Raw genomic sequence first — 57,415 nt, 5'->3', positions numbered from 1 at the left:
GGACAGAAATCCCGACCTCATCACGAAGTTGTTCGTCGTCTCGGTGTCGTAGGCGAAGACGTTCTCCCACGGGACCAGTACCCGGTCGAACACCATGATCGCGTCGTTCTCGTCGAACCGGCTCGACAGCGGGTAGTCGAACGGGCTTCCCATCACGGCGGCGTTCATCTCGTAGGACGTGCGGCAGAACAACTTCAGGCCGGGCGAATCCATCGGCACGGTGAAGATCAGGCCGTACTCCTTCTTGCGCAGCGGCAGGCCGTAGTGGGCGATGAAGTTCGCGTTCGTGATCGCCGACCCCGTCGCCACCACCTTCGCGCCCGACACGATCAGGCCGGCGTCCGTCTCCTCCACCACGTGCACACACACGTCGGCGGTCTCGTCGGCCGGCTTGTCGCGGTCGATCGGCGGGTTGACGATGGCGTGGTTGAGGTACAGCACCCGTTCCTGCGCCTGCTTGTACCAGCGCAGCGCGTTCTCCTTGTAGGGGCCGTAGAAGTCGGCATTGGCGCCGAGGGTGCCGAGGAAGGACGCCTTGTAGTCGGGGGAGCGGCCGAGCCAGCCGTACACCTCCCGCTGCCAGGCCACGATCGCCTCACGCGCCTGCAGCAGGTCGTCGGCGCTGTGGGCGGTCTTGAAGAACGGGTGCGTGAACCCGCCGTTGCCGGTGTCCGTCGGCACTGCCAGGACACCGCGTGACTCCGGCCGATGCAGTGCGTCGTACATCCGGGCCACGGACCGCGCCGAGTTGCGGAAGGCTGGATGCGTGGTGACGTCGTCGACGCGTTCCCCACGGAAATACACCTCCCGGCCGTCGCGAAGCGACTCGAGGTACTCCTCGCCCGTCATGGGCCGAACGCTGTTGGGTACTCCGACTGCATCGTCGACGAACGCTGATGTGGTCATGTCTTCACTCCTGGTGTCGAGGGGCAGGATTCGGCCCGGCGGCCGATTGCGCTGGCGCGCATCGGTAGCCGAAGTCCAGGGGGCTCGCGCGACCGGGAAAGTAGGTATATCGTTCCGGACGCCACGTTCCTGTGATCTGGAACACTAGAAGGCGGAGGTGCGATGGAACATGGCTGAGCGCGAACAATCGAATGGCTCCGAGCGCACCGACGGTCCCGCGATCGTCTCCCTGCGGACGCGGGAGTTGGACACGCGTGAAGGCCACACCCAGTGGGCGAGCACGTTGGAGCAGCTGTACTGCGAGACGGATGTCGCATGGCCCGACCCGCGGCGTCGATTCGACGCAGAATGGGGTGGGCGCCCGTTCGGTGACCTCCACATCAGCACCATTCGCGCCGACGCGCACACGGTCGTCCGGTCGCCGGCGATGATCGAGTCCGATTCGGGAACAGGCTATCTGGTGTGCCTCGTGACCGACGGACAGGTCGAGGTCGAGCAGTCCGGCCGAGCCGCGGTCGTCGATCGGGGATCCTTCGTCCTTCTCGACTGCGCCGCCCCGTTCGTCTTCCATTCGCCGGCGCCGTTCCGGCAGGTCGTGGTGCGTTCGCCTCGTGAGGTCCTCACCTCACGACTGCCCGGCCGGATCGTCGAGCACGGCACAGCGAGATCGATCACCGGGCACTCCGGGGCCGGCGGACTGGTCGGTCGGTTGTTTGTCGACATCGCCGATATGAACGCGCCGATGTCGGAGGGTGCCGCGGTCGCGTTCGCCTCCTCCGCGGTCGACATGCTGGCCACCGCGCTGACCGAGGGATCAGTGGTGACCAGTGCCGCAGACCTGCACCGCACCGAAGACCTCACGCGAGTACAGCGGGTGATCGAACAGAATCTTCACGACACCGACGTGACGTTGTCCGACATCGCGGCTGCCGCGGGGATGTCGCTGCGAACCGTCCACAAACTGTTCAGTGCCGAGGGCACGACGACGCGGGCCTGGCTTCACCAGGCCCGCCTCGAGCGTGCGCGAAAGTACCTGCTGACCACAGACCTCTCCGTCGCGGAGGTCAGCGAATGCGCCGGTTTCCGGGATGTCTCCCACTTCAGCCGGCTGTTCCGGGGCATGTTCGGCACGAGCCCCGGGCAGTACCGTAAAGAACGTGCGCACAGAGGTTCACAGTGATCTGAGTGCACGATCAGCCCGCGCGTGCGGTCAGGGAAGTACCGTGTCTTCGTTGCTGAACAGCATCGTGACCCCGCCGGTGGCGAAGTTCGCAAGGTCTCCGGCGGCGGTCTTCCCAGCCGATGACGACAGTGCCTGCCCGGCATCATCTTTGGAGTCGAAGAACAGTTCGGCGAGCGCGTATGCTGCCGGAGTGGTGCCGTCGAAGGTCTCGCACTTGCCCGTGGCAAGCCGGACGACGCCCGGTACGGCTTCGACCAAGGGAAGATGCTTCGTCGAGTAATATTCGTCGAACGCGGCCGGGTCGGTCGGCCTGTTGTAGATGATGCTCACGCGGTACATGGAACCCCTGTTCTCGATGTGTCTGATGGGACGGATCGCGGCGTTCAGACGGCCGCGGCTTGCGCACGCGGTGTGCTCGCGGTGAATTCCTCCTTGAAAATCAAACGCGGTGACATTCGGCGACGTTTGAGCGCCTTGACGGCAGCGGCAACCATCGCCGGCGGCCCGCACAGGTAGGCGCTGTGGCCACGGCAACTCGCGAAGTCGTTCAGCACGGCATCGGTCACCATCCCGGTCGCCCCGCTCCACCCTTCCTCGCTGAGCACGGGGTGGTAATGGAACCGCGAGTCGGCTGCTTCGAGCGCCCGGAAGTGCTCGACGTCGTACAGGTCGGCTTCTCGGCGTCCGCCGTGGTAGAGGTGGATGGACGGTAGCAGGTCCGTGTCGAGTGCATGCCGGACAATGGATTTGAGGGGTGCGAGTCCCGTCCCGCCGCCGATGAGAATCGCGGGTTCGGGTTGCGGCTCGACGATGCCGAACTGGCCCAGCGGCCCGCGCAGTTCGATGCGGTCCTCGACCGCGAGCGTGTCGAAGATCCATCCCGACGTGGCGAGACCGCCTTCCGTCTGCCGGATGTGGAACTCGAGCAGTCGTTGCTCGGACGGCGGGTTCGCCATCGAATACTGCCGAGCGACACCGGATCCGGGAACGATCAGTTCGGTGTACTGCCCGGCGTCGAACTCCATCGGCTGGTCGAGTTCGACGACCAGCCTGCGGGTCTGACGGGCAATGTCCGACAACTCGCGCACGGTTCCCCGATAGTCGCGGAGGGGGTGCATCGGCCGGCCGGAGTCGGCGTCGTTCACCGGGGCGATGGTCAGGTCCCCGCGCGGTTTCGCCTGGCAGGCCAGGGCGAGTCCGGACGCGCGGTCGTCGGCGGTGAGGATCGTCTCGTCGGCTGCGCCGTGGTCCACCTCGCCGCAGAGGACGCGGATCTTGCACGTGCCGCAGGTTCCTTGCGAACACGCGTGCGGAAGCCAGTGGTTCGCACGCAGAGCGGCCTCGAGGACGGAATTGCCCGCTGCGACAGGAAACGCGTCGTCGTGTCCGGACACCGTCACGGTGCGGTCCATCGGTCACACCTCCCAGGTGACGTGCAGGCCCTGTGGCCCGCGGAACGTCCATCCCCAGAACTGCGGGGCGCGGTCAGGATCGGGCTCGATGTTCGGAATGGTCTCGAACAGCTCTTCGAGCGCGATCCGCACGATCGCCGTGCCGAGATACGTTCCTGCGCATGCATGATTGCCGGCACCGAAGGCTAGGTGGGGCATGATCGGGCGGTCCACGTCGTAGGCCTCCGGGTTCTCCCAGGAGGATTCGTCGCGGTTGGCAGAACCGTACGCGAGCATGACCGGCGTTCCTGCGGGCAGGTCGACTCCCTGGAGGCTGACGTCATGGTTTGCCACCTTGACCGCGGCACTCCAGATCGGCGCCACCCAACGCGCCCCCTCGTTGACGGCGCGGGGAATGAGAGTGGGGTCGTCGACGACGCGTTCGAGCTGATCGGGATGCGCGAGGAGCCCGGCCAGTGTGGTGGTCATGACATGACCCGGTTCCTGGAGCGCGCCGAGCAGGAACACATAGATGTTCGGGTAGATCTCCGATCGGTCCCGCACCTGCCCCTCGGGCATGCCGTCGTGTAGCCAGTGTGAGATCAGTGTGTGGTCGGGATGCTCGGACCAGTGGTCGAGCAGCGGATCCACGGCGGCGATGATCTCGGTCTTCACCGCGTCGCCGGCCTCGAACGGGGCAGGATTGGCGAAGTTCCCGTCCTGGTCGACTTCCGCGTTCCCGTACGACTGTGCCAGGGTCTGGAACCAGCGGACCAGCGTTTCCGACGGAATGTCCGTCAGGCCCATCAGGTCACCGACCGAACGCACACTGATCGGTGCGAAGTAGGCCTCCTGAATGTCCACGCCGCCGCGATCTTCGATTCCTTCGAGGATACGGCGTGCCTGCGGCCGGACGAGGGTGTCGACGTAGGAGTCGACCGCGCTGGGTCGTAACTGGGGGTCGATCCAGTCGCGCAGCTTCTTGTGCTCCGCACCGTTGGAGGCGAGTACGGTACCTTCACCGAATGTCCGTCCCCCGGATGGGGCGATCACCGTGGACCACGTGTCGGAGTCCTGGGTGATCTGCAGGCACAGATCTCGTGAGGCCACGACGTACATTCCCACGGCCGGCACGTACGCGACGGGCGCTTCGCGCCGCAGCCGGTCGTAGATCGGGTTCGGGTCCCGATCGAGTTCCTCCATCGTGATCGACTCGATCCACGTGGTGCTGGTGGTCATGGCGTTCTCCTCTGACATCGTTCGGAAGATTCGAAGTGACGCGGCCCGCGAACTTTTCGGGGATCGTCCGCGCGGAAAGTCCGTGTGATCTGGAACACTAGAAGGCGGAGGTGAGCTCGAACATGACCGACAGTGCACAGAAGGATGACTCCGTCTGCACCGAAGGCGCCGCTGCGATGGTGCTGAGTACACGTGAGCTGGAGTCGACCGAAGGACGCATGCGCTGGGCGGACACACTGGATTCCACATACTGCGAGATGGACGTCGACTGGCCGGACGAGAACGACCAGTTCGCAGCGGAACTGACGGTGCGGCCCTTCGGTGAACTGACAGTGAGTGTGGTGCACGCCGACCCACACACGGTGGTGCGTACGCCCGAGATGATTCGATCCGACCCCAACGACGACTTCCTCCTCTGTCTGATCACGCGGGGGTCCGCCACTCTTCAGCAGCACTCGCGGACCGCGCTCCTCGAACAGGGGGCGTTCGGCATTCTCGATTCGGCGGCACCGTTCGTCGTGGACGGCAGGACCGAATTCGAGCAGGTCGTGCTGCGTGCGCCACGCCAACTGCTGATCTCTCGACTCTCCGCGGAGGTCATGGACGAGGTCTCCGGGCTGGGAATTTCAGGGCAGAGCGGGATGGGCGGTCTCGTCTCTCGCTTCCTCGTCGACATCGCGTCCACCGATGCGCGTCTTTCGGTGGGGTCGTCGGCATCGGTCGCCGCGTCCGCGGTGGATCTGCTCACCGCGGTTCTCACCGAACAGGCACCCCCGGTGACCGCGACGAAACGGGTGCACCACGACGACCTCCGGTCGGTGCAGCAGGCGATGGCGCGGTATCTGCACGATCCCGACCACACGGCAGCCGAGATCGGCGTGGAGCTCGGAATGTCTTTGCGCTACATACACAAACTCTTCAGCCTTGCTGGTGCCACCCCACGCACGTGGCTGTACCAACTGCGGTTGGACCGCGCACGCGAACAACTGCTGGACACCGACTCCACGGTCGCCGAGATCAGCGACCGCGTCGGTTTCCGCGATGTCTCCCACTTCAGTCGAGCGTTCCGCAAGCGTTTCGGGGCCAGTCCCGCACATTTCCGGGAACAGTACGGAAGCAGCCGCAGCCCTCTGGTGAACCGGAGGCTCGCCAACGAAACGGAAACAGACTGGTAGGTTTCCGTTGCGTCTATCCGGTGTGCTCGCGCCCGAAGATCTGTCGCGCCAAGACCCACCGTTGAATCTCGTTGGCACCTTCGTATATTTCGCCGATCTTGCTGTCCCGGTAGATCGCCTCCACCGGCCCCTCGGTGTCGTCGGCGCCGAGCGAGCGGACAAAGCCCAGTCCACCGAACGCCTGCACGGCATCTCGGGCGATCCGCGCAGCCAGATCGGTACCTCGCAGCTTCGCCATTGCCGCCTCGGGCTCGGGGAATCGTTCACCCGCGTCGAGGCGTAGCGCCGCTTTGATGTACAGGCTGCGTGCCGCCTCCAGATCCGCTGCATAGTCCGCCATGACGAACTGCCAATGCTGCTTCGAGGCAAGCGATGCGCCGAAGGCGTGGCGTGACTTCAGATGGGTCACAGTCCGATCGAACGCGGCCTGCGCCATGCCGACGCCCGCCGCACCGATTCCGATGCGCCCGTAGGTCAGAGTCTGCAAGGCGATGCGCAGGCCACCCCCGACCCGTCCGAGTACCGACTCCGCCCCGAGGCGAACGTCGTCGAGAATGACATCGGCAGTGATCTGGCCACGGTTGCCGAGCTTGCGGTCGGGGGTGCCGATCGTGACACCGGGTGCACTGGTGGGGACGATGAAAGTCGTCAGGCTGTCTCCCGTCCGGGCGAGCACCACCACCACTCCGGCGACGACGGAGTTGGTGATCCACCGTTTCCGTCCGCTGAGGATCCACCCGTCACCGTCCGGGGTCGCGACTGTGGATACGGCGGCGGGGGAGAGGTCACTCGAGGCGCCCGGTTCGCTGGTCGCGAAGGCGCCCACGATCTCGCCGTCGACGATCGGCCGCAGCCAGCGTTGACGTTGCTCGTCGGAGCCCTGGTCGAGCGCGGTGCCGGCCAGGATGCAGTGCACGTCGTAGATGGCTGCGACGCTGTTCGAGTAGTACGCCAGTTCTTCCACTGCGACCGCGGTGGCGGTGGCGGGGTGCGCCAAGCCCTTCCCCCCGACGTCGGACGGGAACGGGATCCGGAACAGCCCGTCCGCCGCCATGGCTTCGAACGCATCTCGCGGGAATCCGTCCAGCCGCTCATCACCACCGGCGATCCGGTGCGCGACGGGCTCGATCGCGCGGGCGGCGAATTCACGCACGCGAGCACGCAGGCGGCGAACCTCGTCCGGGGACACGAGGTCGTGATACAACTCGTCGGCCATCCGCTCGGGGACGGGCGATGCCTGGGTCGGCTCCACGGCGAGGGTGACGGGACTGCTGGGGGTCATCGGATCTCCTGGGGAAGAGCGGGTGGTACTCCTCTGTGTAGCCCGAATCCGGTCTCGCCTCGCCATCCGATCGCAATGGTGGACTCGTCAGCCGCCGACGTCCGCGGTGGTTCCGGATATCCGGATCTGCGCGGCCGACACCTCCCGTTCGGCGAGCGTGACGTCACCGGCCGCGAAATGGGTCTTCGGTGTCTCCCGCAGGATCACCCGCACGTTCGCCACGGGCGTGCCGATCGCACGGTGGGCGGCGTGGGTGAGTTCGGAAATGAGCGTTCGCAGCTCCTCGGCGCTACGACCCTCGGCGATGGTGACTTCGATGATCGGCATCAGTGACCTCCCGCCACCGTGACGGTGCCCAGATTCGTGAAGTGCACTGCGATCCGTGCGCCGGGCTTCACCGGAACCGCGTCGGTCATGCCTCCCGTGAGCACCACCCAGCCGGCCTCGATGGCGTGACCGCGTGCGGCAAGGGTATTCGCCGCGAACGCCAATGCTTCGGCCGGATGTCCGTGCACTGCAGCGCCGGTGGCCGAGTCGACCACCTCGCCGTCCACTTCCAGCAGGCACCCTTCGAGCGCGAGATCGAGATCCTCCGGCCTGCGGCTGATCGGTCCGGTGACATAGCGGCCGGACGAATTATTGTCGGCGACGGCGTCCATCATCGAGAACTTGTAGCCCGAGAATCGGCTGTCGATGATCTCGATGGCACCCACCACATGGTCCACGGCAGCGAGAGCGGATGCGGCGCTGACCCCGGGTCCCTGCAGGCGGCGTCCCATCACGAAGGCGATCTCCGGTTCCGCCCGCGCGTGGATCAACGAGGCTCGGGGCACCGCCTCGCCGATCGGAAGGATCATTCGGTCGGTCAGCCAGGCGGTCGACGGGGAATCCACTCCCACCTGGCGTTGCTTCGCCTTCGACGTGACGCCCAGTTTCACCCCGGTGACCTTCTCACCGCGCGCCACCCGGATGTTGAGGGCGAGGTCCTGGGCGGCGTACGCCGTCGCGAGGTCGAGGCCGTCCCATTCCGCCCTGATTGACGTCAGGGCTGTGGCGGAGTCTTCTGCCTGCAACAACCGTTCGGCCACTCGGGCCGCGCTCCACGTGTTCGTGTCCGTCATTGTTCCTCCTTCGTGTCGAGCACGGCCGTCACACTGCCGAGCCCGGAGATCTGCGCGACGATCGAATCTCCCGGTCGTACCGGGAATGCCCTGGTCATCGAGCCGGGAAGTACAACATGACCGGGCTCGAGCGTCACGCCCATCGGCCCCACGGTGTTCGCCAGCCACACCAGTGCGTTGAGTGGCGAACCGAGGACGGCACCACCCGCGCCGGTCGCCACGAGTTCCCCACCGATGTGGAGAGTGCACCCAGCCAGTCGCAAGTCCACGTCGTTCAGCGCGACGGGGCGACTGCCGAGGATCACTCCACCGGAGGACGCATTGTCGGCGATCGTGTCGAAGATGCCGATGTTCCAGTCACGGATCCGGGAGTCGACGATCTCGAGGGCGGGCAGGACGAAGTCGACGGCCCGGACCGCCTCGGCGACGGTGACCCCGGGCCCGGTGAGGGGACGGCCCAGCATGAATGCCACCTCGGGTTCGATCCGCGGCTGAAGGAACCGCTCCGCCGCGATGGGCTGGTGCTCCAGGTGGAACATGCTCGCGGTCAGATGCCCGAAGTCGGGTTGGTTCACCCCCATCTGCCGCTGGATGGCTCGCGATGCGAGCCCGACCTTGTGGCCCTTGACGACGTCGCCGCCCAGGGTCCACTCCTCGACCTGCAGTTGCTGGATGCGGTAGGCGAGTTCGATCGACGCGTCGGGGTGTTCCGGGGTGAGCGGGTCGATCGGCTCGCCGGTCCGGTAGACCTCGAGCAATCGGTCGGCGGCCTTGCGTGCGTCGGTATCCATGGCACCTCTGATCTTTGTTCGGACGGGGAACTGACGGTCTGGGGCGGGGCCGGTCAGGAGGCGAGGGAGCGGCCTCGCGCCGGTTCCCGGTGGTCCCGGGTGAGTTGAGGCGTCGCGTGTGTCGACGCCGCGATTGCGTGCGTGACGTCCCGAGCGGCGGCAGTGAGGGCGCGGGTGAGCTCGGCTTTCCTGGGTACGAATCGGGTGACCGGGACGCTCATGCTCACCGCCGCCACGACCGAACCCATGTCGTCCCGCACCGGAGCGGCTACGCAATGTACCTCCGACACTGCCTCCCCGAGGTCGTAGGCGCAGCCGGACGATCGCACGACCGATAACGCGTCGAGCAGGGCGCCGGAATTGGTGATCGTCGACGGGGTATGCCTGCGAAGTGCGCGTCCGGCCAGGTAGCGGCGTAGTTCGCCCTCTTCGAGGGCTGCCAGCAGTACCTTGCCGACGGCGGTGCAGTGAGCGTCGAGTCGGGCGCCGACACGAGCGCCCTGGACGGTGATGTTGTGTGTGCCGACGACCTTGTCGACGTACAGCACGTGCCACCGTTCCATCACGGCGAGATGGCTGGTCTCGCCATACCGCTCGACGAGATTCTCGATGACGGGTGCCGCACAGGAGCGCACGTCGACGGTTCCGCGCAGGGTTTCGCCGAGTTCGATCACCCGCCACCCGATTCGATAGCGCCCCCGTGTGCGGCACTGCAGGAGCCCGGTGTCCACCAGACTCGACAACAGCGCGTGTGCACTCGATCGGGGAACCTCGATCGCGGCGGCGACCTCCGAAACCCCCCACTCGGGACGCGTCGCCGTGAACAGGTCCAGCACCGGGCCGATCTTCTGGACCGTCTGCAGTGTCGCCACGGTTTCCGTCCTTCCTCGTCACGGCTCTGCGGGGAAGCGGCGTACGCGACCCGAGAGCGTCTGTGATTCAGAACACTAGAAACCAGGTGGTGGCGGGGCCATGACCCCCAGCGCACGAATGGATGACTGCGGGCGCACCAGTGTTGTGCGGCGGGCGCCGTGATGCCGCCGACCTGGTCCGATCCTGCCGGCGTCGTCCAGTTTCACGCGGCGATCACTCGGTCGGGGAGCCCAGTTCCGCCGACAGCGCGCGGCACCGTTCGACCAGGACGAGACCGTGCTGCGCGCACAGTGCGTCGTCGAGGCGGAACGTCGGACCGATGACGCTGAGGGCGCCCACGATCCGGCCCACCGCGTCGTAGATGGGGGCGGCCACACCCGTCGAGTGGTCCTCGAGGGTGTCGTGGGCGATCGCGTATCCCTCGCTCTGCAGGTCGCCCCGCAGCGCGGCGCCGACGGCCGTGCCCACGAGCGGCACCGTCTGACCCACCCAGCCCATGTGCCGGATCGCGTGGGTGCCCTCGATCTGCGCGAGGTAGAGGGCGGTGCCCTTCGGCCCGTGCGTCGACAGGTACGTGGATTCGCGGGTTTCCTCCGCAATCGCGACCATCGCGGGCCGGGCCCGGGACAGCAACTGGTTGTCGCTGATCGCCCGGGCGCCGATCTGCAGAAGCCGCGGTCCGGCCCGGTACACGTTGTCGTCGCCGCGCACGAGGAATTCGCTCTGCTCCATGCTGCGGATGAGGCGCAGCGCGGTACTCGTGGCGAGGCCGGCGGCTTTCGCGGCGTCACCGAGCGTCAGCCCGCCCTGCTCGGTGATCGCGCCGAGCAGTTCGAAGGTGCGGCTCGCGCTGCGGGTCACATCTCCGGGGGCCATGGGTCGTCTCCTGACGGTCGCGGGTGTCGGCGTGAATCTACCGTGAGGAGATCTCGGACAGCAGGGGCTGCCGGTGTTCGTCGAGCAGCGGGCTGCGCCGGACCCCGGGGCGTGTGCTGTCGCCGAACACGACCGGCTGCCGCACGTAGTCGATGGTGCCCGCGACCGGATGCTCGAACGATTCGACGAGTCCGCGGTGCCTGCTCTGCTCGGACGACAACGCCTGCTCGACGTTCCAGATCTCGGAGGTCGCCAGTCCGGCCGCGCCGAGGATCGCGACCACCTCGGCGACCGTCTTGTCCTTCGCCCAGATCTCGATCTCGGTGCGCAGGGCGGGTTCGTGGTCGGTGCGGGAGGTGTCGTCGGCGAAACGGTTGTCGCCGAGAAGGTCTGCGCGACCCATGGTGTGCGCGAGCTTCTCGAACCCGGACTGGCTGGCGACGGCGAGGACGAACAGGCCGTCCGACGCCCGGTACGTGTCGAACGGGGTGGAGACCGGATGCCGATTGCCCACCCCGACAGGCGCGACCCCGGACGCCTGCAACTGACTGTGCGCGGTGGGCAGCATCGCCAGCATGCTGTCGAACATGGCGACGTCGAGATGATGCCCCACACCCGATTCGCGGGTTCCGACCAGTGCGGAGCTGATGCCCCACGCCGCGAACAGTCCCGCGACGAGGTCGCCGAACGATTCACCGAGCCGGGTCGGTCCGGATTCGGGTGAACCGGTGATGCTCATGATCCCCGACATCGCCTGCACGACGAGGTCGTAGGCGGCCGCACCCGCGAGCGGCCCGTCCTGCCCGAAACCGGAGATGGATGCGTAGACGAGCCGGGGGTTGCGGGCGTGGACGGTGTCGTAGTCGATGCCGAGCCTTGTGGTCACGCCGGGCCGGAAGTTCTCGACGAGGACGTCCGCAGTGTCGATCAGGTCGAGCAGGACCGCCCGATCCGCTTCGTCCTTGAGATTGAGTGCCAGCGAGCGTTTTCCGCGGTTCAGCACGTTGAAATAGATGCTCTCGCCGTCGCGGAACGGGCCGAGGTGCCGCGAGTCCTCGCCGGCGGCGGGCTCGATCTTGACGACGTCGGCGCCGGCGTCCGCGAGCAGCGCGGTGCAGTACGGCCCGGCCAGAACACGGGAGAGATCGACGACGCGAATGCCGTCGAGGGGAGGGAGGGTAGGCATGGCGGTCGGCCCTTCTCAGAATTCGGTCGAGCGCGGCGACGGCGCGTTGGAGGCGATGGTGAGCAGCTGGATCTGCGAGGTGCCCTCGAAGATCCGGAGGATCCGGCAGTCGCGGTAGAGGCGTTCGATCTCGGATTCGCGCATGAATCCGGCGCCGCCGTGAATCTGCACGGTCTGGTCGACGATCGAGAAGCAGGCCTCCGTGGCCACGTACTTCGACACCGAGGCGGCGCGGCGCAGGTCGGCCCCGGCGTCCTTCACGTCCGCCGCCCAGTCCGCGGTGACCCGGGATGCGACGAGTTGTGCGTCGCACGCACCCAGCAGGAGCTGGATCGCCTGGAATTCGGCGATGGGGTGTCCGAACTGCTTGCGCTCGGCCGCGTAGGAGCGGCCCAGTTCCCAAGCGCGCAGCGCGATTCCGTTCGCCATCGCGGCCACGTCGATGCGGGCGCGGTTGAGGGCGGTGAGCGCGATGTTGCCGCCGCGGCCCTCCGTTCCCACCACGGCGTCGTGGGGCAGCACCACGTCGTCGAGGTAGACGGTGTAGGTGGGCGCCGATCGGATGCCCAGCTTGTCCTGCGGCTCCGAGTAACTCACGCCGGGAGTGCCCTGGGGGAGGACGAACGCGGTGATGCCGCGGAAGCCCGCCGACGGATCGGTCTTGGCGAACAGGACGACCAGGTCGGCCTCCTTGGCGTTGGAGATGTACGTCTTCGACCCCGACAGGTGCCACCCGTCGTCCTCGCGCCGCGCGGTCGTGCGCATCGACGCGATGTCGGAGCCGGCGTCCGGTTCGGTGAGGGCGAACCCGGCGAGCAGTTCACCGGACGCGAGGCGGGGCAGCCATCGGCGCTTCTGCTCCTCGGTACCGCCGACGAGGATCGGCTCGAGCCCCAGGTAGTGCGCGGTGTAGATCGAGGCGAGGGCGGCGTCGGTGCGGGCAACCTCCTCGATGGCGATCAGCTGCGTCTTGGTGGACATGCCCAGTCCGCCGAATTCCTCGGGCACCGAGATCCCCATCAGGTCCTGTTCGCCCAGTCGCTTCACCAGTTCCGCCGGGAACTCCCGCGTCTCGTCGCGGAACGCCGCGCCGGGGTGGATCTCACGGTTGGCGAAGGCGCGCACTGCGCCGCGGAACTCGGCGGCATCGAGCAGCTGATCGGTCACGGGAACTCCTGTCGGAAGATCGAAATTGCCATCTAGTGAAATAGCAATGCCACTTGGTGGCATATCGACTATGAAGGAGAACGCCGAATTTGTCCAGGGCTGCCGGTGTCCGCGGCAACGAAGCGGGTACTCCACCACGGACCGGCCACCCGGCCGACGCGACCGGGCAGGCGACCACTGCGGCGGGAGGAATGATGCGCGCGATCACTCGAGGGATCGTCATCGCGGGAACCGCGATCGGTGCCGCACTCGTCGGCGCCGGGACTTGCGTGGCCGCACCCGCGGTACCGTCCGGCACCTATCAGGGAACGACCAACGCACCCGCGGGAGAGTTGATCTGGAAGGGGAAGACTTTTCAGGGCGACACGGTCGTCAACAACTTCGCGTTCGGACTGACCGGACTCGCGGGCACCACTTCGCAGGACGGGTACGGAAACACCGTCATCGATTACAGTCCATCGGGTCTGGGGTTCCTGACCGACAGGATCTCCCCCAATGCCGACGGGAGCTACACCGGGGCCGTCTACGTGGGCGGCAGCCAGGTGGGAAGTTTCGGCCTCTCGGGACAGTGATCCCGGGGCCTGCTACGACAACGAGGCCGCACCTCTCGGGTGCGACCTCGTCGTCACAGTGTCATCGGGTCGTCGCTCAGACGGCCCGCACGTTCTGGGCCTGCGGGCCCTTCTGGCCCTGTCCGACCTCGAACTCCACCCGCTGGTTCTCCTCCAGCGACTTGTAGCCGCTGCCCGAGATCTCGGAGTAGTGAACGAACACGTCCGCGCTACCGTCGTCCGGCGCGATGAATCCGAAGCCCTTCTCGCTGTTGAACCACTTCACAACACCCTGCGCCATACCGTTCACTCCCTGAGTTGCCGCCCGGGATCTCACATCGAGATCCCGTTCGCGTAAATCTCATCCTGTCATCTAGCCGCTTGTGCTTCCAGTGGTAGGCCCACGAATCCTCCGGATCCGGGGCGCAGGCGAGGTCATGGGCAAGAAATTTCCCCCAAATGACCGATGATTCTGCCCGTCGGGGGCGGTCCTACCTGCGACCGACAATCACCTGCAACGAGGAGAACTCGATGAATTCCGCATCGACCGCCACCACCCACGCCCGGACCCTCGACGTTCCCGGTGCCAGGCTGTACTACGAGGTGCGGGGGTCGGGGCCCGTCGTGGTGCTCGTCGGCGCCCCGATGGACGCCGACTCATTCGGGCCCGCGGCCGAACTGCTGGCCGCCGAATACACCGTGCTCACGACGGACCCGCGGGGCATCCGCCGCAGCCCGGTCGACGACCGCGACCGCGATTCGACCCCGGAGATGCGCGCCGACGACCTCGCCCGGCTGCTGACGCACCTCGACGCGGGCCCTGCCGTGGTGTTCGGTTCCAGCGGCGGCGCCGTCAGCGCGCTGGCGCTCGTGCAGGCGCATCCGGAACTGGTGCACACCGTGGTGGCTCACGAGCCGCCGCTGGACGAACTGCTCGACGACCGCGAGGAACTGCGCGTGAAGACCGACGAGATCATCGACGCCCACCTCGGCGGGGACGTCGTGGGGGCGTGGAGGAAGTTCCTGGATCTGGCGAACATCCACCTGCCCGAGGAGGTGTTCCAGCAGATGGTCGGGGGCGAGCGGGACGAGCAGGCGAAGGCCGACGATCACTTCCAGCACGCGCACATGCTGCGCCCGACCACCCGCTGGTGCCCGGACGTCGCCGCGCTGCGCTCCGCGTCCACCCGCGTCGTGGTCGGTGTCGGCGAGGAGTCGGGAGGTCAACTCTGCGACCGGACGTCGCGGGCGCTCGCCGCCGAACTGGGAGTCGAGCCCACGCTGTTCCCGGGTGATCACATCGGCTTCGCCCACGACCCGGCCGCGTTCGTCACCCGCCTGCGCGCAGTGCTGCGGGAGGTCTGAGCGCAGGTTGCCCGGGCGACCTCAGCCGACGATCGGAATGCGTTTGGTGGCGATCCGGTGGATGAACCGGGCGGCGGTGCGGGCGGTGCGGTTGTCGATGTCGAATGACGGATTGAGCTCGGCGACATCGACGACCGCGAGTTTTCCGCTGGCGGCGACCGCGTCGCACACGAATTGGATCGTCTCCGCGGGAACCCCGTACGCGGCGGGAGCGCTCACGCCCGGTGCGACCGCGGCGGGCAGGACGTCGAGGTCGATGGTGAGGTACACGAGATCGACGTCCGACAGGAACTCGCTGACGAACACGGCCACTCGGTGCCGGTCGGACACCGAGCACTCGTCGTCCAGGAGGTACCGGACGTCGTATCCGCGTGCGGTGTCGAACAGGGCGGTGGTGTTGCTGGGCTGGCTGATGCCGAGCACGGAGTACTGCAGGGTGGTGCCCGCCGCATGTTCCCGTTCGAGGATCTGCCGGAACGGTGTGCCCGAACTCGGCACCGGATCGGACCGCAGGTCGAAGTGGGCGTCCAGGTTCAGGATCCCGACCCGTTTGCGCGGGGTCCGGACCGCGGCCTGCGCCAGACCGAGGTACGTCCCGAACGCCACCTCGTGGCCGCCGCCGAGGACCACGGGGAACTGGCCGGCGTCGAGCGTCGCGGCAACCACCGCGCCCAGCGCCTCCTGCCCGGATTCGAGACGATTGTCGGTGACCGCGACGGTGCCGGCGTCGTACGCGCGGAGCGGTTCGGCGAGCGCCATCGACGACAGCGCGCTCCGCAGCGCGTCCGGACCGCGGGACGCCCCGCGGCGCCCCTTGTTCCGTTCCACGCCCTCGTCGCTGGAGAATCCGATGAACACGCAGGCGCCCGGCTCGGCGCCGTCCCGTAGCGGGGTCACCGCCTGGTGCCAGCGGAGGTGGTGACTCGACGTGCCGTCCATCCTGCCGACCCAGGGGGGTGGCGGTATCAACAGGTTCTCCATCATCGCAATGCCTCCGCTTTCTCGTGACCGACGTGCGCGGACCAGGCGAGTTCGCCGCCCCGCCACACATCGCTGACCAGGGGGACGCCGGGCCGGTAGGCCAGGTGCAGGTACGACGGCGCGTCGAGGGCGAGGGCATCGGCCCGCGCTCCGGGACGCAGGACCCCGACGTCGGCGCGTTGCAGCGCGCGGGCGCCGCCCGCCGTCGCCGCCCAGATGGCTTCGTCCGGGGTCATGTGCATGTCCCGCACCGCGATCGCGATGCAGAACGGCAGGCTGGTGGTGTAGCTGGTGCCGGGGTTGCAGTCCGCGCCCAGCGCGACCGTGACACCGGCGTCGAGCAGGGCCCGGGCATCGGGGTACTTGTTGCGGGTCGAGAAGTCCGCGCCGGGCAGGAGGGTCGCCACCGTCGAACTCTGCGCGAGCGCGTCGATGTCGGCCTGCGTGGTGTAGCAGACGTGGTCGACGGACGCGGCGCCGAGTTCGACGGCGAGCTGGACTCCGGGCCCCTCGCGGAGCTGGTTGCCGTGGACGCGGGGGATCAGCCCCTTCGCCATTCCGGCGGTGAGTACGGCGTGGGCCTGATCGCGGTCGAACGCGCCGGTCTCGCAGAACACGTCGATCCATTTCGCCTGCGGTGCACAGGCGTCGATCATCTCCGAGCAGACCATGGCGACGTAGTCGTCGGCGCGGCCCGCGTATTCCGGCGGCGGAACGTGCGCGGCGAGCAGCGTCACCTCGTCGGTGAGGGACGCCGCGATCCGTGTGCTGCGCAGTTCGTGCGCGACCGTCTGGCCGTAGCCGGTCTTGCATTCCACGGTGGTGCTGCCCGACCGCAGCGACTCGTCCAGCAGCCGCCGCGTGTTCGCCTGCAGTTCTTCGTCGGTGGCGTTCCGCGTCGCCTCGATCGTGTTGCGGATACCACCCGCCGCGTACGGCTGCCCCGCCATGCGGGCGGCGAATTCCTCCGCGCGTTCCCCGCCGAACACCAGGTGCGAGTGGCTTTCGACGAAGCCCGGCAGCACGGCCCGGCCGTCGAGGTCGTGCCCGACGTCCGCGGCAGGCGCCGCGTCGGTGCTGCCGACCCAGGCCACCACGCCGCCGTCGAAGACGACGGCGGCGTCGCGGATCAGCCCGAGCGGACCTTCCCCCACTGTCGGGTCGTTGGTCACCAGGGTGCCGATGCCGGTCAGCGCTGTGGAGCGGGAGGTGTTCGCTGTCACTGCTGTTCCTTCCAGTGGTTCGAAGATACGGTCGCTCGGGCGGTTGGTCATCCCTCGGACATCGGCACGCGGACGCCGCGCTCGCGGGCGACGTCGGCGGCGTGGTCGTAGCCGGCGTCGACGTGCCGGATGACGCCCATGCCGGGGTCATTGGTCAAGACCCGCTCCAACTTCTCCGCGGCCAGGTCGGTGCCGTCCGCGATGCACACCTGGCCGGCGTGGATGGACCGGCCCATGCCGACCCCGCCGCCCTGGTGGATGGACACCCACGACGCGCCCGACGCGGTGTTGACGAGTGCGTTGAGCAGCGGCCAGTCGGCGATCGCGTCGGAGCCGTCGAGCATCGACTCGGTCTCGCGGTACGGCGACGCGACCGATCCGGAGTCGAGGTGGTCGCGGCCGATGGCGACGGGCGCGGACAGCTCACCGGACGCCACCATCTCGTTGAACTTCAGGCCGGCCTTGTGGCGTTCGCCGTAGCCGAGCCAGCAGATCCGGGCGGGCAGGCCCTCGAAGGCCACCTTTTCACCTGCCATCGTGATCCAGCGCTTGAGGTGCTCGTTCTCGGGGAACAATTCGAGGATCGCCTTGTCGGTGGCCTCGATGTCCTTCGGGTCGCCCGACAGCGCGGCCCAGCGGAACGGGCCGAGGCCCTCCTCGAACAGCGGACGGATGTAGGCGGGCACGAATCCGGGGAAGTCGAATGCGCGGTTGTAGCCGGCCTTGCGGGCCTCGTCGCGGATGGAGTTGCCGTAGTCGAACACCTCGGCGCCCTTGTCGAGGAAGCCGACCATCGCGGCGACGTGGCGGGCCATCGACGCGCGCGAGTCCTCGGTGAACTTCACCGGGTCCTTGTCGGCCATCGCCTTCATGTCGGCGAAGTCGATGCCGAGCGGCAGGTACGACAGCGGGTCGTGTGCCGACGTCTGGTCGGTGACGATGTCGATGGGCGCGTTCATGGCCAGCAGTTCGGGGAAGATCTCCGCGGCGTTGCCCTCGAGGCCGATGGACAGCGGGCGCTTCGCGTCGCGGGCCTCGGTCGCCAGACGCAGGGCGTCGTGGATGTCGGTGGCCTTGGTGTCGAGGTACTTGTGCGCGATCCGGCGGTCGATGCGGGTGACGTCGCAGTCGACGCAGATCGCGACGCCGTCGTTCATCGTCACGGCGAGGGGCTGGGCGCCGCCCATGCCGCCGAGTCCCGCGGTCAGGGTGATGGTGCCGGCGAGCGAACCGCCGAACCGCTTTCGGGCGACGGCGCCGAACGTCTCGTACGTGCCCTGCAGGATGCCCTGCGTGCCGATGTAGATCCAGGATCCGGCGGTCATCTGCCCGTACATGATCAGGCCGAGGGCGTCGAGCTTGCGGAATTCTTCCCAGTTGGCCCAGTCGCCCACCAGGTTCGAGTTCGCGAGCAGGACGCGGGGCGCCCACTCGCTGGTGCGGAACACACCGACCGGCTTGCCGGACTGCACCAGCATCGTCTCGTCCGACTTCAGGGTCTTCAGCGTCCGGACCATCGCGTCGAACGCTTCCCAGCTGCGCGCGGCCTTGCCGGTGCCGCCGTAGACGACGAGCGAGTCGGGGTGCTCGGCGACCTCGGGGTCGAGGTTGTTCATCAGCATGCGCAGGGCGCCTTCTTGCTGCCAGCCGAGGGTCGTCAGTTCGGTGCCGCGGGGCGCCGACACGTGGCGGGGTCCGGAAACCGGAGGCGTCGTGGTGGTCATGTCGTGTACTCCTTGATGGTCGAACGAGAAGGGTGGAAGAGTTTGGGGTTCAGCGTGATTCACTGTCGTGTATCGGCCATGGCGGTGTGTTCGGGGTAGATCATGGCCGGGGGCGGGTTGCTGCTGCGCTTCGCGAGCGGGTAGTAGATCGCGGCGGTGAAGACGATGCCGACGATCCATGAGATGTCCGCGCCGCCCAGCATGTCCGTCACCGGGCCGGTGTAGAGCTTCTGCGCGAGGAACGGGATCTGCGCGACGACGCCGATGGCGTAGCAGCTCATCGCCGTCTTGTTCCAGCGGCCGTAGCGGCCCGCCGGGTCGTACAGGGCCGGGATGTCCACGCGCTCCTTGGAGATGAGGTAGTAGTCGATCAGGTTGATGGCGCTCCACGGCGTGAAGACCATCAGCAGCACGAGGACGAAGTTCTTGAAGTTGTTGAGGAAGTCGGCGCTCGCACCGATCGCGATCAGCATCGACACCGCGACGAACCCGATGATGTACAGGGAGCGGGCCCGGGTCGAGATGCGGGACTGCCCGTTGAACGCGGTCACGGTGGTGAGGATCGACATGAATCCGCCGTACGCGTTGAGGCAGTTGACGGTGAGCTTCCCGACGAGGATCACGAGGTAGATCATGAGGGCGATGACGGCGGGTCCGGCGAGTTCGCCGATGAAGCCGACCTGGTCACTGAGGAACGCGTCGCCGGCGACGGCGGCGACGAGCGCGCCCAGCGTCATCGACCACTGCGAGCCGATCACACTGCCCGCGAACGTCGACCAGAACGTCTTCCGCTCGCTCGTCGAGCGCGGCAGGTAGCGGGAGTAGTCGGCGACGTACGGTCCGAACGTCAGCTGCCAGCCGGCTCCGAGCGAGATCGCGAGGAGGAACGTGACGATGTCGAAGCCCTTGATCCCGACGAACGCGGCCACGTCGTACTCGGCGAACAAGCGGATCAGGAGGTAGGTGAAGCCGATGATGCCGACGACGGTCGCGATCTTGCCGACCACGTGGATGAGTTTGTACCCGGTCACCGCCACGAACGCGGTCATCGCGCCGAAGATGAGGATGCCGACGGTGGCGTTGTCGATGTGGAGGATCTCGTTCACGGCCTGACCGGCGAGGACGCTGCCGGTCGCGGCGAAGCCGAGATACATCAGGACGACGAGGACGAGCGGGAGCACGGCGCCGAGGACGCCGAACTGGGCCCGGCTCGAGATCATCTGCGGCAGCCCGAGGCGCGGCCCCTGAGCGGAGTGCAGGGCCATGACGGCACCGCCGAAGACGTTGCCGATCAGCAGGCCGACGATGGCCCACAGCGCGTCGGCGCCGAAGACGACCGCCAGGGCGCCGTCCACGATCGCGGTGATCTGCATGTTGGCGCCGAACCAGAGCGTGAACTGGCTGCGCGGAGATCCGTGGCGCTCGTCGTCCGGAACGACGTCGATGGTGCGACGCTCCGGCGCGAGGCTGATCTCGGGAGGTCCCTCGTGTGTCATGGCCTTAGTTCTCTCTGTGACGAGTCCGGCAGCTTCTGGTCGGTCCCGGGTGCTCTGTCCCATGTCCTGAATCCAGTGTGCTCTGACTCACGTTTTTTATCGCCTTAGATGTATAGTCCTGTATAGACAACCCCCTGTCAAGCGTTCTCCAAGGACCCAGCCGAGAAGCGTGCCGGCCCGCCACTGCACCAGCCGGGAGTCCCGATGCTCCCGACGGAAGGTACTGACATGAGAGTAATTTCGACGTCCTCACATCCGCTCGAGGGTGATGAGCAGCTGTTTTCCGACCAGGAGGCGCGCGAGCGCTTCCTCGACCTCTACCTCGGCACCGCCGGCTACCCCTACGCCGACAACGCGGATCCCGAGGCGCGTGATCGGATCGCCAACACTCATCTCGAGACGGGACGGCACCGGATCCCCGGGACCGCGGTCGTGCGCGGCATCGACGCCACGGACCCCAGCGGGATCGGACCCGCCGTGCAGATCGTCACCGACGACATGGCGCTGCTCGTCGAATCGGTACTCCTGACCGCGGCCCGGGTCGGCGCCCCCATCGAGGAGGCACTGCACCCGGTCGTCGCCGCCCGCCGCACGGAGTCGGGCACCCTCACCGACGTGCGTCCGGCCACCGACGCGGGGACGGCGGAGTCCTGGATCCACGTGGGGCTTCGCTCCGACACCGACAAGACGGTCATCGCCGCACTCGTCGAATCCCTGACCGCCGTCCTCGCCGACGTGCGCCGGGTCAACGCGGATCTGGCGCGCATGTGCGAACTGCAGATCCAGGTGTCCGAGCAACTCGACGCGCAGGCCGGGCAGGACGCGCGGTCCGAAGAACTCCGGGAGGCCGCCGACTTCCTGCGCTGGTGCGAAGCGGGCAACTTCACCGTCCTCGGATACGCACGATACGACGCCGACGGCGCACCCCGGGAGAGTCTCGGCGTCCTTCACGACCGGGAGGGCGATCGTGCGCCGGCCACCGAATCCGGTCCGGTCCTGGCGATCGGGCAGGCGGCGCTCCCGGTGTCCGTGCACCGTTCGTCGTATCCGTCCTTCGTCGGCGTCCGGGCCGCGGGGGAGGAGCACCGCTTCGTCGGCGTGTTCACGCCCGCGGGCAGGCACGAGAACGTCCTCGACATTCCGGGTGCGGGCCGCCGGGTGCGGGCCCTGCTCGACCGCGCCGGCTTCGACATCGACTCCTTCTCCGGGCAGGCAGTGCTGCAGGTCGTGCAGGCGCTGCCGCTGACCGAGTTGTTCGCGGCGAGCCCGGACTCGCTGCATTCGGCCCTCACCGAGGTCGCCGGCATCACCGCGCGTGAACACATCCACCTCTTCCTGCGCACGGACGACCCCGGCGACAGCATGTCGGCGCTGGTGTTCATTCCCCGCGACCGGTACAACACGCGGACACGCCTCGCGGCCCAGCACGTCCTGCTGGACGAGTTGAACGGCACGGCCGTCGAATACACCACGAACGTGTCCGAGTACCCGCTGGCGATGGTGCATTTCACGATGCGCGTCCCCGCGGACACCGCAGTGACGGACACGCGGCGCCTGGACATTCAGCGCCGGATCGCCCGGGCCTGCCGGACCTGGGAAGACCGGTTCCGGGACGAAGGCGATACCGCCGAACGCGACCTCCTCGCGCACTATTCGGAGCACTTCCCCGCGGTGTACAAGCACGACTTCGACACCGAGCGCGCCCATGCGGACCTGGCGGTGTTCGAGACACTGACGGACGGGGCGATCGAGACGCGGCTCGACACGCAGGCCGCCGACTGGCGTTTCACCTTCTTCGTCGGCGGCGCCCCCGCCTCCCTCAGCGACGTGCTCCCGATTCTGCAGAGCATGGGTGTCGCGGTTCTCGACGAGCGCCCGTACACGGTCGCGAACAGTCGCGGAACCGTCTGCTGGATGTACGAATTCGGGATTCGCCACGCAGCGGCCGGGCCGGTGGACGACGCACTGCCGCACCGCTTCACGGAAACGTTCGCCGCGGCCTGGGAATCTCGGGCGGAGACGGACAGTTTCAACGAACTCGTACTCCGGGCGGGCCTCGACTGGCGGGAGGTCGAGGTGCTGCGGGCCTACGCGCGCTACCTCCGGCAGGGTGGGTTCCCGTACAGCCAGAACCACATCGCGACGGTCCTCGGCGATCATCCGGAAATCTCGCAGGCGCTGATCCGGCTGTTCGCCGCGAGATTCGATCCGGACGCCGCGGCGGACTCCGGTGACCTGACCGGCTCGCTGGAAACGGCGATCGGCGACGTGCTCGGTCTCGACGCCGACCGCATCCTGCGCGCCTACCTCAACGTGGTCCTCGCGACGCTGCGCACCAACCGCTATGTCTGCGCGGGTAAGGAACGGGAGGTCCTGTCGTTCAAATTCGATCCGCAGCGGATCCCCGAACTGCCGCAGCCGCGGCCGCGTTTCGAGATCTACGTCTACTCACCGTGGGTCGAGGGTGTGCACATGCGGTTCGGCGCTGTTGCGCGGGGCGGCCTGCGGTGGTCCGACCGCAAGGAGGATTTCCGCACCGAGGTACTCGGCCTGGTGAAGGCGCAGGCGGTCAAGAACTCGGTGATCGTGCCCGTCGGCGCGAAGGGCGGGTTCGTCGTCGCCCGTCCGCCGGCCCCCACCGGCGACGCGGCGCGGGACCGGGACGCGCAGCGCGCCGAGGGCGTGCGCTGCTACCGCAGCTTCATCAGCGGACTGCTGGATGTCACCGACAACGTGGACCTCGCGAGCGGTGCCGTGATCCCGGCACCGCGGGTGGTGCGGCACGACGGCGACGACACCTACCTCGTCGTCGCCGCGGACAAGGGCACCGCGACGTTCTCCGACATCGCGAACGACGTTGCGGCGCAGTACGGTTTCTGGCTCGGTGACGCATTCGCGTCCGGCGGATCCGTCGGCTACGACCACAAGGCGCTTGGCATCACCGCCCGCGGCGCGTGGGAGAGCGTGAAACGGCACTTCCGGGAAATGGGCATCGACACCCAGTCGGAGGAGTTCACGGCCGTCGGGATCGGCGACATGAGCGGCGACGTGTTCGGCAACGGAATGCTGGCCAGCCCGCACATTCGGCTCATCGCCGCGTTCGATCACCGGCACGTGTTCCTCGACCCGAACCCCGACGCGGCCACCTCCTTCGCGGAGCGGGAACGGCTGTTCGCGATGCCGCGGTCGTCGTGGGTGGACTACGCACCCGGCCTGATCAGCGCGGGCGGCGGTGTGTGGGAACGGTCGCGGAAGAGCGTTCCGGTCAGCGAGGAGGCGCGGCGCGCGCTCGGGCTGGCACCCGGGACCACCGAACTGTCGCCACCCGACCTGGTGCGCGCGATCCTGCGGGCGCCGGTGGATCTGCTGTGGAACGGCGGGATCGGCACGTACGTGAAGGCGGGCACCGAAACCCACCTCGACGTGGGGGACAAGGGCAACGACGGCGTGCGGGTGGACGGCGCCGACGTCCGGGCGCGGGTGATCGGTGAGGGCGGCAACCTCGGCCTCACCCAGCTGGGACGCATCGAATTCTCCCGCAACGGCGGTCGAATCAACACGGACGCTCTCGACAACTCGGCGGGCGTGGACTGCTCCGACCACGAGGTCAACATCAAGGTCCTGCTCGACGCCCTCGTCAGCGGCGGCCGTCTCGCCGCGGAGGATCGCGCGGGTCTGCTCGCCGAGATGTCCGGGGAGGTGTCACGTCTCGTGCTGTCCGACAACGTCGCCCAGAACGACGTGCTGGGCACGAGCCGGGCCGACGCCGCCGCGTCGCTCGCGGTGCACGGACGGCTCATCGGCCACCTGGAGGGCCGCTACGGTCTGGACCGCGCCATCGAGGTGCTGCCGTCCCGGAAGGAGATCGCCGCACGGGAACGCGCGGAGGCGGGACTCACGTCGCCGGAACTTGCGACGCTCATGGCGCACGTCAAACTGGCGCTGAAATCGGATCTGCTGGCCGGCGACCTGCCGGACAGCCCGGCGTTCGCGGACGCTCTCGCCGGGTACTTCCCGCGCAGACTGCGGGAGTCGTTCGGCGATGCCATCGGTGAACATCCGCTGCGCCGGGAGATCGTCGCGACGGTCCTCACCAATGACGTCGTCGACAACGGCGGCATCACGTACGCCTTCCGGCTGGGGGAGGAGGCCGGTGCCAGCGGCGCCGATGCCGTGCGCGCGTTCGCGGTGGTCTCGGAGGTGTTCGACCTGCCGTCGCTGCGCCGCGACATCCGGGACGCCGACCTCGACGCCGCGCTCTCGGACGAGTTGACGCTGTTCACCCGGCGGCTGCTCGACCGGGCGTCGCGGTGGATGCTCACCCGCAGGCCCCAGCCGCTGGCGGTCGGGGCGGAGATCAGCCGATTCCGTGACCGGGTCGCGGACCTGACCCCGCACGTCGCGGGCTGGCTGTGCGGGGAGGACGCGGAGAGTCTCCGCAGCCGTACGGCCGCGCTCGTGGCCCGCGGTGTCCCCGCCGACCTGGCCGGGCGCGTCCAACTGCTGCTCGACCGGTTCGCGCTGCTCGACATCGTCGAGATCGCCGACATCACCCAACGCGACCCCCGCGAGGTGGCCGAGGTGTATTACCGGCTCGGGGAGTGCCTCGGGCTGGTGCACCTCCTGGTGGGGGTCTCGCAGCTGGGACGGGGGACGCGGTGGAACGCGCTGGCCCGGTTGTCGTTGCGCGACGAGTTGTACGACACGGTGCGGGCCCTGTGCCTCGACGTGATCGCGGGCAGCGAAGTCGCGGACACCGCGGAACAGAAGATCGGGGAGTGGGAGGACCGCAACGCGGCCCGGCTGGCGCGGGCCCGCCACACTCTCGACGCCGTCACGGAATCGGGTGAGCACGACCTGGCCGCCCTGTCCGTCGCGACCAGGCAACTTCGCAGCATGGTGAGGTGACATCGGGCGCACCGCGCGATTGCGGCTTACCCGTGCAGTCGGCCGATAGACTGCAAAAGGCCGACTGCACGGGAAGTTCGTCGGTGCCGCAGAGGAATGGGTGTCAGTGGTAGAGATCGCAGTAGTCGACGCGGAGCTTGCTGCGTTGTACAACGGACCGGGGACGGAGTCGGCCCCGGCGTACGAACGCGTCAAGCACCTGATCGTGTCGCAGATCAACGCCGGCCGCTGGCAGGAGGGCGATCAGCTGCCCTCGGAGAATCAGCTGGTGGGCGCCCTGGGTCTGTCCCGCATGACCATCAACCGCGCGTTGCGTGAACTCAGCGCCGAGGGTCTCGTGGTGCGCCTGATGGGTGTGGGCACGTTCGTGGCGGCCACGAAGACGGCGTCGCCGCTGTTCGAGGTCAAGAACATCGCGGACGAGATCCAGCAACGCGGCCACCGTCACCGAACCGAAGTCGTGTACGTGCGTGAGGAAGACGCCGACCCGGCCAACGCCTTCATCCGGGATTCGATCCGCGGCAAGGTGTTCCACTCCCTGATGATCCACTACGAGGACGACACACCGATCCAGCTCGAAGACCGGTTCGTCAATCCGGCCGAGGCGCCCGGGTATCTCGATCAGGACTTCACCCAGCAGACGCCCAATCACTATCTGAGCGTGGAAGCTCCGCTGACGAGGGGCGAGCACGTCGTCGAAGCGATCCTCGGATCGCCCGAGGAATGCCGGCTCCTCCACATCGAGCGGTCCGAACCCTGCCTGCTGATCCGGCGCCGCACCTGGTCGTCCCGAGGACTCGTCAGCGCCGCGCGTCTCGTCCACCCCGGTTCACGGAACCGTCTCGAAGGGTCGTTCGGGACCGGCTGATCGGTTCGGCCGAGTCGGTGGCGGTTGGGTGCCGGCGACTTGGGGTAGTCGCGGTATACACACACCCCGCGTGCACCGACGCGCCATATTGCTGCCGTCGACGCAGCGCGTGGCGACGACACACAGCAAGTAGGTTCGATCATGAAATTCATGAAAACTAAAACCAAGGTCGAGTTGGGGGCCGCGGTCGGCGCGGGATACCTGCTCGGGCGCACACACCAGTTGAAGATGGCCGTGAAACTCGCCGGGGCGGGCGGGCGATCCCCCAGTGGGCCACAGGAGCTGCTCACCCAGGGATCCGAACTCCTCGCTTCGTCTCCGGACATCACGGAACTCGGCGACTCGGTTCGGGACGAACTGCTCGACGTCACGGCGGCCAAGGCCGAAGCCGAGGCCACCAGCGAGCACATCGCTTCGTTCCGCGACCGCCTCCGCTCGCGCCGCGCGAACGTCGTATCCGGCGGCGGGCACCTGGTCGCCGGTGTGAAGAGAATCGGCTATCGCGGGCACGACCACCCGGCGGAATCCACCGTCGACGCCGAACCGGACAACGGAAAAGACGAGGACGAGAAACAACAGCAGCCGTCCAGCGGCCGGGCACGCTTGCGGCGGATCACGCCCCACGCGTTCCACCATGCCTGAGCCGTCACGACGGGCCGGCACCACATCGAAGCGCTGACGTTCGCCGGAAACGGGTGCCGAGACGAAGGTGAATTCTGCTCGGGTTCTCGTTGTCGCGGTCGGTGTCGGCGCTGTCCGTGTGGCGTGCCTACATGCTGGGAGCACAGGTTCACGAGGGTGCCGGGGGAGTACCCACTCCGGGGTCAGCGGCCGGCCCGGAGCCGTCATAGGTGCGCTGTCACCGGTTCCGCCTGCGCTGGTCGTCCGCGCGTCCACGTGGTTGGTGCACCGGCCGATGCCGTCCCTGTCCGTAGATGTGGTGCCCACATCACCGGCGGTGATGTAACGGCCGCCGAGCGTATCGACAAACCGCCCATACACTTCGAGTAGCGCTTCGGTTTTGTGCTGACAGGGATCTCCGATGATGACAGCCTTGCCGCCACCAAGCGGAAGCCCGGCTACCGCCGCCTTGTAGGTGATTCCCCGAGACAGACGAAGGCCGTCGGTCAGCGCGGCGGCTTCGTTGGCGTAGGGGTAGAACCGGGTGCCGCCCAATGCCGGCCCCAAGGTGGTGTTGTGGATGGCGACGACCGGCGTCGGCCGGGGCCAGCCCGGGATGGCATCAGCTTTCGATGCATCTGGTGGCGATGGTGCCCGCAGATAGGACGCCGTTTGGGCATTCTGCGGAAAACAGAAAAGCCCGGTTTGCTGTTGTTTGCGGGCAAACAACGGCAAACCGGACTTTATCTTCCTCGTAGAGGAAGTGTTCGACATCGACCGCTCTACGCACTGATTCGCGGTGGCGGACGCGATCGGCAGAGCCGTCCGGGCTGGGGTGTGGTGCGGTTGGGTCCGGTCGGTTCCTCTAACCGTGGGCGTGTAACGGCTGGCCGGCCAAGGCGAGATGGGCTTCGCCGAGCGCCTCTGCCTGGGTCGGGTGGGCGTGGATGAGCTGGGCCACCTCGTCAGGGTAGGCACCCCAGCTGACGATGAGTTGGGCTTCCCCGATGAGTTCGCCGACCCGTTCTCCAACCATGTGAATCCCAACCACGGCACCCCCGTCGGCGCGAACGAGTTTCACACCACCACTGGTGCCGAGAATCTGACTCTTTCCATTCCCGGCGAGGTCGTAGACGGATGTCGTGACCTGTGAGTACCGTTCAGCTGCTTGCGCCTCCGTCAGACCGACGGATGCGATCTCCGGCTGCGAGTACGCGACCCGAGGGATGTTCTGGTCCTCGACGGGCGTACGTGGGGTTCCCGCGATCGCATCGGCGACGAAGAGTCCTTGTTGGAAGCCGCGGTGGGCGAGTTGCGGGCCGGCGACGATATCGCCGACTGCATACACATTCGGCACATTGGTGCGCAGTTGACCATCCACCTTGACGAAGCCGCGATCGTCCAGGTCGATGCCGTTCTCTGCCGCGCCGATACCGGCTGTGCGAGGTCCTCGCCCCACCGCGACCAGCAGTACGTCCGCTTCGATGGTTTGGCCGGATTCGACGGTGACGGTGACGGAGTTGTCGCTTTGCTCGGCGCTGGTGAATCGGGTGTCGGTCAAGGTGGTGATCCCGCGTTTCCGGAAGGCCCGGGTGAGTTGCTTAGACGTCCACTCGTCTTCGCCGGCCACTAGTCGGGGTAGTGCCTCGATAATGGTGACCTCGGCACCGAGCGCTGCCCAGATGCTCGCGAACTCGACGCCGATGATGCCGCCGCCGAGCACGATGACGCGGCCGGGCAGAGTGGGGTATCTCAGGGCGTCGTCACTGGTCAGGATGCGACCACCGATCTCGAGTCCGGGAAGGCTGCAAACGTGAGACCCGGTAGCCAACACGAGGTCTCGACCGGTGATTGTGCGGTCATTGACGCGGATGGTGGTGCTGCCGGTGTAGTGACCGGTTCCTGATACGAGGTCGATTTTGTGGCTTCGGACCAGGCCTTGCAGTCCTTTGTAGAGTCGGTCGACGATGCCGTCTTTGTATTTGTGGACTGCGGGGATGTCGATATCGCCGAGGGTGGCGCCGATCCCCATACTGCTGGCGTGGGAGACGGTGTTGACGACCTCGGCGGCGTGGACGAGTGCCTTGGTGGGAATGCATCCGCGGTGTAGGCAGGTGCCGCCGACCTTGTCCTCTTCGATCAGGGTGACGGTCTTGCCGAGCTGAGCGGCGCGGAAGGCGGCAGCGTAGCCGCCTGATCCACCGCCGAGGATGAGGACGTCGGGATTGTCAGTCACGTGCTGCTCCTTGGAGGTGTGAGGTGTGCGCCGAGTTGACGATGGCGAACCGGTTTCGGTTGGTGAACACCGGTACGACGTCGGTGTCTCCGTTGTGGTATTCGATCAACCAGGCGATTCCGCTGATGGAGGGCACCACCATCCGGATCAACGCCCACTGCTCGGTGTTCCACCCGTCGGTTCGCAGCACACGTACGTGGTTTCCCACGTACCGCTCTGCGATCTGCCAGCCCATGGTGGGGCGGCGCTCGAGTTCTTCGTCGGTGACGTTTCGAAGGGCCATCAGCTCAGTGCGATCAGGCTCATCGGGTCGGACAGGATGTCGGCCATGGTGGCGAGGAATTTCGATCCTTGCTCGCCGTCGACGAGGCGGTGGTCGAAGGACAGGCTGAGTGTGGTGATCGACCGGAGGGCGATCTCACCGCGGTGTTCCCAGGGGCGCCGGCGGATGGAGCCGAAGGCGAGGATCGCCGCTTCTCCGGGATTGAGGATCGGTGTTCCGGCATCGACTCCGAACACACCGACATTGGTGATGGTGATGGTGCCGTCGGCGAGGTCGGCGGGACCGGTCTTGCCCTCCTTGGCCGTGAGGGTCAGCTCCTTGAGCGCGACAGCCAGTTCGCGCAGGCCGAGGGCCTGTGCGTTCTTGATGTTGGGCACCATCAGCCCGCGAGGAGTCGCTGCGGCGATACCGAGATTGACGTATCGCTTGGTGACGATCTCCTGTGCCTCCTCGTCCCAGGACGAGTTCAATGTGGGGTTGGTACGCAGTGCAACGAGCAATGCCTTGGCCACCAACGCCAGCGGAGTCAGCCGAATCCCGGCAAAGTACTTGTTCTCTCGCAGCTCGTCGAGCAGATCCATGGTCGGTGTCACGTCGACGTCCACGAACTCTGTGACGTGCGGTGCGGTGAAGGCGCTCCGAACCATCGCCGCGGCAGTGTGCTTGCGCACGCCCTTGATCGGAGTGCGCTCCTCCTCGGCGTTGGGTGGTGCGGTTTGATCGGTACTCTCCGTGACCGCCGGCTCGGTGCCGATGGAGGTCAGGAACCGTTCGAGGTCGCCTCGGGTCACCTGTCCTTGTCCGCCGGTCGGCTCGACATCGGCGAGGTCGATGCCGTGTTGCTTGGCAGTGAAGCGGACGGGTGGCGCTGCCAACGGCCGTGTCGGCAACTGCGGTGTCCGCGAGGGAAGGGCCGCGGTCGTGGCGGCTGGTTGTGGGGTCGGCGTCGCGGACCGGCGAGCCCGGCGCGTGGTGCCTTCTGCAGCAACCCCGTAACCGACAAGAACGGGGGTGCGGCCGCCCGGCTCTCCCGACTCACCGTTGCTGGTGGAGGAAGGCACAGCTGTGGGTCCGCCCGCTTCATCAGCGGTTTCGATGTCGATGAAGGGGCTGCCGACGTCGACAGTGCTCCCTTCCTCGGCGTGCAACGCGACGACCGTGCCGGCGTAGGGCGAGGGCAACTCCACGGAGGCCTTCGCGGTCTCGACCTCGGCGATGATCTGGTTGAGCGTCACAGTGTCCCCGACCGCGACCTGCCAGGTCAGCAGTTCGGCGTCGGTGAGGCCCTCGCCGAGGTCGGGCAGCAGGAATGTCTTGATGGTGGGCATGGGGGAACTCCTGGTCCTACGCGGTGAAGGTGCGGTCGACGGCGTCGAGGATGCGGTCGACGTCCGGCAGGAAGTGCTCTTCGAGCTTCGCCGGCGGATAGGGGACGGTGAACCCGCCGACGCGGGCGACCGGCGCCTCGAGGTGATAGAAGCAGCGCTCACCGATGCGGGCGGCGATCTCGGCGCCGATCCCGAGGAACACGGGCGCCTCGTGGGTGATCACCAGGCGGCCGGTGCGTTGCACGGACGCGGCGACGGTGTCGACGTCCAGCGGGGAAATGGACCGCAGATCGATCACTTCGACCGAACGACCCTCATCCGCAGCGACTTTTGCGGCCTGCAGCGCCGTCGTCACGAGCGGCCCGTACGCGACGACGGTGACGTCGGTGCCCGGGGCGACCACCCGGGCCCGGTGCAGCGGACTCGTCTCGGCGGCCGGGTCGATCTGCCCCTTCTCCCAGTAGCGCCGCTTGGGTTCGAAGAACAGCACCGGATCGTCCGACGCGATGGCCTGCTGAATCATCGTCTGCGCGTCGGATGCGTTGCTGCAGGTCACCACCCGCAAACCCGCGGTCGCGGCGAAGTACCCCTCGGGGGACTCGGAGTGATGCTCGATGGCGCCGATGCCGCCGCCGTAGGGGACGCGGATGGTGATCGGCATCTTGACGTTGCCGCTGGTGCGGTAGTGGAGTTTGGCGACCTGCGAGACGATCTGGTCGAAGCCGGGGTAGATGAACCCGTCGAACTGGATCTCACACACCGGTCGGTAGCCGCGCATCGCGAGACCGACTGCGGTGCCGATGATCCCGGACTCGGCGAGCGGGGTGTCGATGACGCGATTGGGGCCGAAGTCCTTCTGCAGTCCGTCGGTGATGCGGAAGACACCGCCGAGTTTGCCGATGTCCTCGCCCAGGAGCACGACCTTCGGGTCGTTCTCGAGGGCGCGGCGCAGGCCGGCGTTGAGGGCCTTGCCGAGCGGGAGCGTGGTCGGGGCGGCCGCGGAGATGGCTGTGCTCATGCGTCGGTTCCTTCGAAACTGTCGAGGTAGGCGGCGAACTGACGCCGCTCTTCGTCGACGAGGGGATGGGGTTCGGCGTAGACGTTGTCGAACAACGACATCGGCTCGGGTTCGACGGTCTCGAGGCATCCGCGGCGCAAGGCGGCGGCGGTGTCGTCGGCGCGCTGCTGCACCGCGGCGAGGTACGTGTCGTCGATCGCACCCGCCGAGTCGAGGAGGGCACGGATGCGGTCGAGTGGGTCCTTGCGTTTCCATTCCTCGTCGAGCGCGGCCGGGCGGTACCGGGTCGGGTCGTCGGAGGTGGTGTGCGGGCCCATCCGGTAGGTGACGGCCTCGATCAGCGTCGGTCCGCTGCCTTCCCGTGCCCGTTCGAGCGCGGCCCGGGTCACGGCGATCACGGCGAGGACGTCGTTGCCGTCGACGCGCACGCTCGGGACACCGAACCCGCGGCCCCGCGCGGCGATGCTCACCCGCGATTGCAGACTGACCGGTTCGGAGATCGCCCACTGGTTGTTCTGGCAGAAGAACACCACCGGTGCGTTGAAGCTCGCAGCGAATCCGAAGGCCTCGGAGATGTCGCCCTGACTGGTCGCGCCGTCGCCGAAGTAGGTGATCGCGGCGCCGTCCGAGCCGTCGAACTGCATGCCGAGCGCGTACCCGGTGGCGTGCAGCGCCTGCGCGCCGACGATGATCGCCGGGGTTGTCATGTTGTAGTCGAACGGGTTCCAGCCCGAGTGCGTCGACCCCCGCCAGAACCGGAGCATGTGGGTGGGATCGACGTCGCGGCAATACGCGACTCCGTGTTCGCGGTAGCTGGCGAAGACGAAGTCGCCGGGATCGAGTGCGCGCGCCGATCCGACCTGCGCCGCTTCCTGCCCCAGCAGCGGCGCCCACAGGCCCAGTTCGCCCTGACGCTGCAGCGCGGTCGCCTCCGCGTCGATGCGTCGCACCACGACCAGGTCCTCGTACAGTGCGCGCAGCTCGGTGAGGTCGATGTCCTCCACCCAGGCGGAGAAGTCGGGATGGGTGCGCCGCTGACCGGTTTCGGTGATCAGCTGAACTATCTCGTCAGTGTCAAACAAGGGAACATCCTTCGAAAGGGATTGTGTTGCGGCAGGGCACATGCTGTGTGTCGCGCAGTGGGCGTCACACAACCAGCCGTTGATGGTGTTGCACAAGTGTTGGTCTGTCGTCTGAGCAGTCTGCGCAGAGCCCGGACCACCACCAGGGTGGTCGTTGCGCGAACTGCAGGTCGTGGGTTCGTGTCGTAACCGGTTCCACTCCCGGTTCGGAACGACCATGAGCGAAGAACTGCCCCGAGAAGGTCGAGGCCGTCATCGCCGGATCCGGCAGCGCCAGAGCCTTCGATTTCAGTGGCCTCCGCTGGCTGGGTTCAACCGGTCGGGCTAAGTCAGATGATCCGTGACCCACGTTTCCCGTCCGCGTGCGTAGGTCACCAGCGGTAGCTGGTGTTCCGCCGCGAACACCTGAGCGTCGGCCTCATCTGCCTGACGGATCTGGAGATGATCGCTGACGAGATCGGCGAACACAGCACCGGCCATGTCCACCCGCATGGTCAGATCGAGGGCCAGCTTCGGGATCTCGGTGTCCGACACGTGGGGCGATACACGGACGGGTACCAGGTGCCCCGGGCGGACGAGATCGTGTCGGGACGAGCCCGGGTTCCCGAGCACACGCGCCGTCTGGGATCGGTCGAAGGCGGAAATTCCGGTGGTAATGCGGTCGACAGAGTCGACTGCGACACATTGACCGATTGCAGTAGAGCTCATCCCGGCGTTCATGGCGCTGGCTTCGGGGATGAGCAGCCGGTCACAGGTCTCGGCCGGGAGGGCGACTTGCACGAACCCGGACGAGTAGCGGATCGCGAAGGCCATCTGAGCTGGACTTGCAGCCGGTGCCGCGAACACGAGGGCAACCTGCGTGCGATTGCACAGCAGGATTGTGCCGCCCTCGGCGAGATGCCGGAGTCCGAGTTCGGCGGCCGCCTCGCTCGGGTGCCGGGAGGTATCGGGGGAGTAGTAGCGAGCGACTGAGCCGATCATCGCGTCCACCTCTCTGTACAGGGGCTTTTCAGGCAGTCAATGTCCGGAACTTGCTCCCGTGGAAGACCAGAGGAGAGGTATCGGTGTCGGAATGCAGGGCGTGGATACGCATCAGAACCACGTCGTGGTCGCCGGCCGGGATCTCCGTTTCGATGGAGCAGTCGAACAACGCGGTCGCGCCGTCGACGAAGGCGGCGCCTTCATCCGTGACCTCGAGGTCGACACCGGCGAAACGATCGCCCGTTTTGGAGGAAAGCTGTCGGCATGCCGAACCATGGCCTTCGCCGAGCACGCTGACCCCGATTCGGGGAGCTTGGCGCAACCGCGGCCATGTCGTCGATGTGCTGGCGATACACACGGAGATCAGTGGTGGCTCCAGCGAGACGGAGGTGAACGAACTGGCCGCAAGTCCCACAGGTTCGCCGTCGATGACTGCGGTCAACGCCACGACTCCGCTGGGGAAGCACCCGAACGTCTGCCGAAGCAGTTGCGCGTCTTCGATTCCGGTCAGGGTGATCATCAGTGATTCTCCTTCGCTGCGCGGCAGATCGCAGCACCCCATCGCGTCACGTAGGACGTCAGAGTGCCGGCTTGGTTGTATTCGGTGTCGAGGGCGTAGAGACCTGGGCCGGGGCAGGTGGCGCCCAACTCCACCAGCACGGGCTTCAACAGCAGGTCAGGCGCCATCGCGTGCGTGGACGCCGCCCCCAACATGAGAGGAACCGTAGAAACACCCCGCAGTCCCTGATCATTCGGAAACCGATCGAGGAAGAGCTTCAACATCCCGGAGTACGTTCCCTTGAAAGTGGGACTGGCGACCACCAGAAGCGACGAGCCGCCGACCGCCTCGACGGCCTCGGACACCGAGCGATCCTGCCAATCGAGCAACTTCGGGCCGAAGTTCACGAGATCGATCACTGTGCTCGGCCTGCTCCCGGCCAGGAGTTCGGCCAGCTCGGTTGCAGCAGCGAGCGTGCGCGAACCCGATTTTGGATTCCCCACTACAACAGTAACTTTCATCGGTTCATACCCAATCTCGGCACGATTTCGTAGTTGAGAAGGCGCATCATCTCTCTCCGTTTCTGCCTGCTTCTCGTCGAGCGGTAGCACCGGCGGGAAGCGCGCCTTCTGGCGTCGGCTGTCCCTCCTTGAGGGTTATTGAAACATTTGTTACTATAACTCGCAAGTGATCGGCCTCATAGAAAGCACTCACTGTGACCTACACCCAGCCCAAGCAAATGCACCTCGGGGTCGTACTCAGCCCCACTACCGCTCACGTGGCCGGATGGCGCCATCCGGACGCGATCTCCAATGCCGGCGCCACCTTCGAACAACTGCGTCAAATCGTTGATGACGCCAGCCGTGCCAAGTTCGATTTCGCTTTCCTGGCTGACGAGCTGTGCGCGCCGGACGCGACCGACGAGATCTTGAGTCGCGATCCGGTCGTCTACCAGTTCGAGCCACTGACACTCATGTCGGCTCTTGCGGTGACCACCAAGGAAATCGGTCTGGTGGCCACTCAGACGACCACCTACAACGAGCCCTACCACATTGCACGCAAGCTGGCTTCGATCGACAACCTCAGCGGTGGCCGATGCGGTTGGAACGTCGTGACCTCATATGTCCCGGCGGAGGCGCGCAACTTCAACCTCAGCGAGCATGTCACCTACGAGAACCGGTACGAGCGTGCCCGGGAATTCTGTGAGGTCACCGCGGGCCTGTGGGACAGTTGGACCGATGACGCCTTCGTCCTGGACAAGGAATCCGGGCGTTACTTCGATCCCGAGCGAATCCGTCGTCTCAATCACGAGGGCAAGCACTTCAAGGTGGCAGGCCCTCTGAACGTCGTTCGGTCGCCACAGGGTCATCCTGTGATCGTTCAAGCGGGGTCATCGGAGCACGGTCTCGACCTGGCGGCCGATGTTGCGGAGATGGTGTTCACGGCACAGCGGAACCTCGACGGTGCAGTCGCATTCAACAAGGGTCTTCGTGAACGCGCCGAGCGTCGCGGGCGCGATGCCAACAGTTTCCGTGTCATCGCGGGCGTGTATCCGGTGATCGGCGGAACCATGGAGGAAGCCAAGCGCAAGTACAGCGAACTCCAAGACTTGATTCACTCCGAGATCGGCCTTGCTCGCCTGTCCCAGCTGCTCGATTTCGATGTCACGAACCTGCCGCTCGACGGACCCCTCCCGGACAACATTCCGGTGACCAACGCGTACCGCAGCCGCCAAGAGCTCATCATCAACATGGCGCGTGAGGGCAACATGACCCTGCGTGAGCTCTACAAGGAAGTGATGAGTGCGTATGGGCACCGCATCGTGATCGGAACGCCGGAGACCGTTGCCGACTCCCTGCAGGAGTGGCACGCCGCCGGCGCGTCGGACGGCTTCATGATCATGCCGGCCTTCCTCCCGACCGGCCTGACCGACTTTGTCGACGGCGTCGTCCCGGAGCTCCGCAAACGAGACCTGTTCCGCACCGAGTACGAGGGCAACACCTTGCGTAGTCACCTGGGCATCGCACGACCCGACGTGCCCTCCGGTGATCCGGCGTTGGTCTAGCGGTCGCCCACGGGCCCCTGCGGACGACGGCGCCCACCGACGAAGAACAGATACTGCCACGAGCAGGCCTGACCGAACTCCCACCGCGGCCGCGTTCCCGATCGTTCACGGGAACGCGGCCGCGGTGGGTAGTACTTGTCGCCACATCCGACCACCACTGCACACAGCGGGCAAAATGATGATTAAGCTGGACCGAACCGACGCGCGAATTCTATTGGCGCTGTGCGCGACTCCACGAGCAACAGGCGTGCAGCTCGCGACCCTTCTCAATCTGGCACGCAACACCGTCCAGTCCCGGGTTTCTCGGTGGGAGACCGACAAGGTGCTCCTGCCGATCGATCGCTGTGTCAGCGCCCGGGATCTGGGATATCCGCTGCAGGCCTTCGTTACCGCAGTCGTCGATCAGCGCCGGCTCGAGCAAGCGATTGCCGAACTGCATCTGATCCCCGAGGTCGTCGAGGCTGTGGGGATGTCCGGCGATGCCGATCTGCTCATCAAGGTCGTTGCCTGCGACACCGACGACCTCTACCGCGTCGCGGGAGCGATCCTGGCCGTGCCCGGGGTCGAACGCACCGCCATCTCGGTGATCATGAGGGAAGCGATCCCCTATCGAATGGCTCCGCTGCTCGAGCGACTACGAGATTCGGCATCGTCCTAGACGTCCTGCCTTCTGATCGAATTGGCGGGTAGTGTCCTCGGGATCTGTGAGGCACCCCACCCAGCGCATCGTGGTGGTCTTCCCCGAGCCCAGGCTCGGGGAAGACCACCACGGCATCGACCGTCAGATCATTTCGATGTGCGATCGCGATCGGTGTTGATCGATGCGGCCTTGGCCAGATCCAGTCCGCGGGTCTCCGGTGCCCAGATGAGCGAAACGACGAGTCCGACAGCGGTGATGGCCGTGGCGATCAGCAATGTCGCGGAGGTGCCCAGAGTCGTCAGAGACAGGGGGACGAGGAAGGTGCCGATCGCGGCACCGATCCGGCTCAGGGCGGAGGCAAGACCGACAGCGGCACCGCGAATGTGTGTGGGGAACAGCTCGTTCGGATAGACATAGCACAGGATCTGCGCTCCGCCTGCGGCGAGAGCGTAGATGACGAACAGGGCCGCGATCATGAGGGTCGTCGAGCCTGGGAAAAGACCGAGCAGCAGCAGCGCAAGTCCCGACCAGAGGAAGCTGTGGATGATGACGGCGCGCCGTCCCATCCGGTTGACCAGAAGCAGGGCGATGATGCAGCCGACGAGGAAGATCGCCTGGATGGCCGCCGACCCGACGGTACTCGCGCTACCTTCGAGCTTCATCGCAGCGAGGATCTGCGGACCGAAGACGAAGATGGCGAAGACCGGGATGATGGCGCAGGTCCAGAAGGTCGTCACGAATGCCAGCCGACCGCCGTATCCCGATCTGAACAGCGCCACGAACCCGACGCTCGACTTAGCTTCGTCCACTGTCGCAGGTGGCATGACGACGCCCGGGCCGAACACCTTGGTCACGACAGCCGCGGCTTCGTGGTCTCGACCTTGATTGGCGAGCCAGCGGGGCGACTCGGGCGTCTTGAGTCGTGCGAGCGCGATCAGCGCGGTCGGGACGACCGAACTGGCCAGCATCCACCGCCAGGCGTCGTCACCGGTTGGCAAAAGCAGTTCACCGACGAGGTACGCGGCAGCGCCGCCGGCGAAGAATGCGGCGATCAGGATGCCGAGGAACGGGCCCCGGTAGCGCTTGGGACTGAACTCGGTCATCAGTGACGATGCCAGGGGGTAGTCGGCCCCGATGGCGATGCCGATCAAGAGGCGAACGACGACCAGCATGATGGCGTCCGTAATCCAGAACTGGGCAACCGAGAGCACCGCGATGGCGATGAGGTCCCAGTTGTAGATTCGCTGACGCCCGAAGCGGTCGCCCAGGTAACCGCCGAGTGCGGCTCCGAAGAAGATGCCCACTAGTGCAGTGGCGCCGACAAGTCCCTCGACGAGGGGGCTCAACTCGAACCGGGGCCCGATCTGAATCATTGCGACGCCGATGATCGCAAGGATGTATCCGTCTATGAACGGCCCACCGCCGGTGCAGAGCAGCAGGCGGTAGTGGAAGCGGTGCAGTGGAGCGTCGTCGAGCGTCGTCGTGTTCAGGTGGCTATTCGACGCCGCATTGGGGGATGGCTGGGGTTGTGCCACGGTCATGAAAGTTTCTCCTGCGGGAATTGTCCCGGACGGGGGTGCTCTGCCTCGAGCGCAGTCACCCGGCGCCCGAGATCGAGGGAGGCCCGTTTCCGGTTGCGAAGTCGTATCGAGTGCGGAGGTCCAAGTTTTTGTAACACTCGCTACGAGACCATGAGTGTGCGCGACGTCACAGTCGATGTCAACTGCCCCGACCTGCAAGTACGAACGCAAGGGCGGAGTTGCGTTGTTGTGTGCCAAGGGATTTAACAGTCAAGGTGGGTGGGCGAAGCTCGGACGGCTGCGCAGGCTGCGCAGGGCTCGGGCTCCACGGCTGATGCCTGCTCAAATCGGTCCACTCGTGACACTCGCTGCGCGCCGACCGTCAGCCCCCTCGGGAGCTTGACAGGCCCTGTGAGGGCGAGCACACTGAAGTTTGATCGTATCAAGCGTTACAAAAACTCTGGATCCGTGCCGCTCAGCCAGTTGTCAGCGCGGTCCGAAGACATGGCCGACCGTCTGCGGCGGCACCGAGCAGCCGTGCCTTCACCTCATCTACTCACCAGGACGAAAATTCATGACCATGGTTCCACCAAACCCCGCCAGCAACAGGGCTGCCGTCGTCGCGGAGTCCGCGCCGACGACACTCGACGACGCACCGTTGAGTTGGTTCCACCTGCGATTGGCCGTATACACCGGTGGTGGCCCGTTCCTCGACGGATACATCCTCGCGATCATCGGTGTGGCGATGATCCAGTTGTCACCGCAGTTGCAGCTCACCGCCGCGATCGAGGGCGTGGTGGGGGCCGTGGCTCTCGTCGGAATCTTCATCGGAGCAGGCGTCGGCGGGTACCTCACCGACCGATTCGGCCGTCAGAAGCTCTACAACTGGGACCTCATCGCCATCGCGGTCCTGTCCATCGCGCACTTCTGGATCGGCGATGCGGTCACCCTCATCGTGATGAGGTTGCTGATCGGTATCGCGCTCGGCGCCGATTACCCGATCGCGTCCTCACTGCTCACCGAGTTCACGCCCAAGCGGTACCGCGGTCCCTTCATCGGGTCACTGATCGCCGCATTCTTCGCCGGCGGCGTCGCCGCCTACCTCGTCGGTGAGCTGCTCCTGATGACCGGTGACGACGCCTGGCGGTGGATGCTCGCCAGCGGAGCGGCCCCGGCCTTGTTGCTCGGCATCCTCCGGTACGGCACCCCCGAATCGCCTCGCTGGCTCGCCAACCAGGGGCGAACCGACGAGGCTGCCGCTGTCATGACGAAGGTATTCGGTCCCGGCGTGGTGCTGCCGACCGAACAGGAGCAGACATCCAACGTCGGAATCCGCGAGCTCTTCAAATCCGGATACACCACACGACTGGTCTTCGTGACGACCTTCTGGACGTGCGCCATCATCCCGGTCTTCGCCATCTCCGTCTTCGGCCCCAAGATTCTGGCCGGGTTGAATCTCGACGGTGTCGCGAGCACCGTCGGGTCGGCGGCCATCCAGGCGATCTTCCTCGTGGGCTGCATCATCGCCCTGCTTCTGGTCAACCGGATGGGACGGCGATCGATGCTGATCCACAGCTTCCTGTGGTCAGGGGCTGCGTTGCTCGTCATCGGACTGTTCCCCGACGTACCGGCACTATGGATCGCGGTCCTCTTCACCGTCTACGCCGTGGCGGCTGGCGGCAACCAGATCCTTACCTGGGTCTATCCGAGCGAACTGTTTCCCACGCACATTCGCGGTGCCGCCGTCGGTCTTACCTCCGCCTTGAGCCGGATCGGTGCCGCGATCGGTACCGTCCTCGTCCCCCTCTCTCTGGCGAATCTGGGAACCTCCGTGACAATGCTGATCGCCACGGCCATCACCGCTGTCGGATTCGTCGTTTCGCTCATCTGGGCACCGGAGACCCGCGGGCTGGATTTGAGCGACGCCGCATCGCTGCCCAGCAACTGACGACGCAATCACGCGATCTGAAAGGTGTGGGGCATGGCATCGGCTCCTCAATGGTTCACCGCCCAGTTCAGGTCTCGTGAGCAACGTCGTTCGAAGTTAGATAGTGACGTGACGCGGATTCGGTGGCGGCGTGTGCAGGCGGGCCCCGACGTCAGGTTGATCACGGATGGACCCCGACCAGTCGGCAGGCGCACCCGCAGTCGTGGGCGCGGTCGCCCATTGGATGGCCCTGATAGTTTTGGGCAACAGTGGTAGAGGAGGACGGAAGTCATGGCGCGACCTGTGGATCCCGGTCGAAAGCGGGAAGTTCTCGACCTCGCCGTGGGGTTCCTGGCAGAGAACGGCTTGTCCGGTTTGACGCTCCGCAAACTCGCCTCCTCCATGGGGGTGAGTACCAACACGCTGTCGTATCAATTCGGCTCGAAAGAGGGATTGGTGGAGGCGGCGCTGGCCCGAGCCCGTTCGTCGAGTTTGGATATGCTCGACGGGCTTCGGGCCGAGAACCCCGAGATCACCGTCGCCGAGTCTGTGCGTCAACTGTGGTGGTGGTGGCGCGAGGAGCCCTCACGCTTCGCATTTCCGCGCCTGAACATGGAAGCCATGATGACGGCGAACGAGGCCGATCTCGCACCTGGTAAAAGGCCGGAACTTCTCAGCTTCTGGGTCGCATACTTCGCCAAACGACTTGAGCAAGAAGGGCATTCGGAAGAAAGTGCCATTGACCATGCAACCCTGTTGCTTGATACACTGACCGGACTCGTCATGGACATCATCAGCACCGAGGACCACGCCCGAGTTGACAGGACCCTCGATCTGCTCGCGCGCATCCTCGAGCCGAAGTACGCCAACGACCACTGAATCGCACCACATGACTGGCCGTTGGAAGCGGGCCCGTCAAACGAGGACGTGCCGGACGCCCGCGCGGGTTGCCGCTACTCCCTGAGGCTCGCCACCCACGCCGCGATTTGAGCGCGTGAGGTGAAACCCAGTTTGACGAGGATGTTCTGGACGTGCCCCTGTGCGGTCCTGGCGGAGAGCACGAGTTCGGTTGCGATCTCACGGTTGGTCAAGCCTCGGGCGACCAGATCGGCGACCTGACGTTCCCGCTTCGTCAACACGGCCTGGTCGGTCCCAATCGTTGCCGCAGGACCAGGCTCGTCGAGAGCGAAGCCGACGGCGCCGGCCAGGCCGAGAGTGGCACCGGCCCGGTAGGCCACATCAAAGGACCCGTCACCGAGAGCTAGGCGGGCATTCTGCGCGCATGTGTCGTGCAGGACCTGCATATCCGCCAAGAACACCGGTGAGCTGCCCACCGCGGTTCCCGCCGCCTCGGACGCCCCGAGCAGTGTCACGGCGCGCCGATGGTCCCCTTCGCTACCGCAGAGCCAGGCCAACGCTTCCAGGCACGCCGCCGAGCAGACCGCATCGCCCACGCGATGCGCCAAGCGCAGTCCCTGCCGTAGGTAACGGTCCGCCTGCGGGTGCTCGTGCCGGCGCCACTGCGCGACACCGAGAGCCCACAGCGAGTACGAGCGGTACACCGACTCGCCGCTCGCCTCGGTAACCGCAAGGACCTCCTCGTAGCAGGTGACAGCGTGGGTACTCTCCCCGTGAATTTCGTGCGCCAGCCCAAGCAGTGCAAGACCGGCGACCAGCAATGTTCGATCGCCTACGCGACGAATTTCGGTCAATGCCTGGCTCAGGTGCGCACATGCCGTGGCGGTGTCACCGCCGAATAGCGCCAAACGCCCGCGGGCGAACAGGACCAGGGTCTTCATCTCGGACCCCGCTAGCTGGTTGGCGAGAGCAAGAGCTTCTTCGACCAGTTCGGTGCCCGCGCTGATTTCGCCCTGCAGCGCGGCCAGGACACTGTCGGCATACAGGGCCCTGATCCTGCTGGTTGTCGGCTGCGCCGACTGGTGCGCGAGTAGTCGGTCGAGCCATCGACGGCCCTCGCTGAGGGCGCCGTGAATACTCCAGAACAGGTGCATGGCCGTCGCGATGCGCAACCCCGTCTCGACCAACCGGTTGTCGGCGGAGCTCAGGCAATACTCGAGTGCCTCCCGGATGTTGGGCTGTTCGCGATCGAGACGAGCAATCGCGTCCAGTTGCCCCGGACCGATCCATTCCGATTCCACCGCGCGACACACCTGGTCGTACCAGTTGCTGTGTCGAGATCGTAGTGCCAGATATTCGCCGCTCTGGCGGGCCTTCGCTCGGCCGTATTCGCGGATGGTTTCGAGCATCCGGAACCGCACGACAGTTCCGGACTGTTCTCGCAACAAGATCGACTTGTCCACGAGAGCGGTGACGGCATCGACGGTGTCACCGATTCCTCCGTCTAGTGAGCAAATATGTTGTGCTGCATCGAGTTCGAATCCTCCAGCGAACACCGACAGTCGGGACCACGCTAACCGCTCGTGGTCCGAGCACAGCTCGTGACTCCAGTCCACCGACAATCTGAGCGTCTGCTGACGTGACGGTGCACCTCGCGGACCCGTAGTCAGAAGGGCGAACCGATCGGTCAGCCGCTGCAGAATCTGTTCAGGCGACATCACTCGGATCCTTGCGGCGGCCAGCTCGATCGGTAAGGGCATCCCATCGAGTTTGCGGCAGATGCTGCTCACGACGGCCTGGTTGTCGTCGGTAACCGCAAAATCGGAAACCGCTGCTACGGCGCGCTCGCGGAACAACGTCACCGCGTCATAGCGAGGGATACCGCGTAGGGACGAGGTTCGATCGGGGACCGTGAGCGGCGGTACCCGGAAGACGACTTCGCCGCCGATGTCCAGCGGTTCCCGACTCGTGGTGAGGATCCGCAGGTGCGGACATGCGTGCAGCAAGTCTGCGGCCAGCCCGGCGACAGCATCGAGCAGGTGCTCGCAATTGTCGAGAACCAGCAACACCTGCCGGGGCGCGAGATGCTCGACAAGCGAATCCTTGATGGATCGGGGTGCGCGTTCACGCACGCGAAGCCGCGCGGCCACCACCTCGATGAGAAGGACCGCGTCCCGCAAGTCACCCAGCTCGACCAACCACACGCCGTCACGGAAGGATGCGGCCGTGGTCGCGGCCGCACGAAGCGCCAGACGGGTCTTACCGACCCCGCCGATCCCGGTCAGCGTCACCAGCCGAGACGACCGCAGCAGTTTTGCCGTCTCCGCCAACTCGGTCCGGCGGCCGATGAAGCTGGTCAACTCGAGGGGCAGATTCCCCTCGGGGGTCTTATGGGCCGGACCATCATCGTGTCCTCGTCCGGAACGGGACCGCACGAGCACACCCGGCGTCGCTTCGTCGCCCGGTACGGCCATGTCGTCGACAGCAAAACCGTGTCGGCGCTGCACGGTACGCAGGTCCTCACCCAGTGCCGCGGCCGTCAGCTGGCGGTCCTGTGGACCCGAGGCCATGGCCCGTTCGATGACCGCAGCCACATCGCCGGCCACACCGTTCTCACGCAGATCCGGGACAGGTCCAGTCGTGATCCGCAGGAACTGCGCCACCAACTGCTCACCCTGGCGGCGTTCGAACGCGGCATGTCCGGTGATCGCGCAGAACAAAGTCGCGCCCAAACTGTAAATGTCCGAAGCTGGGTTCGGAGAACGCCCGGAGAGCACTTCCGGGGCCGTAAATGCCGGTGAACCAGTGATCACCCCAGTGGCGGTCTCGAAACCCCCGGTCATGTGCGCGATACCGAAGTCCGTCAACCGCGGTTCTCCGTAGTTGTCGAACAAGATGTTCGCAGGCTTCACATCACGGTGCACGATACCGAGCCGGTGTGCGGTTTCAAGTGCCCCGGCGAGTTTGACGCCGAGGCGCAGTGCGACTTCGAGCGGTAGCGGACCGACTCCGCGGATGTGCTTGTCCAATGACCCGTGCCGGTGATACTCCATCACAACGAACAATCGATCGTGCTCGGTGACTCCGACCTGCAACGCTCCGACGATATTGGGGTGACCGGTGAGCCGGCCCATCGCCCGGCCTTCACGGAGGAAGCGTTGACGGTTCTGTTCATCGAAGTCCGCAGTGAGTACCTTCACAGCGACGGTGCGATCGAGCGCTGCCTGCGTGCACCGGTAAACGACCCCGAATCCGCCCCGCCCGATCTCACAGGGGGCGCCGAAACCAGAGGCCTCGAGGTCCGCCTCGGCACCAGGAATTACACCACGTTGTGTCTCGCACGGGTCGGGCTCAACCATCCGATACCGGCATTCCACTCCATGCGCGGCCTCGAAACCGTGCCACGCCCTCGCCCCAGGATATCCTCCCAGATGTGCCGCGGATGGGGTCGACCTGAGCTGTCCCCGAACCGGGAGTCTGAATCCGTGGGTGCGCGTCACCACCGAATCCGGTGTCGGACTCACCGCCGTGTATCGGAACTGGGTGGAGGTGCACGGTTTCCTGGACCGGTATCCGAGCACTCAACTCCTCGCGGGTGGGTGTCCGTAAAGGTTGAGGGTCTTAAGGCTCATGTGCTCACACCTGCCGTCAGGATGGAGGCCAGTTCGCGATAGGCGCTCGCGTCGTCGAGTCCGGTGTTCGCATGGACACTGCCCTGCTGGATGCGCACCATCATCGTCGCGGCCAGGTCGGCTGCGAACGCGGCGTGCACGTCGCGGAAGTCGCCGGCGGCGACGCCCTCGGTGATCAACTCCTGAACGCGGCCGGCCGCGAATTGCGTGTTCCGTTCGTACACCTCCCGTGCCGGGGGGAAGGCGTCGAGGTCGGCCATGAACTGGTCGGACGCGGCCGCGAGGGCGTTGCCGACGGCCGACAGGTACGCGGTGATCCGCTCGCGGGCCCCGCCGATCTGTTCGATGCGCGACTCGACGTCCTCGGTCGCGCGGCGGAAGAAGTGCACCGTGGCGGCCCGGACCAGCTGCTCCTTGCTGCCGGCGAGGGTGTACAGCGTCGACTTCGAGCAGCGCAGCCGGTTCGCGATCTCGTCGAGCGTCAGGTGCGCGAACCCCTCGACCAGGAAGAGGTCGACGAGGGCGTCGAAGAGCTGGGTGCGCCGTCGGGTGGCGAAACCGGGTCGGGTGGGCTGCTCCATGACAGAAATAGTACTGGGAGGTGCCTTGCAGTACTATTTGGTAATCAGTACTCTGGGCCGTAATCCAGTACTGCTTTCCGTAGCCTTCTCGAGGAGACACCGTGGCCGTCGATCGTTTGCTGCCTACTGACGAAGCCCGTGACCTGATCCAGCTCACGCGCGACGTCGCCGACAAGGTCCTGACGCCGATCGTCGACGAGCACGAGAAGTCGGAGACCTACCCCGAAGGCGTGTTCGCCACCCTCGGCGAGGCCGGACTGCTGAGCCTGCCGTACCCCGAGGAGTGGGGCGGCGGCGCGCAGCCGTACGAGGTGTACCTGCAGGTGCTCGAGGAGATCGCCGCGCGCTGGGCCGCCGTCGCGGTGGCGGTCAGCGTCCACAGCCTCGCCTGCCACCCGCTGATGACATTCGGCACCGACGAGCAGAAGCAGCAGTGGCTCCCGGACATGCTCGGCGGCAACACCGTCGGCGCCTACAGCCTGTCCGAGCCGCAGGCCGGATCCGACGCCGCCGCCCTGGCCTGCAAGGCCGCCGCGACCGACGGCGGGTATGTCGTCAACGGCGCGAAGGCCTGGATCACGCACGGCGGCATCGCCGATTTCTACAACCTCTTCGCCCGCACCGGTGAGGGCTCGAAGGGGATCTCCTGCTTCCTGGTCCCGAAGGACACCGAGGGGCTGACGTTCGGCAAGCCCGAGGAGAAGATGGGCCTGCACGCCGTGCCGACCACGTCCGCGCACTACGACGACGCCTTCGTGCCCGTGGAACGGCGCATCGGCGCGGAGGGGCAGGGTCTGCAGATCGCGTTCAGCGCACTCGATTCCGGCCGGCTGGGCATCGCCGCCGTCGCCGTCGGCCTCGCGCAGGCGGCCCTCGACGAGGCCGTGGCCTACGCCCAGGAGCGGACCGCGTTCGGCAAGAAGATCATCGACCACCAGGGCCTCGGGTTCCTGCTCGCCGACATGGCCGCCGCCGTCGACTCGGCGCGTGCCACGTACATCGACGCCGCCCGCCGCCGCGACGCCGGTCTGCCGTACTCCCGCAACGCGTCCGTCGCCAAGCTCGTCGCCACCGACGCCGCCATGAAGGTCACCACCGACGCCGTGCAGGTCCTCGGCGGCTACGGCTACACCCGCGACTTCCGCGTCGAGCGGTACATGCGCGAGGCGAAGATCACCCAGATCTTCGAGGGCACCAACCAGATTCAGCGTCTGGTCATCAGCCGCACCCTCGCCGCGAACTGACGAACCCACCCCGAAAGGCCTTTCCGCACATGACCACCTCCGTGATCGTCGCCGGCGCCCGCACTCCGATCGGCCGGCTGCAGGGCTCACTCGCCGGATTCTCCGGCGCCGACCTCGGCGCCATCGCCATCGAGGGGGCGCTCGGCAAGGCCGGTGTCGCCCCGGACCGGGTCGAGTACGTCATCATGGGCCAGGTCCTCACCGCCGGTGCCGGGCAGATGCCCGCTCGTCAGGCGGCCGCGAAGGCCGGCATTCCGATGAGCACGCCGTCGCTCAACATCAACAAGGTGTGCCTGTCGGGGGTCGAATCGATCATCCTCGCCGACCAGTTCATCCGGTCCGGCGCGTTCGACGTGATCGTCGCCGGCGGCATGGAGTCGATGAGCCAGGCACCGCACCTGCTGCCCGGTTCGCGCGGCGGGTTCAAATACGGCGACGTCACCCTCGTCGACCACATGGCCCTCGACGGATTGCACGACGCATTCACCGACCAGCCGATGGGACTGCTCACCGAGGCGGGCAACGACCGGGACGTCATCGCCCGCGAGGACCAGGACGCGTTCGCCGCCCGCTCGCACCAACTCGCCGCGAAGGCGTGGGACAGCGGGGTCTTCGACGACGAGGTCGTCCCCGTCGAGATCCCCGCACGCAGGGGTGAGAGCACCTGGCTGCGCCGCGACGAAGGCATCCGGCCGGACACCACCGCCGAAACCCTGGCACGGCTGCGGGGTGCGTTCCGTGACGGTGGCACGGTGACCGCGGGCAACGCGTCGACCATCAACGACGGCGCCTGCGCCGTGGTGGTGATGAGCAAGGAGCGCGCCGAGGCGGAAGGTCTGACCTGGCTGGCCGAGATCGGCGAGCACGGGATGGTCGCCGGGCCGGATTCGGGCCTGCAGTTCCAGCCGTCCGGGGCGATCGCGAAAGCCTGTGAGGCCGCCGGCATCTCACCGACCGCGTTGGATCTGATCGAGATCAACGAGGCGTTCGCCGCGGTCGGGATCGCGTCCACCCGCGAACTCGGCGTCGACCCCGAAACAGTCAACGTCAACGGCGGCGCCATCGCCCTCGGGCACCCCATCGGAATGTCCGGCGCCCGGATCACCCTGCACCTCGCCCTCGAACTGCAGCGTCGCGGCGGCGGCACCGGCGCGGTCGCCCTCTGCGGCGGAGGCGGACAGGGCGACGCCCTGATCCTGCGCGTCCCCTGACATCAAACATTCCGGCACAGCGCTCTCCGCAATGGGAGCGTCACCTGCATCCACCAGAGGAGCATCATGAACATCGACGGATCCGTCGCTATCGTCACCGGTGGCGCATCCGGCCTGGGCAATGCCACCGCACGCGCCCTGCACAGGCGCGGAGCCCAGGTCGTACTGATCGACCTTCCCACCTCCAGCGGACCCGATGCCGCTGCCGAGATCGGCGACGGCGCGCATTTCGTCGCAGCCGACGTCACCTCCGCCGACGACATCGCTGGAGCCGTTGACTTCGCGGCCGGGCTGGGCGACCTCCGGATTGCCGTGAACTGCGCCGGCGTCGCCACCCCAGGCAAGGTTCTCGGCCGAAGCGGCGCACTGCCGCTCGAGGACTTCGAGCGTGTAATTCGTATCAACCTGGTCGGCACCTTCAACGTGATTCGCCTTGCGGCAGAGAAGATCTCGGCCACAAATCCGATCGACGGCGAACGAGGCATCATCATTGACACCGCCTCCGTCGCCGCGTTCGACGGCCAGATCGGCCAACCCGCCTACGCCGCATCGAAGGGCGGTGTTGCGGCACTAACACTTCCCCTCGCCCGGGAACTCGCGCGCCACCTCATCCGCGTCGTCACCATCGCCCCGGGGATCTTCGAAACCCCGATGATGGCAGGACTGCCCGAGGACGCGCAGCGTTCACTCGGTGAACAGGTCCCCCACCCCTCCCGCCTGGGCAAAGCCACCGAGTACGCCGCCCTCGCCGCCCACATTATCGACAATCCCATGCTCAACGGCGAAACGATCAGGCTCGACGGTGCCATCCGGATGGCGCCGAAGTAGAACCGCTGACAGCGGTGCCGGATCGGTACGGCGGTCAGGCGAGTGAAAGGTCAGTATCGAGTGACAGGACAGAGCTCGACCGCGGGCGTATCCGCTTCGCGGGTCGACCCAGGCGGGCGCAAGCTGCTCCGCATCGAGGTCCGTAACGCGCAGACTCCGATCGAGCACAAACCGAACTGGATCAAGACGAGAGCGAAGATGGGCCCGGAGTACACCGAGCTCAAGACGCTGGTCAAGTCCGAGGGCTTGAACACGGTGTGCGAGGAGGCTGGCTGTCCCAACATCTACGAATGCTGGGAGGACCGCGAGGCCACGTTCCTCATCGGCGGCGACCAGTGCACCCGCCGCTGCGACTTCTGCCAGATCGACACCGGCAGGCCCGCCGACCTGGACCGCGACGAGCCGCGTCGCGTCGCCGAGTCCGTCCGCTCGATGGGTCTGCGGTACTCGACGATCACCGGCGTCGCCCGCGACGACCTCCCCGACGGCGGCGCCTGGCTGTATGCCGAGACGGTTCGCCAGATCCACGCGCTGAACCCGACCACAGGCGTGGAGAACCTCATCCCTGACTTCAACGGCAAGCTGGACCTGCTGGCCGAGGTATTCGACGCCCGCCCCGAGGTTCTCGCGCACAACCTCGAGACGGTGCCGCGGATCTTCAAGCGGATTCGTCCGGCGTTCCGCTATGAACGCTCCCTCGGCGTGATCACCGCCGCCCGCGACTTCGGGCTGGTCACCAAGTCCAACCTGATCCTCGGCATGGGCGAGACCCCCGAGGAGGTACGCGAGGCGATGGAAGATCTGCACGCCGCCGGTTGCGACATCCTCACCATCACCCAGTACCTGCGCCCCTCCCACCGGCACCACCCCGTCGAGCGGTGGGTCAAGCCCGAAGAGTTCGTCGAGCACTCCCAGGCCGCCGAGGAGATCGGGTTCGCCGGCGTCATGGCCGGACCGCTCGTCCGCTCGTCGTACCGCGCCGGACGTCTCTACGCGCAGGCGATGGTCCGCCACGGCCGCTCGCTGCCCGCCGGGCAGGCACACCTTGCTGACGAGTGGACCGCCTCGCAGGAAGCCGGTTCGCTGATCGCGCGCCTCGCACGCGCCTGAACTTTTCGCAGGTAACGGGGGAAGAGGTGGTGGGTCGTCAGTCCGTCCGTCCAGTGCTTGTCGAGTTTCGGAGGGCGACCTCGAAGTGGTGACCTGGATGTTTCCTGCATCTTGGGGTGGTCGAACCGGGCCTCCTTGACGGAAACCCCAGTTCAGTAGATGTCACCGCCGACAAGTCGGAGGTGACCCGTCTGCACCGCGGCGCTACCTATTACGTCTTGATTGACGAAAATGCCAGTTTTTCAGTGCATTACGAGTCGCTAGGCATCGGAACCTGGAACCGGCCACGCCGCCTGGGCAGGTTTGGTCCGCCGTCGGGCTCGCGCCGGTGCACGGAATACTTGAGTGCGGCCGGAAGACCACGCCAGTCTGCTCCGATCGGCCGCCGGTCGACTCCGGGACACGTCCAAGTCGGCGCGACGCAGCCACGATGATCGGCCATCCGATGCCAGACAGGGCGCCAGATCGGATAACGTCCGCTAGCGGTACTCCGAAACTAGCTTTTTGCCAGTGCATTTAGGGGTAACTGGGGATTTCCCGGGTGGTTCGTGAGGAAGTGATCGCGCCGACGTGGGGAGCGAGCAGACGGACGATGACGGCACGCGGCCGCCCATGACGTGATGCGGCGGCCGGCCACCGTGACACCCGCAGCCGGGCCACATGGGGCCGTGCGACGAAAAATCGAACAGCCCCATAAGTCCTCGCCCCTGTCGTGACCGCAGTCCTACTTCGCGAGCGTCGAGCATGTCACCGGATGCACCTCCGTCCAGTCGGAGCGGTAACCGGTAGATGAGAGACTGCAAAGCCATGCGGTTTGCAGGTGCCTGTCCACGTCCCCGACTTCGACCGGTGCTGCGCGACGAGGTGGGTGCCGGGCGCGAGCTTCACGAGATCACGTCGTGCGTCGGCGGTGCGGGCCACGCGAGGCGACCGTCGCGGATGCCGGCGATCGTCGACGCGATCCAGTCCAGCTCGGCCCGTGCGGCGTGGAGTGCGTAATCCGCCTCGACAACGAACAGGGCGGGCACCCCGTCGCCGAGCGCGCGGGTGTACTTGGCCTGGTCGGATTCGATTCTCGCGGTGAGTCGTTGGGCGCGTTCGGTGAGTGCGGCGACGGCGCCCTCGCGTCCCAGCGCGCCGAGATAGCTGATGGCGGCGAAGAACGGTGAGAACTCCCGTGCGGCGCTGCGGATCTGGACGTCCAGTCGGCTCACCAGTTCCGCGCGCCCGGCGTCGGTGAGGGCGTAGACGGTGCGGGCGGGCCGCCCTTCGCGTTGCGCACGTTCGTGTTCCTCGATCCAGCCCGCCGCCGCGAGGGCGGCGACCACATTGTTCAGCGAACCGCGATTGAGCGGCCACTGACCGTCCTCGCTGCGCTCACGCAACGTGATCTCCAACTGGTAGGGGTGCATCGGCGATTCGAGGAGCAGGCCGAGCACCGGCAGGACGAGGGGATTGTCGAGGACGCGTCCGGGCATGGTCGAAATATACCAGTCTAAATAAACTATGACGAAGCACGCTGTTCGGGCGCCACGACCTCGCCTTTGTCACGATTGGGTCACGGCCCGCTACGGTGGATCGTTGACCACGACGCCGATCATGAAGGAACAAATTCTTGTTACAGAGTGAATCGAAGTTCAGGGATTATCGTCTCCATGCCGTCGCGCTCCTCGTGGGCGTCCTCTCCGTGGGGGTGGTGGCCTACCGGGAGTTCGATGCGGCAACGGGCTACCTGATGGACCTCTCCGTCTTCCGCGACGCCGGCCACGCCTTCGTCAGCGGGCTGCCGCTCTACTCCGCGGACTTCCCGAGCAGTTCCGGGTTTCGGTTCATCTACGCACCGTTCGCGGCGATCCTCTTCGCACCGATGGCGGAGATCGACCCAGCGGTCCTGCAGGCGCTGTGGTGCGCCCTCAACCTCGGACTCGTGTGGTGGATGGTCAAGGTGGCGCTGTCGAAACTCGACGTCGGCCGCCCCGAACTTCTCGCTCTGCTGTCGATGGGGCCGGTACTGCTCCTCGAGCCGATGCGCTCGAACTTCGACTTCGGTCAGATCAACATCATCCTGATGGCGCTCGTGGTCGCCGACTGCACCGGGGTGATCCCGAAGAGGTTCCGCGGAATCGCGATCGGCCTCGCCGCGGCAATCAAGATCACCCCCGCAGCCTTCCTGTTGGTCCTGCTCGTCCGCCGCGACTTCCGCTCGATCGGACGGTCGCTCGCCACGATCCTCGTCACCGTCGCACTCGGCTTCTGGCTGCTGCCGCAGTCGTCGGTGTGGTTCTGGACCACCGAATTCTTCGCCACGGGCCGTGCGGGCGCGCCCGACTTCTTCCGCAACCAGGCCGTCACCGGCGTCATCGCCCGGCTCGGAGCGGAGGGCAGACTGGCCAGCATCCTCTGGGTGCTCAGCGCGGCCGTCATCGTCTCCGCCGCCGCATGGTCGGCGTACCGGTTCACCCGGTCGGGTGAACACCTGATCGCACTGTCTGTCGTGGCCCTGGCATCCCTGCTCGCCGCGCCGTTCGCCGTCACCCACCACTGGGCGTACAGCATCCTGCTGATTCCGATCCTGATCGCACCGCAGTACCGCAGCTGGCGACCTCTGGTCGGCGCCGCGACGCTGATCTTCCTGATCGGCCCGAATTTCGTGCTGCAGTCGTCCTCGTCCGGCTGGGTGGAGGCCGCCGTCCGCGAGGTGATCGGCAGCTCGCAGTGCCTCGTCGCCCTGATCCTGCTCGGCGCCGCGGTCGTGGCCGCGCGGTCCCGCACCCCGCTCCCGGACGTCGAGACCGACGCAGTGCCCGCGGACGCCGATGCCCTGGAGCCTGTCCGCGGCTGACACCCCGCTTTCCGCCGGGCGAATGTACCTTTCGGCGCCTCAGGTGCGCCGAAAGGTACATTCGCCCGGCGTCGACGAGCCGCGCGGACGACCGGGCGGCGCTATCGTCGAGTCATGTGCCGAAACATCACCGAGCTGCGCGGACTCGAACCGGCGGCCACCGCGGAGGAGATCGAGGCGGCGGCGCGTCAATACGTCCGGAAGGTCAGCGGAATCCAGAAGCTCTCCGACGCCAACCGTGAACCGTTCGAGGAGGCGGTTGCCGTCGTCACCGAGGCCACCACGAAACTTCTCGCCACACTGCCGGCGCGCAAGCAGCCACCGCAGACCGTGCCCCCGCTGCGACGGCCGGAGGTCCGGGCGCGCATCGCGGCGAAGGCCGCGTCATCCAGCTGAGCGCGGCGAAGGCCGCGTCATCCAGCTGAGCGCGGCGAAGGCGGCCGTCACTTCCTCCTAGCCCGACGAACGGGACGCTCGTTGCATCAGATCCAACGAGCGTCCCGTTTGTCCGAGGTGTGGGGTGGCCCGGCCGATCGGGTGGTGTCGGGATCGGCCGGTGTGCTCTACGCTCCGGATGGTGGATGTCGTGCACTCGCTGGATCCGCTTTCCGACGTCGCAGTGTCGTCGGCCGCGTCGTCCTCGGACTGGGAAGAGATCCGGGCCTGGTCGGACCAGGTGTACATGCCGTACCGCGTCCGGGCCTCGGGGCGACTTCTGCAGCCGCGTTCGAGCATGTTCTCTGCTCCCATCGGCGACATCACCCTTACGCGTTTTCGGTACGGGATTCCGGTCACCGTCGACGATTTGTCCGCCGACGCCGGCAACATCCTTGTCCTGACGACGATCCGCGGATGCGCCCGGCACCGGGTCGGCGCGGCGGACGTCGAGGTCGGCTCCGGTGGCACGTTCCTGGTGGACTGCAGCCGCATCGAGCACTACATCGAATTCGACGAGTCGGATCTGCAGCTGAATCTGACGGTGCCGCACCGCTTGGTCGCCGACGCCGCCGATCGGTGGTTCGGATACCAGCCCGACGACCGCCTGTGGCAACACAAGTGCGTGATCGGTGCCGGGCAGCAGTCGGCGTGGAACGCGCTTCTCGCGTACGCCGTGCGCTCGATCGCCGCCGACCCCGACCGGATCGCTCACGGCCGCCCGGGCATGCACCTTCAGGAGATGCTCCTCGGTCACCTGCTCGCCGAATGGGCCGCGGCGGCGGGGATCGCACTCGACGGCGGCGGGAGCGACGTGGCCCCCGAATACGTCGGGCGCGCAGAGCACTACATGCGCGAGCACGCCGCGGAACTGCCCACGGTCAGCGAGGTCGCAGCGGCGGTGGGGGTGAGTGTTCGGGCGCTGTCGGGGGCGTTTCGCCGCTACCGGGACACCACACCGAACCGTTTCCTCACCGAGGTGCGGTTGCAGCGAATCCACGACGAACTGACGGCCGCGACACCAGGGTGCACCGTGTCGTCCGTCGCCGCTGGCTGGGGCTACGTCAACATGGGCGTCTTCGCCGCGGCCTACCGGCGCCGGTTCGGGGAGAACCCGTCCCGAGCGCTCGCCCGCGCCCGACGTCGGTAGTGCCGAAATCCGACAGTCGACCGCCGAATCGAGGTGGTCTACGTCACAGTGCGCTCCGTAGTGTCCGTTCCGATCCTCGGCCTGTTGCCGACGCCGGAACCGAACACAGGAGAAACCATGAGAGACGACTTCGCGGGCATCACCGACACGGACCTGCAGAAACTGACACAGGACGAGGCCGGCGTCCCGGGTGTGGTGGCGATGCTCACCGACCGCGACGGCGTCGTGTATTCGGGGGTGGCGGGGGAGCGGGCGGTCGGCTCGGGTGTGGCTATGACGGCCGATACGGTATTCGCCGCCTTCTCCACCACGAAGGCCGTCACCGGAACGGCGGCGCTCCAGTGCGTGGAAGAGGGCCTGCTCGATCTCGACGCGCCGGCCGCACGGTACTTGCCGGAGATCGGGGAACTGCAGGTTCTCGACGGCTTCGACGACGACGGAGAACCGGTGCTGCGCGCGCCGAAGCGAGACATCACCACCCGGATGCTGTTGCTGCACACGGCCGGTTTCGGCTACCCGTTCTTCAGTGAGGAGTACCGCCGCCTCGCCGACGAACACGGCTGGCCCAGCGTCATCACCGGCACGAAGAAGGCCCTGACCACGCCGCTGCTGTTCGATCCCGGCGAGCGGTGGATGTACGGCTCGAACATCGACTGGTGCGGTCTGGTCGTCGAGGCCGTGCGCGGGCAGCGTCTGGGAGAGGTGATGCGCGAGCACATCTTCGAACCGCTGGGGATGAACGACACTGCCTTCACGCTCACCGGCGACATGCGCGACCGGCTCGCCGTCGTGCACCAGCGCGCCGACGACGGCACCCTCGTGCCGCTGCCCGAGATGGTGCTGCCGCAGGATCCGGAGGTCCACATGGGCGGCCACGGGCTCTACACCACCGTCCCCGACTACCTGAAGTTCCTCCGGATGTGGCTGCGGGACGGGGAGGCACCCGGCGGCCGGGTGCTCGCCGCCACGACCGTCGCCGAGGCGGTGCGCGGCGGACTGGACGGGCAGGAGGTCACAGGACTGCGGGGCGTGATCCCGGCGCTGTCGAACGATGCCGAGTTCTTCCCCGGCCTGCCCAAGAATTGGTCGTACACGTTCATGGTCAACGACGAGCCCGCCCCGACGGGACGCCCGGTGGGCGCTCTCGGCTGGGCGGGTCTGGCGAACCTGTTTTACTGGATCGACCGGGAGAACGGCATCGCCGGGTTCTGGGCCACGCAGATCCTGCCCTTCGCCGATGCCGCCTCGTTCGGCGGTTACCTCGACTTCGAGACCGCGGTGTACCGCGCGTTGTAGGACGAACGGGACGCTCGTTGCATCAGATCCGACGAGCGTCCCGTTCGTTCGCGTTCAGGCGCGCAGGGCGCCGAGTGCGTCGATGCGTTTGATCGCGTCGGCGACGATGCCGTCGATGAGGTCCTTGCACGTGGGCAGGTCGTCGAGCAGTCCGACGACCTGACCGGACGCGAGGACGCCGGCGTGGGTGTTGCCGTCGACGAGTCCGGCCTTGAGCAGCATCGGCGTGTTGGCGGCCATGATGATCTGCTGCCAGGTGCGGTCGCCGGACTTCTTCATGGCGAGACCGTCCTTGACGAGCGTCGACCACTTCATGCTGGTCATGGCCTTGAACTTGGACGCGTTGCGGGCGGCGGCGACGAGTCCGCGGACGTTGCCGGAGTGTTCGAGGCTGTCGACGAGTTCGGTGTTGAGGACCCGATGGGGCATGCCGTCGACCTTGCGGGAGACGGTGGTGTCCTGCAGTCCGCGGGCGAGGTATTCCTGTTTGACGGAGTCGGGGACCGTCGATTCCTGGGTGAGCAGGAAGCGGGTGCCCATCGCGACGCCGGCGGCGCCGTACGCGAGGGCGGCGGCGAGCCCACGGCCGTCGTAGAAGCCGCCCGCGGCGACGACGGGAATGTCGACGGCGTCGAGGACCGACGGCAACAGCAGGGTGGTGGCGACGGGGCCGGTGTGACCGCCGCCCTCGCCGCCCTGCACGATCACGGCGTCGGCGCCCCAGGACGCCACCTTCTTGGCGTGTTTCGCGGCGCCGATCGACGGAATGACCACCACCCCGGCGGCTTTCAGTTTCGCGATCAGTTCCTGCTTGGGGGCCAGCGCGAACGACGCGACGCGCACGTTCTCCCGGATGAGCAGGTCGATGCGTTGCGGGGCGTCGGTGGCGTCGGCCCGGATGTTCACCCCGAACGGCTTGTCGGTGAGCGTCTTCGTCTTCGTGATCGCGGCGGCGAGTTCGTCGTAGGTCATCGTGGCCGACGCGAGGATGCCGAGACCGCCGGCGTTGGCGGTGCCCGCGACGAGCCGCGGTCCGGCGACCCAGCCCATTCCGGTCTGCACCACCGGATGTTCGACCCCGACCAGTTCGGTCAGTGCGGTGCGGAGCGTGCTCATACCGACACCTCCCGGTCGCGCAGGCTGCGGGGGTCGAGGACCTCGCGGATCAGCCGCAGTTCTTCCTCGGACGGGTCCCGGGTGACGGGTGCGTCGTCGAGGCCGGCGACCTCGAACGAGGTGTTCTCGGCGACCTGGTCGGCGGTGACGCCGGGGTGCAGAGACAGCGCCCGGAACGTGTGTCCGGGTCCGCCGAAGTCGAACACCCCGAGGTTGCTCACCACCCGGTGGAGGTGGTGGAACCGGTACGCCGGATTGTCGGGGTCGATCTGGTCGTAGCCGACGCCGGAGACGATGTCGACCTTGTCGCAGAACACCCGCGACGTGTGCTTGCCCACCCAGTAACTGGTGGGGTGGTTGATCGTGTTGCCGGGCGCGCCGCGGACGCCGAACATCTGCCGGGTCGGCTGCTGCAGCGGGCCGAACGCGGACAGGTTCTGGTTGCCGTGCCGGTCGATCTGGTTGGCGCCCATCACCACGTGGCGGCGACCGGATGCGACGACGTCGAACACCTTCCGGAACGGCATCCAGCCCTCGATCGGTGCTTTCGCGCCGACGGCGGGGGTGTCGGCGAAGATCAGTGCTTCGCCGTCGGTGATGAGCAGG

General features: G+C 66.7%; 50 protein-coding genes and 1 pseudogene (2 of these 51 running past the window's edge). 19 read left to right on the top strand and 32 right to left on the bottom strand.

What is annotated here, in order from left to right:
* Positions 1-906 carry the 5' portion of a 4-hydroxyphenylacetate 3-hydroxylase family protein gene (locus JWS13_RS18985; RefSeq protein WP_206006990.1) on the bottom strand. Its footprint begins 657 nt before the window's first position, so only the first 906 of its 1,563 coding nucleotides appear in the window; the start codon lies at positions 904-906; its stop codon lies beyond the left edge, outside the window.
* A 169-nt stretch (positions 907-1,075) separates the two neighbouring features.
* Here JWS13_RS18985 and JWS13_RS18980 point away from each other — a divergent pair, with 169 nt between their 5' ends.
* Positions 1,076-2,086 (top strand): AraC family transcriptional regulator, encoded by a 1,011-nt coding sequence (locus tag JWS13_RS18980; protein ID WP_206006989.1) that lies wholly within the window; start codon positions 1,076-1,078, stop codon positions 2,084-2,086.
* A 30-nt stretch (positions 2,087-2,116) separates the two neighbouring features.
* Here the strand turns inward: JWS13_RS18980 and JWS13_RS18975 are convergent, their stop codons facing one another.
* From JWS13_RS18975 to JWS13_RS18965, 3 genes are read right to left on the bottom strand one after another with little or no spacing between them, the layout of a single operon-like run.
* Positions 2,117-2,428 (bottom strand): EthD family reductase, encoded by a 312-nt coding sequence (locus JWS13_RS18975; protein WP_206006988.1) that lies wholly within the window; start codon positions 2,426-2,428, stop codon positions 2,117-2,119.
* A 44-nt stretch (positions 2,429-2,472) separates the two neighbouring features.
* Positions 2,473-3,501, bottom strand: coding sequence for an NADH:ubiquinone reductase (Na(+)-transporting) subunit F (locus JWS13_RS18970; RefSeq protein WP_206006987.1), 1,029 nt, complete (start codon positions 3,499-3,501; stop codon positions 2,473-2,475).
* 3 nt (positions 3,502-3,504) lie between these two features.
* Complete coding sequence (locus JWS13_RS18965) at positions 3,505-4,719, bottom strand: cytochrome P450 (protein ID WP_206006986.1); 1,215 nt, start codon at positions 4,717-4,719, stop codon at positions 3,505-3,507.
* A gap of 122 nt (positions 4,720-4,841) precedes the next feature.
* On the opposite strand from JWS13_RS18965, the gene JWS13_RS18960 reads away from it, so the two are divergent.
* Positions 4,842-5,894 (top strand): AraC family transcriptional regulator, encoded by a 1,053-nt coding sequence (locus JWS13_RS18960; RefSeq protein ID WP_206006985.1) that lies wholly within the window; start codon positions 4,842-4,844, stop codon positions 5,892-5,894.
* Between the two features lie 13 nt (positions 5,895-5,907).
* On the opposite strand, the gene JWS13_RS18955 is transcribed toward JWS13_RS18960, so the two are convergent.
* The 8 genes from JWS13_RS18955 to JWS13_RS18920 form a co-directional block, all read right to left on the bottom strand.
* Positions 5,908-7,176, bottom strand: coding sequence for an acyl-CoA dehydrogenase family protein (locus tag JWS13_RS18955; protein ID WP_206006984.1), 1,269 nt, complete (start codon positions 7,174-7,176; stop codon positions 5,908-5,910).
* Between the two features lie 87 nt (positions 7,177-7,263).
* Complete coding sequence (locus tag JWS13_RS18950; protein WP_206006983.1) at positions 7,264-7,503, bottom strand: tautomerase family protein; 240 nt, start codon at positions 7,501-7,503, stop codon at positions 7,264-7,266.
* A complete protein-coding gene (locus tag JWS13_RS18945; protein WP_206006982.1) occupies positions 7,503-8,297 on the bottom strand; it encodes a 2-keto-4-pentenoate hydratase in 795 nt (264 codons plus the stop codon). The genes JWS13_RS18950 and JWS13_RS18945 overlap by 1 nt, the downstream gene beginning before the upstream one ends.
* Positions 8,294-9,088, bottom strand: coding sequence for a 2-keto-4-pentenoate hydratase (locus JWS13_RS18940; protein ID WP_206006981.1), 795 nt, complete (start codon positions 9,086-9,088; stop codon positions 8,294-8,296). The genes JWS13_RS18945 and JWS13_RS18940 overlap by 4 nt, the downstream gene beginning before the upstream one ends.
* A 53-nt stretch (positions 9,089-9,141) precedes the next feature.
* A complete protein-coding gene (locus JWS13_RS18935; protein WP_206006980.1) occupies positions 9,142-9,960 on the bottom strand; it encodes an IclR family transcriptional regulator in 819 nt (272 codons plus the stop codon).
* A 214-nt stretch (positions 9,961-10,174) separates the two neighbouring features.
* On the bottom strand, positions 10,175-10,837 hold the full coding sequence (locus tag JWS13_RS18930; protein WP_206006979.1) for an IclR family transcriptional regulator: 663 nt from the start codon (positions 10,835-10,837) through the stop codon (positions 10,175-10,177).
* 37 nt (positions 10,838-10,874) lie between these two features.
* The gene (locus tag JWS13_RS18925) at positions 10,875-12,023 is read right to left on the bottom strand and encodes a CaiB/BaiF CoA transferase family protein (RefSeq protein WP_206006978.1); all 1,149 of its coding nucleotides are present in this window, start codon (positions 12,021-12,023) and stop codon (positions 10,875-10,877) included.
* Positions 12,024-12,038: 15 nt separating this feature from the next.
* A complete protein-coding gene (locus tag JWS13_RS18920; protein ID WP_124390171.1) occupies positions 12,039-13,190 on the bottom strand; it encodes an acyl-CoA dehydrogenase family protein in 1,152 nt (383 codons plus the stop codon).
* Positions 13,191-13,279: 89 nt separating this feature from the next.
* Here JWS13_RS18920 and JWS13_RS18915 point away from each other — a divergent pair, with 89 nt between their 5' ends.
* Complete coding sequence (locus JWS13_RS18915; protein WP_241032240.1) at positions 13,280-13,762, top strand: hypothetical protein; 483 nt, start codon at positions 13,280-13,282, stop codon at positions 13,760-13,762.
* A gap of 76 nt (positions 13,763-13,838) precedes the next feature.
* On the opposite strand, the gene cspE is transcribed toward JWS13_RS18915, so the two are convergent.
* The gene (gene cspE / locus JWS13_RS18910) at positions 13,839-14,042 is read right to left on the bottom strand and encodes a transcription antiterminator/RNA stability regulator CspE (RefSeq protein ID WP_005244612.1); all 204 of its coding nucleotides are present in this window, start codon (positions 14,040-14,042) and stop codon (positions 13,839-13,841) included.
* 230 nt (positions 14,043-14,272) lie between these two features.
* On the opposite strand from cspE, the gene JWS13_RS18905 reads away from it, so the two are divergent.
* The gene (locus JWS13_RS18905) at positions 14,273-15,106 is read left to right on the top strand and encodes an alpha/beta fold hydrolase (RefSeq protein WP_206006977.1); all 834 of its coding nucleotides are present in this window, start codon (positions 14,273-14,275) and stop codon (positions 15,104-15,106) included.
* Between the two features lie 21 nt (positions 15,107-15,127).
* On the opposite strand, the gene hutG is transcribed toward JWS13_RS18905, so the two are convergent.
* Genes hutG through JWS13_RS18885 form a run of 4 tightly spaced genes read right to left on the bottom strand, consistent with a single transcriptional unit; the run spans position 15,128 to position 20,530 of the window.
* A complete protein-coding gene (hutG, locus tag JWS13_RS18900) occupies positions 15,128-16,090 on the bottom strand; it encodes a formimidoylglutamase (protein WP_206006976.1) in 963 nt (320 codons plus the stop codon).
* Positions 16,087-17,310 (bottom strand): imidazolonepropionase, encoded by a 1,224-nt coding sequence (gene hutI, locus JWS13_RS18895; protein ID WP_206006975.1) that lies wholly within the window; start codon positions 17,308-17,310, stop codon positions 16,087-16,089. Before hutI ends, hutG begins: the two co-directional genes overlap by 4 nt.
* Positions 17,311-17,357: 47 nt before the next feature.
* Positions 17,358-19,034, bottom strand: a complete 1,677-nt coding sequence (hutU, locus tag JWS13_RS18890; protein WP_206006974.1) for a urocanate hydratase — start codon at positions 19,032-19,034, stop codon at positions 17,358-17,360.
* A 59-nt stretch (positions 19,035-19,093) separates the two neighbouring features.
* Positions 19,094-20,530 carry a purine-cytosine permease family protein gene (locus tag JWS13_RS18885; RefSeq protein WP_206006973.1) on the bottom strand — a complete coding sequence of 479 codons (1,437 nt, stop codon included), beginning with the start codon at positions 20,528-20,530 and terminating at the stop codon, positions 19,094-19,096.
* Positions 20,531-20,758: 228 nt separating this feature from the next.
* On the opposite strand from JWS13_RS18885, the gene JWS13_RS18880 reads away from it, so the two are divergent.
* The 3 genes from JWS13_RS18880 to JWS13_RS18870 all read left to right on the top strand — a co-directional run bounded on the left by JWS13_RS18880 (position 20,759) and on the right by JWS13_RS18870 (position 26,948).
* Positions 20,759-25,438 carry an NAD-glutamate dehydrogenase gene (locus tag JWS13_RS18880; RefSeq protein WP_206006972.1) on the top strand — a complete coding sequence of 1,560 codons (4,680 nt, stop codon included), beginning with the start codon at positions 20,759-20,761 and terminating at the stop codon, positions 25,436-25,438.
* 100 nt (positions 25,439-25,538) lie between these two features.
* Positions 25,539-26,306 (top strand): histidine utilization repressor, encoded by a 768-nt coding sequence (gene hutC, locus JWS13_RS18875; protein ID WP_206006971.1) that lies wholly within the window; start codon positions 25,539-25,541, stop codon positions 26,304-26,306.
* A 150-nt stretch (positions 26,307-26,456) separates the two neighbouring features.
* Entirely contained in the window at positions 26,457-26,948 is a 492-nt protein-coding gene (locus tag JWS13_RS18870; RefSeq protein ID WP_241032239.1) for a hypothetical protein, read from the top strand.
* 192 nt (positions 26,949-27,140) lie between these two features.
* On the opposite strand, the pseudogene JWS13_RS18865 reads toward JWS13_RS18870, so the two are convergent.
* From JWS13_RS18865 to JWS13_RS18825, 9 genes and pseudogenes are all read right to left on the bottom strand, one after another.
* Positions 27,141-27,587, bottom strand: a pseudogene (locus JWS13_RS18865) (Glu/Leu/Phe/Val dehydrogenase dimerization domain-containing protein); the annotation flags it as partial.
* Between the two features lie 205 nt (positions 27,588-27,792).
* On the bottom strand, positions 27,793-29,163 hold the full coding sequence (gene lpdA / locus JWS13_RS18860) for a dihydrolipoyl dehydrogenase (protein ID WP_206006970.1): 1,371 nt from the start codon (positions 29,161-29,163) through the stop codon (positions 27,793-27,795).
* Entirely contained in the window at positions 29,156-29,446 is a 291-nt protein-coding gene (locus JWS13_RS18855) for a hypothetical protein (protein ID WP_206006969.1), read from the bottom strand. Before JWS13_RS18855 ends, lpdA begins: the two co-directional genes overlap by 8 nt.
* Positions 29,446-30,774, bottom strand: coding sequence for a dihydrolipoamide acetyltransferase family protein (locus tag JWS13_RS18850; protein ID WP_206006968.1), 1,329 nt, complete (start codon positions 30,772-30,774; stop codon positions 29,446-29,448). The genes JWS13_RS18855 and JWS13_RS18850 overlap by 1 nt, the downstream gene beginning before the upstream one ends.
* A 16-nt stretch (positions 30,775-30,790) precedes the next feature.
* A complete protein-coding gene (locus tag JWS13_RS18845) occupies positions 30,791-31,792 on the bottom strand; it encodes an alpha-ketoacid dehydrogenase subunit beta (RefSeq protein ID WP_206006967.1) in 1,002 nt (333 codons plus the stop codon).
* Positions 31,789-32,916, bottom strand: coding sequence for a pyruvate dehydrogenase (acetyl-transferring) E1 component subunit alpha (pdhA, locus tag JWS13_RS18840; RefSeq protein ID WP_206011654.1), 1,128 nt, complete (start codon positions 32,914-32,916; stop codon positions 31,789-31,791). Before pdhA ends, JWS13_RS18845 begins: the two co-directional genes overlap by 4 nt.
* Positions 32,917-33,198: 282 nt before the next feature.
* Positions 33,199-33,855: a 3,4-dihydroxy-2-butanone-4-phosphate synthase gene (locus JWS13_RS18835; RefSeq protein ID WP_206006966.1), complete on the bottom strand. Its 657-nt coding sequence runs from the start codon at positions 33,853-33,855 to the stop codon at positions 33,199-33,201.
* Positions 33,856-33,883: 28 nt separating this feature from the next.
* Positions 33,884-34,375: a flavin reductase family protein gene (locus tag JWS13_RS18830; protein WP_206006965.1), complete on the bottom strand. Its 492-nt coding sequence runs from the start codon at positions 34,373-34,375 to the stop codon at positions 33,884-33,886.
* Positions 34,375-34,875, bottom strand: a complete 501-nt coding sequence (locus JWS13_RS18825) for an NADPH-dependent FMN reductase (protein WP_206011653.1) — start codon at positions 34,873-34,875, stop codon at positions 34,375-34,377. The genes JWS13_RS18830 and JWS13_RS18825 overlap by 1 nt, the downstream gene beginning before the upstream one ends.
* Before the next feature lie 194 nt (positions 34,876-35,069).
* On the opposite strand from JWS13_RS18825, the gene JWS13_RS18820 reads away from it, so the two are divergent.
* Positions 35,070-36,419 carry an LLM class flavin-dependent oxidoreductase gene (locus tag JWS13_RS18820; protein WP_206006964.1) on the top strand — a complete coding sequence of 450 codons (1,350 nt, stop codon included), beginning with the start codon at positions 35,070-35,072 and terminating at the stop codon, positions 36,417-36,419.
* Between the two features lie 178 nt (positions 36,420-36,597).
* Positions 36,598-37,077 carry an Lrp/AsnC family transcriptional regulator gene (locus JWS13_RS18815; protein WP_206011652.1) on the top strand — a complete coding sequence of 160 codons (480 nt, stop codon included), beginning with the start codon at positions 36,598-36,600 and terminating at the stop codon, positions 37,075-37,077.
* A gap of 128 nt (positions 37,078-37,205) precedes the next feature.
* On the opposite strand, the gene JWS13_RS18810 is transcribed toward JWS13_RS18815, so the two are convergent.
* Positions 37,206-38,600, bottom strand: coding sequence for an MFS transporter (locus tag JWS13_RS18810; protein WP_241032238.1), 1,395 nt, complete (start codon positions 38,598-38,600; stop codon positions 37,206-37,208).
* Positions 38,601-39,159: 559 nt separating this feature from the next.
* Between JWS13_RS18810 and JWS13_RS18805 the strand changes: the two genes are divergently transcribed.
* Positions 39,160-40,527, top strand: a complete 1,368-nt coding sequence (locus JWS13_RS18805) for an MFS transporter (protein WP_206006963.1) — start codon at positions 39,160-39,162, stop codon at positions 40,525-40,527.
* A gap of 270 nt (positions 40,528-40,797) precedes the next feature.
* Positions 40,798-41,385 carry a TetR/AcrR family transcriptional regulator gene (locus tag JWS13_RS18800; RefSeq protein WP_206006962.1) on the top strand — a complete coding sequence of 196 codons (588 nt, stop codon included), beginning with the start codon at positions 40,798-40,800 and terminating at the stop codon, positions 41,383-41,385.
* Positions 41,386-41,459: 74 nt separating this feature from the next.
* On the opposite strand, the gene JWS13_RS18795 is transcribed toward JWS13_RS18800, so the two are convergent.
* Both JWS13_RS18795 and JWS13_RS18790 read right to left on the bottom strand, forming a co-directional pair.
* Complete coding sequence (locus tag JWS13_RS18795; protein WP_206006961.1) at positions 41,460-44,723, bottom strand: protein kinase domain-containing protein; 3,264 nt, start codon at positions 44,721-44,723, stop codon at positions 41,460-41,462.
* A gap of 269 nt (positions 44,724-44,992) precedes the next feature.
* On the bottom strand, positions 44,993-45,577 hold the full coding sequence (locus JWS13_RS18790) for a TetR/AcrR family transcriptional regulator (protein ID WP_206006960.1): 585 nt from the start codon (positions 45,575-45,577) through the stop codon (positions 44,993-44,995).
* A gap of 101 nt (positions 45,578-45,678) precedes the next feature.
* On the opposite strand from JWS13_RS18790, the gene JWS13_RS18785 reads away from it, so the two are divergent.
* The 4 genes from JWS13_RS18785 (at position 45,679) to lipA (ending at position 49,970) form a co-directional block, all read left to right on the top strand.
* Complete coding sequence (locus JWS13_RS18785) at positions 45,679-46,821, top strand: acyl-CoA dehydrogenase family protein (protein ID WP_206006959.1); 1,143 nt, start codon at positions 45,679-45,681, stop codon at positions 46,819-46,821.
* A gap of 29 nt (positions 46,822-46,850) precedes the next feature.
* Positions 46,851-48,032 carry an acetyl-CoA C-acetyltransferase gene (locus JWS13_RS18780; RefSeq protein ID WP_206006958.1) on the top strand — a complete coding sequence of 394 codons (1,182 nt, stop codon included), beginning with the start codon at positions 46,851-46,853 and terminating at the stop codon, positions 48,030-48,032.
* 66 nt (positions 48,033-48,098) lie between these two features.
* On the top strand, positions 48,099-48,860 hold the full coding sequence (locus JWS13_RS18775; protein ID WP_206006957.1) for an SDR family NAD(P)-dependent oxidoreductase: 762 nt from the start codon (positions 48,099-48,101) through the stop codon (positions 48,858-48,860).
* 60 nt (positions 48,861-48,920) lie between these two features.
* Entirely contained in the window at positions 48,921-49,970 is a 1,050-nt protein-coding gene (lipA, locus tag JWS13_RS18770; RefSeq protein ID WP_206006956.1) for a lipoyl synthase, read from the top strand.
* Between the two features lie 884 nt (positions 49,971-50,854).
* Here the strand turns inward: lipA and JWS13_RS18765 are convergent.
* Complete coding sequence (locus JWS13_RS18765) at positions 50,855-51,448, bottom strand: PadR family transcriptional regulator (RefSeq protein WP_206006955.1); 594 nt, start codon at positions 51,446-51,448, stop codon at positions 50,855-50,857.
* 137 nt (positions 51,449-51,585) lie between these two features.
* On the opposite strand from JWS13_RS18765, the gene JWS13_RS18760 reads away from it, so the two are divergent.
* From JWS13_RS18760 to acmB, 4 genes are all read left to right on the top strand, one after another.
* A complete protein-coding gene (locus tag JWS13_RS18760; protein WP_206006954.1) occupies positions 51,586-52,812 on the top strand; it encodes a glycosyltransferase family 87 protein in 1,227 nt (408 codons plus the stop codon).
* A gap of 114 nt (positions 52,813-52,926) precedes the next feature.
* Positions 52,927-53,208: a DUF2277 domain-containing protein gene (locus JWS13_RS18755; RefSeq protein ID WP_206006953.1), complete on the top strand. Its 282-nt coding sequence runs from the start codon at positions 52,927-52,929 to the stop codon at positions 53,206-53,208.
* A 178-nt stretch (positions 53,209-53,386) separates the two neighbouring features.
* Positions 53,387-54,397, top strand: coding sequence for an AraC family transcriptional regulator (locus JWS13_RS18750; protein WP_206006952.1), 1,011 nt, complete (start codon positions 53,387-53,389; stop codon positions 54,395-54,397).
* Positions 54,398-54,514: 117 nt separating this feature from the next.
* A complete protein-coding gene (acmB, locus tag JWS13_RS18745; protein ID WP_206006951.1) occupies positions 54,515-55,693 on the top strand; it encodes a methyl acetate hydrolase AcmB in 1,179 nt (392 codons plus the stop codon).
* A gap of 54 nt (positions 55,694-55,747) precedes the next feature.
* Here the strand turns inward: acmB and ipdC are convergent, their stop codons facing one another.
* Positions 55,748-56,809, bottom strand: a complete 1,062-nt coding sequence (ipdC, locus tag JWS13_RS18740; RefSeq protein WP_206006950.1) for a (3aS,4S,5R,7aS)-5-hydroxy-7a-methyl-1-oxo-octahydro-1H-indene-4-carboxyl-CoA dehydrogenase — start codon at positions 56,807-56,809, stop codon at positions 55,748-55,750.
* Positions 56,806-57,415, bottom strand: partial view of a cholesterol ring-cleaving hydrolase subunit IpdB gene (gene ipdB / locus JWS13_RS18735; RefSeq protein ID WP_206006949.1) — the 3' portion only. Its footprint extends 152 nt past the window's final position; only the last 610 of its 762 coding nucleotides appear in the window; the start codon falls outside the window, past its right edge — the gene reads right to left on this strand; the stop codon is at positions 56,806-56,808. Before ipdB ends, ipdC begins: the two co-directional genes overlap by 4 nt.

The organism is Rhodococcus pseudokoreensis, assembly GCF_017068395.1.
In the GTDB taxonomy this organism is placed as follows: Bacteria; Actinomycetota; Actinomycetes; order Mycobacteriales; family Mycobacteriaceae; genus Rhodococcus_F; species Rhodococcus_F pseudokoreensis.
Note: the sequence above shows the minus strand (reverse complement) of the source record. Positions and strands in the feature narration are given on the sequence as shown.

Bases quoted from the DNA above. Each gene is read 5' to 3' on its own strand.
- JWS13_RS18980 (WP_206006989.1), top strand. From the start codon at position 1,076: ATGGCTGAGCGCGAACAATCGAATGGCTCCGAGCGCACCGACGGTCCC.
- JWS13_RS18975 (WP_206006988.1), bottom strand. From the start codon at position 2,428: ATGTACCGCGTGAGCATCATCTACAACAGGCCGACCGACCCGGCCGCG.
- JWS13_RS18970 (WP_206006987.1), bottom strand. From the start codon at position 3,501: ATGGACCGCACCGTGACGGTGTCCGGACACGACGACGCGTTTCCTGTC.
- JWS13_RS18965 (WP_206006986.1), bottom strand. From the start codon at position 4,719: ATGACCACCAGCACCACGTGGATCGAGTCGATCACGATGGAGGAACTC.
- JWS13_RS18960 (WP_206006985.1), top strand. From the start codon at position 4,842: ATGACCGACAGTGCACAGAAGGATGACTCCGTCTGCACCGAAGGCGCC.
- JWS13_RS18955 (WP_206006984.1), bottom strand. From the start codon at position 7,176: ATGACCCCCAGCAGTCCCGTCACCCTCGCCGTGGAGCCGACCCAGGCA.
- JWS13_RS18950 (WP_206006983.1), bottom strand. From the start codon at position 7,503: ATGCCGATCATCGAAGTCACCATCGCCGAGGGTCGTAGCGCCGAGGAG.
- JWS13_RS18945 (WP_206006982.1), bottom strand. From the start codon at position 8,297: ATGACGGACACGAACACGTGGAGCGCGGCCCGAGTGGCCGAACGGTTG.
- JWS13_RS18940 (WP_206006981.1), bottom strand. From the start codon at position 9,088: ATGGATACCGACGCACGCAAGGCCGCCGACCGATTGCTCGAGGTCTAC.
- JWS13_RS18930 (WP_206006979.1), bottom strand. From the start codon at position 10,837: ATGGCCCCCGGAGATGTGACCCGCAGCGCGAGCCGCACCTTCGAACTG.
- JWS13_RS18925 (WP_206006978.1), bottom strand. From the start codon at position 12,023: ATGCCTACCCTCCCTCCCCTCGACGGCATTCGCGTCGTCGATCTCTCC.
- cspE (WP_005244612.1), bottom strand. From the start codon at position 14,042: ATGGCGCAGGGTGTTGTGAAGTGGTTCAACAGCGAGAAGGGCTTCGGA.
- JWS13_RS18905 (WP_206006977.1), top strand. From the start codon at position 14,273: ATGAATTCCGCATCGACCGCCACCACCCACGCCCGGACCCTCGACGTT.
- hutG (WP_206006976.1), bottom strand. From the start codon at position 16,090: ATGATGGAGAACCTGTTGATACCGCCACCCCCCTGGGTCGGCAGGATG.
- hutU (WP_206006974.1), bottom strand. From the start codon at position 19,034: ATGACCACCACGACGCCTCCGGTTTCCGGACCCCGCCACGTGTCGGCG.
- JWS13_RS18885 (WP_206006973.1), bottom strand. From the start codon at position 20,530: ATGACACACGAGGGACCTCCCGAGATCAGCCTCGCGCCGGAGCGTCGC.
- JWS13_RS18880 (WP_206006972.1), top strand. From the start codon at position 20,759: ATGAGAGTAATTTCGACGTCCTCACATCCGCTCGAGGGTGATGAGCAG.
- JWS13_RS18870 (WP_241032239.1), top strand. From the start codon at position 26,457: ATGAAAACTAAAACCAAGGTCGAGTTGGGGGCCGCGGTCGGCGCGGGA.
- JWS13_RS18855 (WP_206006969.1), bottom strand. From the start codon at position 29,446: ATGGCCCTTCGAAACGTCACCGACGAAGAACTCGAGCGCCGCCCCACC.
- JWS13_RS18850 (WP_206006968.1), bottom strand. From the start codon at position 30,774: ATGCCCACCATCAAGACATTCCTGCTGCCCGACCTCGGCGAGGGCCTC.
- JWS13_RS18845 (WP_206006967.1), bottom strand. From the start codon at position 31,792: ATGAGCACAGCCATCTCCGCGGCCGCCCCGACCACGCTCCCGCTCGGC.
- pdhA (WP_206011654.1), bottom strand. From the start codon at position 32,916: ATGTGCCCTGCCGCAACACAATCCCTTTCGAAGGATGTTCCCTTGTTT.
- JWS13_RS18835 (WP_206006966.1), bottom strand. From the start codon at position 33,855: ATGATCGGCTCAGTCGCTCGCTACTACTCCCCCGATACCTCCCGGCAC.
- JWS13_RS18830 (WP_206006965.1), bottom strand. From the start codon at position 34,375: ATGATCACCCTGACCGGAATCGAAGACGCGCAACTGCTTCGGCAGACG.
- JWS13_RS18825 (WP_206011653.1), bottom strand. From the start codon at position 34,875: ATGAAAGTTACTGTTGTAGTGGGGAATCCAAAATCGGGTTCGCGCACG.
- JWS13_RS18815 (WP_206011652.1), top strand. From the start codon at position 36,598: ATGATTAAGCTGGACCGAACCGACGCGCGAATTCTATTGGCGCTGTGC.
- JWS13_RS18810 (WP_241032238.1), bottom strand. From the start codon at position 38,600: ATGACCGTGGCACAACCCCAGCCATCCCCCAATGCGGCGTCGAATAGC.
- JWS13_RS18805 (WP_206006963.1), top strand. From the start codon at position 39,160: ATGGTTCCACCAAACCCCGCCAGCAACAGGGCTGCCGTCGTCGCGGAG.
- JWS13_RS18800 (WP_206006962.1), top strand. From the start codon at position 40,798: ATGGCGCGACCTGTGGATCCCGGTCGAAAGCGGGAAGTTCTCGACCTC.
- JWS13_RS18795 (WP_206006961.1), bottom strand. From the start codon at position 44,723: ATGGTTGAGCCCGACCCGTGCGAGACACAACGTGGTGTAATTCCTGGT.
- JWS13_RS18790 (WP_206006960.1), bottom strand. From the start codon at position 45,577: ATGGAGCAGCCCACCCGACCCGGTTTCGCCACCCGACGGCGCACCCAG.
- JWS13_RS18780 (WP_206006958.1), top strand. From the start codon at position 46,851: ATGACCACCTCCGTGATCGTCGCCGGCGCCCGCACTCCGATCGGCCGG.
- JWS13_RS18775 (WP_206006957.1), top strand. From the start codon at position 48,099: ATGAACATCGACGGATCCGTCGCTATCGTCACCGGTGGCGCATCCGGC.
- JWS13_RS18765 (WP_206006955.1), bottom strand. From the start codon at position 51,448: ATGCCCGGACGCGTCCTCGACAATCCCCTCGTCCTGCCGGTGCTCGGC.
- JWS13_RS18755 (WP_206006953.1), top strand. From the start codon at position 52,927: ATGTGCCGAAACATCACCGAGCTGCGCGGACTCGAACCGGCGGCCACC.
- JWS13_RS18750 (WP_206006952.1), top strand. From the start codon at position 53,387: ATGGTGGATGTCGTGCACTCGCTGGATCCGCTTTCCGACGTCGCAGTG.
- acmB (WP_206006951.1), top strand. From the start codon at position 54,515: ATGAGAGACGACTTCGCGGGCATCACCGACACGGACCTGCAGAAACTG.
- ipdC (WP_206006950.1), bottom strand. From the start codon at position 56,809: ATGAGCACGCTCCGCACCGCACTGACCGAACTGGTCGGGGTCGAACAT.